The sequence below is a fragment of the Geobacillus proteiniphilus genome (assembly GCF_001908025.1).
GTDB classification, from domain to species: Bacteria; Bacillota; Bacilli; order Bacillales; family Anoxybacillaceae; genus Geobacillus; species Geobacillus proteiniphilus.
The window spans coordinates 1-54,896 of the sequence record NZ_MQMG01000017.1; the positions used below are offsets into that span (position 1 = coordinate 1).

At 52.1% G+C, this 54,896-nt stretch carries 70 protein-coding genes, 1 rRNA gene and 2 other annotated features (1 of these 73 running past the window's edge); of the genes, 2 read left to right on the forward strand and 69 right to left on the reverse strand.

Annotated elements, in window-relative coordinates; all coding sequences use genetic code 11:
* Positions 1–82: ribosomal RNA gene (locus BRO54_RS07475) — 16S ribosomal RNA — on the reverse strand; the annotation flags it as partial.
* A 672-nt stretch (positions 83–754) separates the two neighbouring features.
* Between BRO54_RS07475 and pdaB the strand changes: the two genes are divergently transcribed.
* Complete coding sequence (gene pdaB / locus BRO54_RS07480) at positions 755–1,510, forward strand: polysaccharide deacetylase family sporulation protein PdaB (RefSeq protein ID WP_074043582.1); 756 nt, start codon at positions 755–757, stop codon at positions 1,508–1,510.
* 137 nt (positions 1,511–1,647) lie between these two features.
* Here the strand turns inward: pdaB and BRO54_RS07485 are convergent, their stop codons facing one another.
* Positions 1,648–2,247 (reverse strand): KinB-signaling pathway activation protein, encoded by a 600-nt coding sequence (locus BRO54_RS07485; RefSeq protein ID WP_074043612.1) that lies wholly within the window; start codon positions 2,245–2,247, stop codon positions 1,648–1,650.
* A 149-nt stretch (positions 2,248–2,396) separates the two neighbouring features.
* Between BRO54_RS07485 and gerD the strand changes: the two genes are divergently transcribed.
* On the forward strand, positions 2,397–3,026 hold the full coding sequence (gene gerD, locus BRO54_RS07490; RefSeq protein WP_074043583.1) for a spore germination lipoprotein GerD: 630 nt from the start codon (positions 2,397–2,399) through the stop codon (positions 3,024–3,026).
* A gap of 85 nt (positions 3,027–3,111) precedes the next feature.
* On the opposite strand, the gene BRO54_RS07495 is transcribed toward gerD, so the two are convergent.
* From BRO54_RS07495 to clpC, 67 genes are all read right to left on the reverse strand, one after another.
* Complete coding sequence (locus BRO54_RS07495) at positions 3,112–4,128, reverse strand: Mrp/NBP35 family ATP-binding protein (protein ID WP_074043584.1); 1,017 nt, start codon at positions 4,126–4,128, stop codon at positions 3,112–3,114.
* A gap of 296 nt (positions 4,129–4,424) precedes the next feature.
* Positions 4,425–4,574, reverse strand: a complete 150-nt coding sequence (locus tag BRO54_RS07500) for a zinc ribbon domain-containing protein (protein WP_420809665.1) — start codon at positions 4,572–4,574, stop codon at positions 4,425–4,427.
* Positions 4,575–4,674: 100 nt separating this feature from the next.
* Positions 4,675–5,391, reverse strand: a complete 717-nt coding sequence (gene cwlD, locus BRO54_RS07505; protein WP_074043585.1) for an N-acetylmuramoyl-L-alanine amidase CwlD — start codon at positions 5,389–5,391, stop codon at positions 4,675–4,677.
* 66 nt (positions 5,392–5,457) lie between these two features.
* A complete protein-coding gene (locus BRO54_RS07510; RefSeq protein WP_074043586.1) occupies positions 5,458–5,898 on the reverse strand; it encodes a YbaK family protein in 441 nt (146 codons plus the stop codon).
* Between the two features lie 119 nt (positions 5,899–6,017).
* The gene (gene rpsI, locus BRO54_RS07515) at positions 6,018–6,410 is read right to left on the reverse strand and encodes a 30S ribosomal protein S9 (protein WP_011229652.1); all 393 of its coding nucleotides are present in this window, start codon (positions 6,408–6,410) and stop codon (positions 6,018–6,020) included.
* Between the two features lie 20 nt (positions 6,411–6,430).
* Entirely contained in the window at positions 6,431–6,868 is a 438-nt protein-coding gene (gene rplM / locus BRO54_RS07520; RefSeq protein WP_011229651.1) for a 50S ribosomal protein L13, read from the reverse strand.
* A gap of 179 nt (positions 6,869–7,047) precedes the next feature.
* Entirely contained in the window at positions 7,048–7,824 is a 777-nt protein-coding gene (truA, locus tag BRO54_RS07525) for a tRNA pseudouridine(38-40) synthase TruA (protein WP_074043587.1), read from the reverse strand.
* A 12-nt stretch (positions 7,825–7,836) separates the two neighbouring features.
* The gene (locus tag BRO54_RS07530; protein ID WP_074043588.1) at positions 7,837–8,634 is read right to left on the reverse strand and encodes an energy-coupling factor transporter transmembrane component T family protein; all 798 of its coding nucleotides are present in this window, start codon (positions 8,632–8,634) and stop codon (positions 7,837–7,839) included.
* The gene (locus BRO54_RS07535; protein WP_074043589.1) at positions 8,627–9,499 is read right to left on the reverse strand and encodes an energy-coupling factor ABC transporter ATP-binding protein; all 873 of its coding nucleotides are present in this window, start codon (positions 9,497–9,499) and stop codon (positions 8,627–8,629) included. Before BRO54_RS07535 ends, BRO54_RS07530 begins: the two co-directional genes overlap by 8 nt.
* Complete coding sequence (locus BRO54_RS07540; protein ID WP_074043590.1) at positions 9,475–10,314, reverse strand: energy-coupling factor ABC transporter ATP-binding protein; 840 nt, start codon at positions 10,312–10,314, stop codon at positions 9,475–9,477. Before BRO54_RS07540 ends, BRO54_RS07535 begins: the two co-directional genes overlap by 25 nt.
* A gap of 117 nt (positions 10,315–10,431) precedes the next feature.
* Positions 10,432–10,794 (reverse strand): 50S ribosomal protein L17, encoded by a 363-nt coding sequence (gene rplQ, locus BRO54_RS07545; protein WP_011229646.1) that lies wholly within the window; start codon positions 10,792–10,794, stop codon positions 10,432–10,434.
* Positions 10,795–10,894: 100 nt separating this feature from the next.
* A complete protein-coding gene (locus BRO54_RS07550) occupies positions 10,895–11,839 on the reverse strand; it encodes a DNA-directed RNA polymerase subunit alpha (protein WP_011229645.1) in 945 nt (314 codons plus the stop codon).
* A 150-nt stretch (positions 11,840–11,989) separates the two neighbouring features.
* Complete coding sequence (rpsK, locus tag BRO54_RS07555; protein WP_011229644.1) at positions 11,990–12,379, reverse strand: 30S ribosomal protein S11; 390 nt, start codon at positions 12,377–12,379, stop codon at positions 11,990–11,992.
* 25 nt (positions 12,380–12,404) lie between these two features.
* Positions 12,405–12,770, reverse strand: a complete 366-nt coding sequence (gene rpsM, locus BRO54_RS07560) for a 30S ribosomal protein S13 (protein ID WP_015373728.1) — start codon at positions 12,768–12,770, stop codon at positions 12,405–12,407.
* A 20-nt stretch (positions 12,771–12,790) separates the two neighbouring features.
* Positions 12,791–12,904 carry a 50S ribosomal protein L36 gene (gene rpmJ, locus BRO54_RS07565; protein ID WP_003247619.1) on the reverse strand — a complete coding sequence of 38 codons (114 nt, stop codon included), beginning with the start codon at positions 12,902–12,904 and terminating at the stop codon, positions 12,791–12,793.
* A 35-nt stretch (positions 12,905–12,939) separates the two neighbouring features.
* Complete coding sequence (infA, locus tag BRO54_RS07570) at positions 12,940–13,158, reverse strand: translation initiation factor IF-1 (RefSeq protein ID WP_031406191.1); 219 nt, start codon at positions 13,156–13,158, stop codon at positions 12,940–12,942.
* 95 nt (positions 13,159–13,253) lie between these two features.
* A complete protein-coding gene (map, locus tag BRO54_RS07575; RefSeq protein WP_074043591.1) occupies positions 13,254–14,021 on the reverse strand; it encodes a type I methionyl aminopeptidase in 768 nt (255 codons plus the stop codon).
* The gene (locus tag BRO54_RS07580) at positions 14,018–14,671 is read right to left on the reverse strand and encodes an adenylate kinase (protein WP_074043592.1); all 654 of its coding nucleotides are present in this window, start codon (positions 14,669–14,671) and stop codon (positions 14,018–14,020) included. The genes map and BRO54_RS07580 overlap by 4 nt, the downstream gene beginning before the upstream one ends.
* Positions 14,672–14,715: 44 nt before the next feature.
* Complete coding sequence (gene secY / locus BRO54_RS07585) at positions 14,716–16,008, reverse strand: preprotein translocase subunit SecY (RefSeq protein ID WP_074043593.1); 1,293 nt, start codon at positions 16,006–16,008, stop codon at positions 14,716–14,718.
* Entirely contained in the window at positions 16,008–16,448 is a 441-nt protein-coding gene (gene rplO / locus BRO54_RS07590; RefSeq protein WP_011229638.1) for a 50S ribosomal protein L15, read from the reverse strand. The genes secY and rplO overlap by 1 nt, the downstream gene beginning before the upstream one ends.
* 24 nt (positions 16,449–16,472) lie before the next feature.
* Complete coding sequence (rpmD, locus tag BRO54_RS07595) at positions 16,473–16,661, reverse strand: 50S ribosomal protein L30 (RefSeq protein WP_014194602.1); 189 nt, start codon at positions 16,659–16,661, stop codon at positions 16,473–16,475.
* Positions 16,662–16,674: 13 nt separating this feature from the next.
* On the reverse strand, positions 16,675–17,175 hold the full coding sequence (gene rpsE, locus BRO54_RS07600; protein WP_011229636.1) for a 30S ribosomal protein S5: 501 nt from the start codon (positions 17,173–17,175) through the stop codon (positions 16,675–16,677).
* A 19-nt stretch (positions 17,176–17,194) separates the two neighbouring features.
* A complete protein-coding gene (rplR, locus tag BRO54_RS07605; protein ID WP_011229635.1) occupies positions 17,195–17,557 on the reverse strand; it encodes a 50S ribosomal protein L18 in 363 nt (120 codons plus the stop codon).
* Between the two features lie 33 nt (positions 17,558–17,590).
* Positions 17,591–18,127, reverse strand: a complete 537-nt coding sequence (gene rplF / locus BRO54_RS07610; RefSeq protein ID WP_011229634.1) for a 50S ribosomal protein L6 — start codon at positions 18,125–18,127, stop codon at positions 17,591–17,593.
* A 32-nt stretch (positions 18,128–18,159) separates the two neighbouring features.
* Complete coding sequence (gene rpsH, locus BRO54_RS07615; RefSeq protein WP_012820490.1) at positions 18,160–18,558, reverse strand: 30S ribosomal protein S8; 399 nt, start codon at positions 18,556–18,558, stop codon at positions 18,160–18,162.
* A gap of 33 nt (positions 18,559–18,591) precedes the next feature.
* Positions 18,592–18,777, reverse strand: coding sequence for a type Z 30S ribosomal protein S14 (locus tag BRO54_RS07620; RefSeq protein ID WP_003247599.1), 186 nt, complete (start codon positions 18,775–18,777; stop codon positions 18,592–18,594).
* Between the two features lie 29 nt (positions 18,778–18,806).
* Positions 18,807–19,346, reverse strand: a complete 540-nt coding sequence (rplE, locus tag BRO54_RS07625) for a 50S ribosomal protein L5 (RefSeq protein ID WP_011229632.1) — start codon at positions 19,344–19,346, stop codon at positions 18,807–18,809.
* 27 nt (positions 19,347–19,373) lie between these two features.
* Positions 19,374–19,685 carry a 50S ribosomal protein L24 gene (rplX, locus tag BRO54_RS07630; protein WP_011229631.1) on the reverse strand — a complete coding sequence of 104 codons (312 nt, stop codon included), beginning with the start codon at positions 19,683–19,685 and terminating at the stop codon, positions 19,374–19,376.
* Positions 19,686–19,721: 36 nt separating this feature from the next.
* Positions 19,722–20,090, reverse strand: coding sequence for a 50S ribosomal protein L14 (gene rplN, locus BRO54_RS07635; protein WP_011229630.1), 369 nt, complete (start codon positions 20,088–20,090; stop codon positions 19,722–19,724).
* A gap of 49 nt (positions 20,091–20,139) precedes the next feature.
* Complete coding sequence (gene rpsQ / locus BRO54_RS07640) at positions 20,140–20,403, reverse strand: 30S ribosomal protein S17 (protein WP_011229629.1); 264 nt, start codon at positions 20,401–20,403, stop codon at positions 20,140–20,142.
* A gap of 26 nt (positions 20,404–20,429) precedes the next feature.
* A complete protein-coding gene (rpmC, locus tag BRO54_RS07645) occupies positions 20,430–20,630 on the reverse strand; it encodes a 50S ribosomal protein L29 (RefSeq protein ID WP_011229628.1) in 201 nt (66 codons plus the stop codon).
* A complete protein-coding gene (gene rplP, locus BRO54_RS07650; RefSeq protein WP_011229627.1) occupies positions 20,630–21,055 on the reverse strand; it encodes a 50S ribosomal protein L16 in 426 nt (141 codons plus the stop codon). The genes rpmC and rplP overlap by 1 nt, the downstream gene beginning before the upstream one ends.
* A 2-nt stretch (positions 21,056–21,057) precedes the next feature.
* Positions 21,058–21,714 carry a 30S ribosomal protein S3 gene (rpsC, locus tag BRO54_RS07655; RefSeq protein WP_011229626.1) on the reverse strand — a complete coding sequence of 219 codons (657 nt, stop codon included), beginning with the start codon at positions 21,712–21,714 and terminating at the stop codon, positions 21,058–21,060.
* Between the two features lie 3 nt (positions 21,715–21,717).
* Entirely contained in the window at positions 21,718–22,059 is a 342-nt protein-coding gene (gene rplV / locus BRO54_RS07660) for a 50S ribosomal protein L22 (protein ID WP_011229625.1), read from the reverse strand.
* A gap of 18 nt (positions 22,060–22,077) precedes the next feature.
* On the reverse strand, positions 22,078–22,356 hold the full coding sequence (rpsS, locus tag BRO54_RS07665) for a 30S ribosomal protein S19 (protein ID WP_011229624.1): 279 nt from the start codon (positions 22,354–22,356) through the stop codon (positions 22,078–22,080).
* Between the two features lie 33 nt (positions 22,357–22,389).
* Positions 22,390–23,220: a 50S ribosomal protein L2 gene (gene rplB, locus BRO54_RS07670; protein ID WP_011229623.1), complete on the reverse strand. Its 831-nt coding sequence runs from the start codon at positions 23,218–23,220 to the stop codon at positions 22,390–22,392.
* Positions 23,221–23,249: 29 nt separating this feature from the next.
* On the reverse strand, positions 23,250–23,537 hold the full coding sequence (rplW, locus tag BRO54_RS07675; protein WP_011229622.1) for a 50S ribosomal protein L23: 288 nt from the start codon (positions 23,535–23,537) through the stop codon (positions 23,250–23,252).
* Entirely contained in the window at positions 23,537–24,160 is a 624-nt protein-coding gene (gene rplD, locus BRO54_RS07680; protein ID WP_074043594.1) for a 50S ribosomal protein L4, read from the reverse strand. Before rplD ends, rplW begins: the two co-directional genes overlap by 1 nt.
* 29 nt (positions 24,161–24,189) lie before the next feature.
* Complete coding sequence (gene rplC / locus BRO54_RS07685; RefSeq protein WP_074043595.1) at positions 24,190–24,831, reverse strand: 50S ribosomal protein L3; 642 nt, start codon at positions 24,829–24,831, stop codon at positions 24,190–24,192.
* 20 nt (positions 24,832–24,851) lie between these two features.
* Positions 24,852–25,160: a 30S ribosomal protein S10 gene (gene rpsJ, locus BRO54_RS07690; protein ID WP_008881945.1), complete on the reverse strand. Its 309-nt coding sequence runs from the start codon at positions 25,158–25,160 to the stop codon at positions 24,852–24,854.
* 297 nt (positions 25,161–25,457) lie between these two features.
* Entirely contained in the window at positions 25,458–26,645 is a 1,188-nt protein-coding gene (tuf, locus tag BRO54_RS07700; RefSeq protein ID WP_011229619.1) for an elongation factor Tu, read from the reverse strand.
* A 128-nt stretch (positions 26,646–26,773) separates the two neighbouring features.
* Positions 26,774–28,852 carry an elongation factor G gene (gene fusA, locus BRO54_RS07705; RefSeq protein WP_074043597.1) on the reverse strand — a complete coding sequence of 693 codons (2,079 nt, stop codon included), beginning with the start codon at positions 28,850–28,852 and terminating at the stop codon, positions 26,774–26,776.
* Positions 28,853–29,032: 180 nt separating this feature from the next.
* Positions 29,033–29,503 (reverse strand): 30S ribosomal protein S7, encoded by a 471-nt coding sequence (rpsG, locus tag BRO54_RS07710; RefSeq protein WP_074043598.1) that lies wholly within the window; start codon positions 29,501–29,503, stop codon positions 29,033–29,035.
* Positions 29,504–29,542: 39 nt separating this feature from the next.
* Positions 29,543–29,965, reverse strand: coding sequence for a 30S ribosomal protein S12 (gene rpsL / locus BRO54_RS07715; RefSeq protein ID WP_011229616.1), 423 nt, complete (start codon positions 29,963–29,965; stop codon positions 29,543–29,545).
* A 96-nt stretch (positions 29,966–30,061) separates the two neighbouring features.
* Complete coding sequence (locus BRO54_RS07720) at positions 30,062–30,310, reverse strand: 50S ribosomal protein L7ae-like protein (RefSeq protein ID WP_011229615.1); 249 nt, start codon at positions 30,308–30,310, stop codon at positions 30,062–30,064.
* 134 nt (positions 30,311–30,444) lie between these two features.
* Entirely contained in the window at positions 30,445–34,044 is a 3,600-nt protein-coding gene (gene rpoC / locus BRO54_RS07725) for a DNA-directed RNA polymerase subunit beta' (protein ID WP_074043599.1), read from the reverse strand.
* Positions 34,045–34,136: 92 nt separating this feature from the next.
* The gene (gene rpoB / locus BRO54_RS07730; RefSeq protein WP_074043600.1) at positions 34,137–37,709 is read right to left on the reverse strand and encodes a DNA-directed RNA polymerase subunit beta; all 3,573 of its coding nucleotides are present in this window, start codon (positions 37,707–37,709) and stop codon (positions 34,137–34,139) included.
* Between the two features lie 408 nt (positions 37,710–38,117).
* Positions 38,118–38,720: a class I SAM-dependent methyltransferase gene (locus BRO54_RS07735; RefSeq protein ID WP_074043601.1), complete on the reverse strand. Its 603-nt coding sequence runs from the start codon at positions 38,718–38,720 to the stop codon at positions 38,118–38,120.
* A gap of 111 nt (positions 38,721–38,831) precedes the next feature.
* A complete protein-coding gene (gene rplL, locus BRO54_RS07740) occupies positions 38,832–39,200 on the reverse strand; it encodes a 50S ribosomal protein L7/L12 (protein WP_074043602.1) in 369 nt (122 codons plus the stop codon).
* 54 nt (positions 39,201–39,254) lie between these two features.
* On the reverse strand, positions 39,255–39,755 hold the full coding sequence (gene rplJ / locus BRO54_RS07745; RefSeq protein WP_033017249.1) for a 50S ribosomal protein L10: 501 nt from the start codon (positions 39,753–39,755) through the stop codon (positions 39,255–39,257).
* A gap of 47 nt (positions 39,756–39,802) precedes the next feature.
* Positions 39,803–39,966, reverse strand: a sequence feature (ribosomal protein L10 leader region).
* 47 nt (positions 39,967–40,013) lie between these two features.
* A complete protein-coding gene (gene rplA / locus BRO54_RS07750; RefSeq protein ID WP_074043603.1) occupies positions 40,014–40,715 on the reverse strand; it encodes a 50S ribosomal protein L1 in 702 nt (233 codons plus the stop codon).
* A 202-nt stretch (positions 40,716–40,917) separates the two neighbouring features.
* Positions 40,918–41,343, reverse strand: coding sequence for a 50S ribosomal protein L11 (gene rplK, locus BRO54_RS07755; protein WP_011229608.1), 426 nt, complete (start codon positions 41,341–41,343; stop codon positions 40,918–40,920).
* A gap of 235 nt (positions 41,344–41,578) precedes the next feature.
* On the reverse strand, positions 41,579–42,112 hold the full coding sequence (nusG, locus tag BRO54_RS07760; protein WP_012820482.1) for a transcription termination/antitermination protein NusG: 534 nt from the start codon (positions 42,110–42,112) through the stop codon (positions 41,579–41,581).
* 113 nt (positions 42,113–42,225) lie between these two features.
* Entirely contained in the window at positions 42,226–42,408 is a 183-nt protein-coding gene (gene secE, locus BRO54_RS07765; protein ID WP_074043604.1) for a preprotein translocase subunit SecE, read from the reverse strand.
* 40 nt (positions 42,409–42,448) lie between these two features.
* Complete coding sequence (gene rpmG, locus BRO54_RS07770) at positions 42,449–42,628, reverse strand: 50S ribosomal protein L33 (protein ID WP_074043605.1); 180 nt, start codon at positions 42,626–42,628, stop codon at positions 42,449–42,451.
* 61 nt (positions 42,629–42,689) lie between these two features.
* The gene (gene sigH, locus BRO54_RS07775) at positions 42,690–43,373 is read right to left on the reverse strand and encodes an RNA polymerase sporulation sigma factor SigH (protein WP_013143979.1); all 684 of its coding nucleotides are present in this window, start codon (positions 43,371–43,373) and stop codon (positions 42,690–42,692) included.
* 36 nt (positions 43,374–43,409) lie between these two features.
* Positions 43,410–43,922: an NYN domain-containing protein gene (locus tag BRO54_RS07780; RefSeq protein ID WP_012820478.1), complete on the reverse strand. Its 513-nt coding sequence runs from the start codon at positions 43,920–43,922 to the stop codon at positions 43,410–43,412.
* A 3-nt stretch (positions 43,923–43,925) separates the two neighbouring features.
* Positions 43,926–44,663: a 23S rRNA (guanosine(2251)-2'-O)-methyltransferase RlmB gene (gene rlmB, locus BRO54_RS07785; protein ID WP_074043606.1), complete on the reverse strand. Its 738-nt coding sequence runs from the start codon at positions 44,661–44,663 to the stop codon at positions 43,926–43,928.
* Positions 44,663–45,088 carry a Mini-ribonuclease 3 gene (locus BRO54_RS07790; RefSeq protein WP_014194591.1) on the reverse strand — a complete coding sequence of 142 codons (426 nt, stop codon included), beginning with the start codon at positions 45,086–45,088 and terminating at the stop codon, positions 44,663–44,665. Before BRO54_RS07790 ends, rlmB begins: the two co-directional genes overlap by 1 nt.
* Positions 45,089–45,094: 6 nt before the next feature.
* Positions 45,095–46,495: a cysteine--tRNA ligase gene (cysS, locus tag BRO54_RS07795; RefSeq protein WP_074043607.1), complete on the reverse strand. Its 1,401-nt coding sequence runs from the start codon at positions 46,493–46,495 to the stop codon at positions 45,095–45,097.
* Positions 46,473–47,210 carry a serine O-acetyltransferase gene (cysE, locus tag BRO54_RS07800; RefSeq protein ID WP_074043608.1) on the reverse strand — a complete coding sequence of 246 codons (738 nt, stop codon included), beginning with the start codon at positions 47,208–47,210 and terminating at the stop codon, positions 46,473–46,475. Before cysE ends, cysS begins: the two co-directional genes overlap by 23 nt.
* Positions 47,208–47,443: a binding site (T-box leader), on the reverse strand. (Overlaps the previous gene by 3 nt.)
* Positions 47,444–47,515: 72 nt before the next feature.
* A complete protein-coding gene (gene gltX, locus BRO54_RS07805; RefSeq protein ID WP_074043613.1) occupies positions 47,516–48,988 on the reverse strand; it encodes a glutamate--tRNA ligase in 1,473 nt (490 codons plus the stop codon).
* A 199-nt stretch (positions 48,989–49,187) separates the two neighbouring features.
* Positions 49,188–49,664 carry a 2-C-methyl-D-erythritol 2,4-cyclodiphosphate synthase gene (gene ispF, locus BRO54_RS07810; RefSeq protein ID WP_012820473.1) on the reverse strand — a complete coding sequence of 159 codons (477 nt, stop codon included), beginning with the start codon at positions 49,662–49,664 and terminating at the stop codon, positions 49,188–49,190.
* A 14-nt stretch (positions 49,665–49,678) separates the two neighbouring features.
* Positions 49,679–50,365, reverse strand: coding sequence for a 2-C-methyl-D-erythritol 4-phosphate cytidylyltransferase (gene ispD / locus BRO54_RS07815; protein WP_074043609.1), 687 nt, complete (start codon positions 50,363–50,365; stop codon positions 49,679–49,681).
* Positions 50,366–50,386: 21 nt separating this feature from the next.
* Entirely contained in the window at positions 50,387–51,481 is a 1,095-nt protein-coding gene (locus BRO54_RS07820) for a PIN/TRAM domain-containing protein (protein ID WP_074043610.1), read from the reverse strand.
* Between the two features lie 309 nt (positions 51,482–51,790).
* The gene (gene radA / locus BRO54_RS07825) at positions 51,791–53,164 is read right to left on the reverse strand and encodes a DNA repair protein RadA (RefSeq protein ID WP_074043611.1); all 1,374 of its coding nucleotides are present in this window, start codon (positions 53,162–53,164) and stop codon (positions 51,791–51,793) included.
* 77 nt (positions 53,165–53,241) lie between these two features.
* Positions 53,242–54,896: the 3' portion of an ATP-dependent protease ATP-binding subunit ClpC gene (clpC, locus tag BRO54_RS07830; RefSeq protein WP_011229593.1), read on the reverse strand. The gene runs 778 nt beyond the window's last position; 1,655 of the gene's 2,433 nt are visible here — the last part of the coding sequence; its start codon lies off the right edge, out of view; it ends in the stop codon at positions 53,242–53,244.

Here is a 54,896-nt window from a genome sequence, read left to right on the forward strand (position 1 = left end):
GCTCCGATTTGGTCCGCTCGACTTGCATGTATTAGGCACGCCGCCAGCGTTCGTCCTGAGCCAGGATCAAACTCTCCAAAAGAAAGTTGATTGGCTTTTGCATTGTCCAGCTTCGGCCGCTATCGGCTCGCGACGCTTCGTGTCCCGCTACGACGGCGACAGCCTCCTCGCGGGCCTCTCAGCGCGTTTCGCCGATAGGCAAGCGGCCTCCGCTTTTCGGATTGTCCAGCTTCGGCCAAAGCGGCCTCAGCTTTTCTTTCGCGCTTCGTTTCGTTCAGTTTTCAAGGAACGAGATTGCTGCCTAGACTTACTCCTTTGCAGCTTTGCGCCGAGGAACCCAATTCCCCCGAATTCACTAGAAGACACAGGCGCAAAGTTGCTGCATTGAAACAACTTCTCTGCTGGTTTGCAGTCTTGAACTGAAGAATAGTTGAAGCTTCCTCTTGCAAACAGCTCTTTTATACTAACATGCCTCTTTTTTCTTGTCAAGATCTTTTCCGTTGCTTTTCGTCACTCACCGCTATCGAACACTCTGTCCGATTAGCGACGATTTTTAATATACCACTTACCAATCAAAAATGCAATATCTTTTTTAAGGGAATTTCAGGAACCGACGCCAGACTGTTCCTGGAGGCTTCCTCCATCTCTTCGACGGTAAGAGGACTGGCAAATAAGTTTCATAACCGCCATGGCTGTCCGCATAAGATGTTATTAGGACAACGATTTTACAATGCAAAAAAGGGGGGCCGATGTCATGTTTTACGCGTTGAACGGACGGGCGCTGAAAAAAGCTCTCATTATTATCTGCTCCGCCTTTTTCACCGCCGTCGTCTTGTACGCTTATGAAATGAACCGTCCAGTTTTTTCGCTTCCTTCTGGGCCGAAGGCGGTATATAAAGTGGACAACGCCCGCAATGAGGTGGCGTTGACGTTCGATATCAGCTGGGGAGATGAGAATGCAGACAAAATTTTGGATGTCTTGAAGCAGCACGGGATTCAAAACGCGACCTTTTTTTTATCCGCCTCATGGGCCGAACGCCATCCAGCCGTGGTGAAGCGGATCAAAGAGGAGGGGCATGAGATTGGCAGTATGGGATATAACTTTGTCAACTATACGGAACTTGAGAACGCCAAAATCCGTCAAGATTTAATCATGGCGAAAAAAGTGTTTGACATGTTGGGAATTAAACAGGTTGAGCTGCTGCGCCCCCCTGGGGGGAACTTCAACAAAAATGTGTTAAAGGTTGCTCAGTCCCTCGGCTACACTGTCGTCCATTGGAGCATTGACTCGAAAGACTGGCTCAACCCTGGGACAGACCAAATTGTTGAGAACGTCACGAGGGACCTGGAACCGGGCGATATCGTGCTCCTTCACGCATCCGATTCGGCAAAACAGACAGCCAAAGCGCTGCCGAAAATTATCGCTTCCATGAAAGAAAACGGCTACAAAAACGTCAACCTCTCCGAGCTGTTGGCGAATGGCGAAGCCGAAAGCCGTGGGATCGAGTGACACGTTCCGACAACGGCCTGCGCCGGTGCGCTTGGATTGCGGCGGCAGACAAGACGCCAATTGGAATGATTGGCTTTTGGCGAACACGCCGTTTTTTTCGCGGCTGCCATAAGAAAACAGGCGGCGCCTTGCTTTCTTTATTGTTTCGCGCCGCCTGTCAATTTATGCAGTATAAGAAGCTGGTATGCATTGCATACTAATAAAGGAATCAACATCAAATACAGCCAATCGCGGTCGTTGATGCGCAACACGGGAAACCATTCAATGACCGTAACGACGACCATAAAGAACAAAGCCGGAACGAACGCCCCTTTGTTCGTCTGTGCGCTCTTGACGTAGGCAACAACGAGACCAACCACCAAAATGAACAATGCGGTCAATAGATACGGAATGATTGAATCGCCCTTGTCCGCAAACGTCATGTAGCGGAAATACACTAAATCGAACAGCACGAACATGATCAAAACAACCTGCACAGCGTTCCATAGCGAACGGAAGATGCCAAGCCCGAACCGGTGGACGGTTAAATAAGCAAAAAACCCCGCCTGACTGATAACGCTGAAAATAAAGCCAACGCCGATATGCCATAACAAAACAGCCATAAATTCGACCATTTCCAGGCGCAACAACAAGCGCCCGAACTCCTCCCAGTTGAAAACAATGCCGACGGCCGCCGTGGCAATACCGCCGATCAGCAGCGTCGATAAAAATAAACGCACCCATTTGCGGCTGTTCACAGCTTCATCCTCCATCATTTCAGCATAACCCGCTTACCATTTTACCAGCGCCCTTGTGAAAAAGCCAGCTCTGATCTCCTCCATGCATATTTTTTTCGCCAACATTCATATTAAGGGTGAGGGATTTTTGCAGAAAGGAGCTCACTTTCATGAACAAATACCTACCGCTCCTCTTGCTCAGTTTTCTCGTTCTTGGTTCCTGTGCCCCTCAAGAAATCAGCCCCCCTCCCCCGGATTATGACGAAACGAAAAAGATGGTTGTTGACATTTTAAAAACCGACGAGGGGAAAAAGGCGATTCAAGATATTATGTCGGAAGATCAGATGAAGCAGCAGCTGGTCATAGATCAAAAAGCTGTAAAAGAAACGCTGCAGCAAATGCTGACATCCGATCAAGGAAAAAAGTTCTGGGAAAGTGCGTTAAAAGACCCGAAATTCGCTGAAAGTTTTGCCAAAGGGCTGCAGGCAGAACATGAAAAAATGATGAAGGCACTCATGAAAGATCCCGATTACCAGGCGCTAATGATCGATATTTTAAAAGATCCGGAAATGGAAAAAGCCATGATCGATGTCTTAAAAAGCAAAGAGTTCCGCCAGCATTTGCAAAAGGTGATCACTGAAACGTTGAACAGCCCGCTGTATCAGGCGAAAATTCAAGACATGTTGATGAAAGCAGCTGAAACGGTTCAGCAAGGCGGAGAAAAACAAGGAGAAGAAGGCGGAGGAGAAGGGGGAGAGGGAGAAGAAAGCACCGGCAACCAGCAAGGCGGAGGAGGTTAATCAAGCGAAAAAGCGTCCGTGCGCTGAAAACCGCCAACGCTCTAATCGGCGGTTTCTCGCCATCGGACGCTTTTTGTGAAACCGATTAATATTTCGCAACGATTTTGCGGGCAATATCCATATAAATTTTCCCAATCGGATGATCTTCTGCGTAAACGGACGGGGCGAAGTCGTCGTCGTTCCAATCCGGCTGCTGAAGCGGCAGCTGTCCTAACAGCTCGGTTTGCAGCTCTTTGGCCAGCTTTTCTCCGCCACCCTTGCCGAAGACATACTCCCGCTCCCCTGTTTTCCGGCTTTCGTAGTACGACATATTTTCGATCACGCCGATAATTTCGTGTTCAGTGCGCAACGCCATAGCCCCAGCTCGGGCAGCGACAAACGCAGCGGTCGGATGCGGAGTCGTGACGATAATTTCTTTGCACGACGGCAAGAGCGTATGGACGTCCAAGGCGACGTCGCCCGTGCCAGGCGGCAAGTCGAGCAGCAAGTAATCCAAATCCCCCCATTCGACCTCTTTGAAAAAGTTGTTCAACATTTTCCCAAGCATCGGGCCGCGCCAAATGACTGGGGCGTTGTCCTCGACGAAAAAGGCCATCGAAATGACTTTTACGCCAAACCGTTCGACTGGGATGATTTTGTCGCCCCTCACCGTCGGGCGCTCAGTGATTCCCATCATGTCCGGAACGCTGAACCCGTAAATGTCCGCGTCAATCAACCCGACTTTTTTGCCGAGCCGGGCGAGCGCGACCGCTAAATTGACGGAAACGGTCGATTTGCCGACTCCACCTTTGCCGCTGGCGATGGCGATATACGTCGTTTTTTGCTTGTTTTCGCTATATTTCTCCACCACGTCGCGCGGCAGTTCGGCGAACCGCAGCCCGACCGTCGCAGCGCCCGCGTCTTTCAGCTGCTGGACGATCGCCGTTTGCACACGAAGCTGCTCGGGCGTGCCGGTTTTGGCGAGCGCGATTTTCACGCTGACATGGCTTTTCTCTTCCTTAATTTTGATTTCTTGAATGGCATTCGTCTCTTTAAACGTTTTGTTTAAAAAGGGATCTTTCATCTTTTCAAGAATGGAGCGCACTTCAGTTTCCGTCAACATCGTATTCACCAACCCTTTTACAAATCAATGGTCGTTTCTACATGTTATCATACCATAAATCGGCAGACGGCCGCCATGTTTGACTTGCTCCCTCACACCCCTGCAGTTGAAAAGGGGGAATTTCTAATTTCTTTTGGCGAAACAAGACCGGTCGGCTGTCTGTCTCCTCTGTTCCGACCTTGAACGCTCTCCCACCTACGCTAACGCTTAGAGGCGGGAGATTCTTGGGAACACCCGCCCTACGGCAGGCTGTCAACCAAGCCATCCCCGTGCGTCCCACGGTTGGGCTGCCTTACTTACAAAGACAGCAAACAAAGCCCTTCATTCAGGATATTCCGGGCGGCGTTATGGTCCCGGTCATGTTCGGCTCCGCAGTTCGGGCACACCCACTCGCGGATGTCGAGCGACTTCACCTCAACCTGCCGATGCCCGCAGCACGAGCACAATTGGCAAGAGGGAGATCGATGGCGAATACCGATTCATCCCCCCTTGCGCTCATGCGTGGAAGTGGGGGTCTTCTCGGCGCGAGATGATAAAAAATCCCCGCTACTCGCGGGGCGTATGTTCGTTGGAAAAATAGCGGAGCACTCCTTTATAAATCGAGGCGGCCAGCTTCGTTTGGTAGCCATCAGACGCAAGCAGCTCTCGCTCGTCGGGATTCGACAAAAACCCGACCTCGACGAGCGCGCCGGGGATTTTCGCATGCTTGAGCAAATAGACGGTATCAATCATTTTTGCCAGCCGATGGGTGTTCTCCAAATTGCGCCGCAATTCCGCTTGGATAAATCTCGCCAGCCGCTCGTTTTCGATGAACGAGCCGTAATAAAACGTCTGCGCCCCCCGCCAACGCGGCGACGGGATGGCGTTGAGATGGATGCTGATAAAAAGATCGGCATTCGATCGGTTGACGAAAGCCGTTCGTTCGAGCAAATCCTCCGTTTTTCGTCGGCTGTAGCCGCGTGTTGACGGGCTGGCCAAGTCCCGATCCGTCTCGCGTGTCATCAGGACGAGCGCCCCTTGCTGCTGCAGATAATCGCGCAGCTTTTTCGCCACGTTGAGCGCGATGTCCTTTTCCACCACCTCACCACCGACGGCGCCGCCGTCCGGCCCGCCATGGCCAGGGTCCAATACGATGATTCTCCCCGATAACGGGAGATTCCATGGTTTCGTTGATGTCAGATCGGAAAATAAAGACGGAAATAGCAAAGTGCTCATAAGGGCGACGGCAGCAAAAGCGACCAGCCACTTCCATTTTTCTCTCATTGTTTCTCCTCCCGCACGTTTCCCTTCTCTATCTTATATGGGACAAGGCGCGGGAATAGAACTCATTCAGCGAAGTTTTAGACGGCGCCGTTTTTTTCCCCGCTCAAACCCTTCCGTCCACCAGTTGGCGATATATTGTTCACACGCGTCATATAGCAACTGGCTGAGGAAATCGTCGTCGATATTGCCCCAAAAGCAAAGAAAATCAAACAGCGTATCGATCAAATATTCCTCTTCCTGAGCACATCGACAGCGTACGCTGTCCGCCGGCTCCCCATAATAGCCGAATCGGCTGTAGCGAGCGCCGAGCAAATACGCTTCAATGGCCAGATCAATGCAGCCTTCCTCAACAACGGATGGGAATATCCGATACGCCGTATAAAACGGAACAAAGTGCTCAAGCGCTTTGTTCCGTAGTTTCTCAAGCGACAGTTCGCGCAACATGTTCCGTTCATAGCGAAGCTGCTTTTCCTGCCTTTTTTCCGCCAATGAAGTGATGACTGCCATCGTCTTTCACGCTCCTTTACGATGTAGTGTTTAACGATCGCTCGCAATCATACGCGCGGGCGAAAGGCAGAAATAAGCAAAAAACCCAGCCACATTGGCTGGGTTGAAACATCACGCGATTAACGCTTCGAGAATTGTGGAGCGCGGCGAGCGCCTTTGAGCCCGTATTTTTTGCGCTCTTTAACGCGGGCATCGCGCGTCAGCAAACCGGCCCGTTTCAGCACCGTGCGGAATTCCGGATCGACTTCAAGCAACGCGCGGGCGATGCCATGGCGAATCGCACCAGCTTGGCCGGCAAATCCACCGCCTTGGACGTTCACCAAAACGTCGTAGCTGCCAAGCGTTTCCGTCAATACGAGCGGCTGTTTGACCATTTCAATGAGCGCTTCCGTCGGGATGTACTCGCGAATGTCACGCTTATTGACAATGATGCGACCATCGCCCGGGACAAGGCGGACACGGGCGACCGAGCTTTTGCGACGACCTGTGCCGTAATATTGTACTTGTGCCAAAATCATACCCTCCCTTATGATTATCCGCGAAGTTCATACACTTCTGGTTTTTGTGCTTGATGCGGATGTTCGCTTCCACGGTAAACGTGCAACTTTTTGAACATTTGCCGGCCAAGGCTGCCTTTTGGAAGCATGCCACGCACCGCACGTTCGATCATTTGTTCCGGGTAGTTCGTACGCATTTCCAGCGCTGTTCTTACTTTTAAGCCACCCGGATATAAGCTGTGGCGATAGTACAGTTTTTTCGTCAACTTTTTCCCAGTCAGTTCGACTTTGTCCGCATTGATGACGATGACGTGATCTCCGCAGTCAACGTGCGGAGTGAACGTCGGTTTATGTTTGCCGCGCAACAGCGCCGCTACTTCGCTGGCTAAGCGGCCTAACGTTTTGCCAGCTGCGTCGACAACGTACCATTTACGCTCTACTTCATTCGGTTTCGCCATGTAAGTCGTACGCAATGCAATTCCCTCCTAAAATAAAAAATGAACAAACAAATGGGTCGTTTATTTCAACACGATTATTGTCCGGGGCTAATCGTGGAAAATACATGCCATATGATATAATAGCTTGCCGGCGCGCCAATGTCAAGAAGATGTTACACAAGGACTCGTTGTCTTCGAAAGCCGGGGGAAAACCATCAGCCGTACGCCAATGAGTGGTCCAAACATTCATCCTCATAGTATACGCGCCATAAATACAGCCCTTCGGCCGGCGCGGTTGGACCAGCGAGGCGCCGATCTTTCGCCGCAAGCAACATCGAAATGTCGGCAGGAGAACGCTTCCCTTGACCGACTTCAAGCACCGTGCCAACGATAATGCGCACCATGTTGTATAAAAAGCCGCTGCCGACAAACCGAAACTCGAGCATCGGGCCGTCGGCCTTCACTTCAGCCCGATACATGGTGCGCACCCGGTCTTCGATCGACGTTTTTGCGGAACAAAAGCTTGTAAAATCGTGCGTTCCATGAAGCAAACGGAGCGCCTCGTTCATCGCGCTGATATGCAGCGAATATGGGTGCCATGCGCAATAATGGCGGCGAAACACGTCGCGTTCGGCAGCCGTCCATACTTTATAGCGGTATTCTTTCGCTTTCGCCGAAAAACGGGCGTGGAAGTCTGCATCGGCCTCCTGTACAAAGCGAACGACGATATCATCCGGCAGCTGGGCGTTCAACGCCTTTTTCCACTGCTCCGAGGAAAGGGAAAGCGGCGTATCAAAGTGGATCACTTGCCCATAGGCATGAACGCCGGCATCCGTCCTTCCGGAAGCCGCCACACGCACTTCCGTCCCTTTATGCATCCGCCGAAGCACTTCCTCAAACTCGCCTTGCACCGTCCGCTTTCCCGGCTGGATTTGGTAGCCGGAAAAGTGGGTGCCATCATAGGCAATGATGCATTTGATCCGTGTTGTCATGGCCTTCCTCCGCTATGATCGTAATAGACAAAGCAATGCAGCCAGCAACGCCACGGCCGCTAAAAACACGGTGTCCACCGGCTTCCAAGCGAGCTGGCGGAATTTCGTCCGCCCTTCCCCGCCGCGATAGCCGCGCGCCTCCATGGCTGTCGCCAGCTCATCGGCTCGTTTGAACGAGCTGATAAACAGAGGCACAAGCAGTGAGACAATGGCTTTCATCCGTTCGGAAAAACGGCCGCCAGAAAAATCAACGCCGCGGGCCGCCTGTGCTTTCATAATTTTTTCCGTCTCTTCCATCAATGTTGGAATGAATCGAAGCGAAATGGCCATCATCAAGGCGAGCTCATGGACAGGAACGCGCATCTTTTTGAGCGGCCCAAGCAAGCTTTCGACGCCATCGGTCACTTCAATCGGCGTCGTCGTCAACGTCAACATCGTCGTCATCAATACAAGGAGCAAAAACCTTAGGGAAATAAAGATCCCTTGCTTGATGCCGCCTTCATATACAGAGAGCGCACCGATTTGGTAGATGACATCTCCTTCTTTCGTCATGAAGAGATGCAACAGCAATGTAAACAAAACGACCCATAAAATCGGTTTCAAGCCGCGGGCAATGAACGAAAACGGGATGCGAGACAGCGCTGCAAAGGCAAGCGCAAACAGCGACAGCAGTGCATACGTCGCCGCATTGTTCGCCAAAAAGACGATCAGGACGTAGGCAAACACGATCAATAGTTTGGCGCGCGGGTCTAAGCGATGAATGACGGAATGACCAGGCACATATTGCCCGATAATCAAATGATTAGTCATGGACGCTCACCTTGGAGAACAATTGCTGGATGGCTTCCGCTGTCTGTTCCAACGTCAAGCATGGCGACGGAATGACAACGCCGAACCGCTTTTCGAGCTGCTGTTTCAATTTGACCGTTTCCGGCACGCTCAAACCGATGGCAGCCAGTTTGTCAGCGTCGCGAAACATCTCTTCCGGCGTTCCATGCCCCCACACCGTCCCTTCATGCATGACGACGATCTCATCAGCGTAGCGGGCGGCATCTTCCATGCTGTGGGTGACGAGAACGGTTGTCAACTGCTTCTCACGATGGAGGTGATAAAACATCTCCATCATCTCTTTGCGCCCGCGCGGATCAAGGCCCGCGGTCGGTTCATCGAGCACAAGCACTTCTGGTTCAAGCGCGAGCACGCCGGCGATGGCGACGCGCCGCATTTGCCCTCCGCTCAAATCAAACGGCGATTTCGCCAATACGTCTTCACTCAACCCGACGAGCTTAATGAGCTCCCGCGCCTTCCGTTTCGCCTCGTCTTCCGGCACGCCAAAATTGAGCGGGCCAAAACAAATATCTTTCTCCACCGTTTCTTCAAACAATTGATGCTCCGGGAACTGGAAGACGACCCCGACCTTTTTGCGCAGCGGTTTCAGCTGCTTTGGCCGCTTATTGCTCGTGATCGTCTCTTCGCCGATCTTCACCGCGCCGCTTGTCGGTTGCAGCAACCCGTTTAAATGCTGAAGGAGGGTCGATTTTCCTGAACCCGTATGCCCAACCACGGCGACGTACGCCCCGCTTCGGATTGCGACATTGACATCATAGAGCGCCCGGCGGGCAAGCGGTGAACGGGCGTTGTACACATGCTCTACTTTTTCGAATACAATGTCCATAGCTCCTCGACCAACTCCTCTGTCGTGAAATATCCAGCCCGAAGCGGAATGCCTTGTTCCCGCAAGCGGCTGCCCATTTTCACGGCAAACGGCAAATCAAGACCGATTCGCTCGAGCTTGCTTCCGAGCCGAAAGATTTGCTCCGGCGTCCCTTCTGCCATCACTTCGCCTTTGTTCATCACAATGAGGCGGTCCGCCTTCGCTGCCTCTTCCAAATCATGGGTGATCGACAAGACAGTAATGCGCTGCTGGCGGTTCAGGCGGCGCACCGTCTCAAGCACTTCTTCCCTTCCACGCGGGTCAAGCATCGATGTCGCTTCGTCCAAAATGATCATATCGGGGCGGAGCGCCAAAATGCCAGCGATGGCGACGCGCTGTTTTTGCCCCCCAGACAATCGGTGCGGCTCATAATGGAGAAACGGCTCCATATGGACTTGGCGAATGGCCTCGCGAATGCGCTCGACCATTTCCGAACGCGGAATGCCGTTGTTTTCAAGGGCAAAAGCGATGTCGTCTTCAACGGTCGCACCGACAAACTGGTTGTCCGGGTTCTGGAACACAAGGCCAACGCGGCGGCGCACCTCCCAAACGGTCGCGTCGTTCAAAAGGCGTCCAAACAAGCGAATGGCGCCCCGCTCCGGCCGAAGCAAGCCGATTAGCATCCGGGCGATGGTTGATTTGCCGGATCCGTTATGACCGACGATCGCCAGCCACTCCCCGCGCTCGGCCGTGAAGCTGACGTTTTGCACCGCATAGTCGGATTGATTTGGATAGCGAAAGGATACTCCCTCGATCGACAAGATTGGTTCGGCCATGATCGTTTCCCCTTGCTTCGCCGCGTTGCAAACGCAGCCTGCTAAATGATGGTAAACAAAAAAAGGGCATAGATCCAGTTCAAACGAAACTGTCTCGCCCTTGTTGAAATGAAACCGTTACACGAGTTCAATAATGACCATCGGCGCCCCGTCACCGCGGCGAGGACCAAGTTTCATAATGCGCGTATAGCCGCCTTGGCGATCTTGGTAGCGCGGCGCAATGTCACTGAACAGCTTTTGCAACGCATCCTGGCCGGTTTCGCTGTTGGCGACCTCCTTGCGGATGAATGCCGCTGCTTGGCGGCGGGCATGCAAATCGCCGCGTTTGCCGAGCGTAATCATTTTTTCCATGACCGAGCGCAGTTCTTTCGCCCGCGCTTCCGTCGTTTCAATGCGTTCGTTGATGATTAAGTCTGTTGCCAAGTCGCGAAGCAGTGCTTTTCGTTGCGAAGTCGTGCGTCCTAATTTTCTGTACGACATCAAATGTCCCTCCCTTTTAAAGTGATGTGTTCCTCATGGTGGTCATCATCAAAGCGATATGGTGAAAGTGTGTTTCCGGCTTGCCGGCGGAGGCCGGCGCTTAGTCGTCTTTGCGCAGGCTGAGGCCAAGCTCAGCCAGTTTCGCTTTCACTTCCTCAAGCGACTTGCGGCCGAGGTTGCGCACTTTCATCATATCTTCTTCCGTTTTTTGCGTCAGTTCTTGAACAGTGTTGATGCCGGCCCGCTTCAAGCAATTGTAGGAACGAACCGAAAGATCGAGTTCCTCGATCGTCATTTCGAGCACTTTTTCTTTTTGATCGTCCTCTTTCTCGACCATGATCTCCGCGTTTTGCGCCTCATCCGTCAAGCCGACAAAAATGTTCAAGTGCTCCGTTAAAATTTTCGCTCCAAGGGAAATGGCCTCTTTCGGCCCGATGCTTCCATCCGTCCACACATCAATGGTCAGCTTGTCATAGTCGGTCACTTGGCCGACCCTTGTATTCTCGACTTGATAAGAAACTCGGGAGACCGGCGTATAAATGGAATCGATCGGAATGACGCCGATGGGCTGGTCTTCGCGCTTATTCGCCTCAGCAGGAACATATCCGCGCCCCCGCTTAGCGGTCATGCGCATGCGCAGGCGGCCGCCTTCCGCCAGCGTCGCGATATGAAGGTCCGGGTTTAAAATTTCTACATCGCTGTCGTGAGTGATATCGGCAGCCGTGACAACTCCTTCACCCTGCACATCAATCTCCAACGTTTTCTCTTCGTCTGAATAAATTTTCAACGCTAGTTTTTTGATATTCAAAATGATGGCTGTCACATCTTCAACGACGCCGTCAATCGTTGAAAACTCATGCAAGACGCCGTCGATTTGCACCGATGTTACAGCTGCACCAGGGAGTGAAGACAATAGGATACGACGCAAGGAGTTCCCTAAGGTTGTACCATATCCACGCTCAAGCGGTTCGACGACGAATTTGCCGTATTTGGCATCTTCGCTCAGTTCGACCGTTTCAATTTTCGGCTTTTCAATTTCAATCATCGATTATTATACCCTCCTTCAAAACGTCGAGACCCCGATCAAACGGTACACGCCTAACTACATTCCCCCATGAATCTCTCTTTACGCTTGCCTGCCATGGTCTTTATCATATCCCATTATTGACAATGGCGCAAATTCTATACAGGGGCGTTACACGCGGCGACGTTTTGGCGGACGGCATCCATTGTGCGGGATTGGAGTGACGTCTTTGATCGCCGTAATTTCCAACCCGGCTGCTTGCAATGCACGGATCGCTGCCTCACGGCCAGCCCCCGGACCTTTGACGTTCACTTCGACCGTTTTCATGCCATGTTCCATCGACGCTTTCGCTGCTGCTTCAGCCGCCATTTGCGCCGCAAACGGCGTTGATTTGCGCGAACCTTTGAACCCCAGCGAACCAGCGCTCGCCCAAGCAATGGCGTTGCCATGAACATCCGTAATCGTTACGATCGTGTTGTTGAACGTTGAACGGATATGGGCGATGCCTGTATCAATATTTTTTCTTACCCGGCGTTTACGAGTGTTTGTTCTGCGTGCCATTCGTCAAATGACCTCCTTTGCGTGATTATTTTTTCTTGTTCGCTACCGTGCGGCGCGGACCTTTGCGCGTGCGGGCATTGTTTTTCGTGTTTTGGCCGCGAACCGGCAATCCGCGGCGATGGCGAAGACCACGATAGCAGCCGATCTCCATCAACCGTTTAATATTTAACGATACTTCACGGCGCAAATCGCCTTCCACTTTTAAGCGGCCGACGATTTCACGAATGCGGCTAAGCTCTTCTTCCGTTAAGTCGCGAACGCGTGTGTCTTCCGATACGCCGGCTTCTTTTAAGATTTTTTGTGCTGTCGGTTTGCCGATCCCATAAATGTATGTTAACGAAATGACTACCCGTTTATCACGCGGAATATCGACACCTGCAATGCGTGCCATATGATACACCTCCTTGAAAATTACCCTTGGCGTTGTTTATGCTTCGGATTTTCGCAAATCACCATAACTTTGCCGCGTCTGCGAATAACTTTGCACTTTTCGCAAATCGGTTTAACAGATGGTCTTACTTTCATGTTGTTTACCTCCCTATTGAACGGAGTGCATTCCTTTATTTATATCGATACGTGATCCGTCCACGCGTCAAATCATACGGCGACAGCTCCACCGTCACCCGGTCGCCAGGCAAAATGCGAATGAAATGCATGCGGATCTTGCCCGATACATGAGCCAACACCGTGTGCCCATTTTCTAATTCTACACGAAACATCGCATTTGGCAATGTTTCGACGACGGTGCCTTCCACTTCAATTACATCATCTTTCGCCATCGAGCGGCTCTCCCTCCTTCGAATGAGTAACATTGTGTTACGCAAAACCGAACGTGATGTCCATGATGATCGAGAAGACGTTCGCCCCTTCCCACTTATGAAGTGGGGGACTCATTTCCACAATGTGTTAAAATTTCGTAGCCATCTTCTGTAATGACAATCGTATGTTCGAAATGGGCGCACCGTTTTCCATCGGCCGTGACGACGGTCCAATCGTCGGCCAACGTTTTCACGTAACGGCTGCCGGCATTGACCATCGGTTCGATGCACAGCGCCATCCCTGGCCGCAAAATTGGGCCTTTGTTCGGTGGCCCATAATGTGGGATTTGTGGGTCTTCATGTAAGTGTTGACCAATTCCATGCCCGACATACTCGCGAACAACGGAAAAGTGATGCGCTTCGACGTACGTTTGAATCGCATGGGAGATGTTCGTTAAACGAGCGCCCGGCTTTGCCTCGGCGAGCCCGACATACAGCGATTGCTCTGTCACGTCAAGCAATCGTTTCGTCTCGGCGTCGATGTCCCCAACTGGATACGTCCAGGCCGAGTCAGCATGATAGCCTTCATACTGCGCGCCGACATCGATCGTAATAATATCGCCTTCCCGCAATACGCGGCCGCTGGGAATCCCGTGCACGAGCTCTTCATTCACCGAGGCGCAAATGCTTCCCGGAAACCCTTGATACCCTTTAAACGACGGAATGGCGCCATGGGAACGAATCACTTCCTCCGCGATGGCGTCCAGTTCCTTTGTTGTGATCCCGGGACGAATGTGCTTTTGCAATTCTTTCAATGTAAGGGAAACGATTTTTCCCGCCTCGCGCATCAAAGCAATTTCCTGCGCGGTTTTGCAACGAATCATCGAGCAAGTCCCCCGAGCAATTCACGAATATCAGCAAACACCTTTTCCATTTCCTGTTCGCCGTTAATGTGGCGCAAATAGCCTTTTTGCTCGTAAAAATCGAGGAGCGGCTTCATTTGTTTCATATTGACCTCAAGCCGGTTAGCCACCGTTGCTTCATTATCATCGGGGCGCTGGTACAGCTCTCCCCCGCATTTATCACATACACCCGGTTTCGCCGGCGGATGAAAGACAAGATGGTACGTTGCTCCGCAATTGCGGCAAATGCGTCTGCCGGTCAGGCGCTCCATTAAGACCTCTTGGCGAACGTCGATATGGATGACATAATCAAGCTTGCGCCCAATTTCCACTAGCATTGTTTCGAGCGCTTCTGCTTGGGCGACCGTGCGCGGGAATCCATCGAGCAAAAAACCATTTTGGCAATCCTCTTTGCTCAGCCGTTCGCGGACGATGCCGATCGTCACCTCATCCGGGACAAGATCGCCGCGGTCCATATACTGCTTTGCCTGCAACCCTAGCGGCGTCCCTTCTTTGATCGCCGCTCGAAACATATCTCCCGTTGAAATATGCGGAATTCCGTAAGCCTCGACAATTTTCTCGGCCTGCGTGCCTTTGCCGGCACCCGGCAGCCCCATCAGCACTAAATTCATCCTAACTCCCCCCTATCGGCAAGGGACGTCCGTTCTTGCCTTCTTTATTTGATGAATCCACGGTAATGGCGTTTCACCAGCTGGCTCTCAAGCTGTTTCATCGTCTCAAGCGCCACGCCGACGACAATAAGCAAGCTCGTACCGCCGATTCGTGCGGAAGGTGGCAAGTTGGCAAAGTTCACAAAGAACACCGGCAGCACGGCGACAACCGCCAAAAAGATTGATCCGACCAGCGTCAGCCGGTATAAAATTCTCGTCACATACTCTTGCGTATTTTTTCCAGGACGAATACCAGGGATATAGCCGCCTTGTTTTTTCAAATTATCCGCCATTTGCTCCGGATTGACTTGAACAAACGCATAAAAGTACGTAAACGCGATGATGAGCACGACGTAAATGATCATCCCAACCGGATGCGTATAATCAAACGTTCGGCGAATCCACAATGTTACATCATTCGTGCCAAAAAACGATGCAATCGTCGGTGGTGCAATCAAAAACGATACAGCGAAAATGACCGGAATGACTCCCGCTGGGTTCACTTTGAGCGGCAAATGGGTCGAGTGGCCGCCGACCGGGCTCCGGCCCTCAAGCCGCTTCGCGTATTGAATCGGAATTTTCCGGAACGCCTGCTGGATGTAAATGACGCCAACGATGACGGCAACGACCGCCAACGCCACAAGCAGGAGCCGGACGATGCGCAAAAACACATCTTCCCCGACATTTTCAAACTGTTGGGCGTAAATTTGATTCAAGACCGTCGGAATGCCTGAGACAATCCCGGCGAAAATAATGATCGAAATGCCATTGCCCACGCCTTTCGCGGTGATCTGTTCGCCAAGCCACATTAAAAATGCGGTGCCGGCGGTCAAGACAACCGCGATCAGCAAATACGTGCCGATGCCCGGATTTTTGATCAGCATCCCCCCGGCTAAATTGTTAAAGCCGTACGACATGCCGATGGCTTGGATAAACCCGAGCACGACCGTGAAATAGCGGGTAAACTGAGCTAATTTACGCCGGCCAACTTCGCCTTGCTTCGACCACTCCGTAAATTTTGGAACGACGTCCATTTGCAGCAGCTGAACGATAATCGATGCCGTAATGTAGGGCATCACGCCCATCGCAAAGATTGAAAAGTTTTGCAACGCCCCGCCGCCAAAAATGTTCAGGACGCCGAATGCATTCAATTCATCTTGCACTTTCAACACATCCGTGTTCACGCCCGGAACGGGGATGAATGTTCCAATGCGGAACACAATCAGCATAAGAAGAGTGAAAATGATTTTGTTTCGAATATCACTGACGCGCATAAAGTTGGAGATTGTCCGAAACATTAAATCACCTCAGTTTTACCGCCAGCCGCTTCAATGGCCTCTTTCGCCGATGCCGAGAACTTATGCGCTTTGACCGTCAGTTTTTTCTCGATTTGGCCTTTGCCCAAAATTTTCACGCCCGATTTCAGCTTGCTGATGACGCCCGTTTCAAGGAGCAATTCAGGCGTTACTTCCGTTCCGTCTTCAAAGCGGTTCAGTTTTTCCAAATTCACGACCGCATATTCTTTCCGATTGATGTTCGTAAACCCGCGTTTCGGCAAGCGGCGGAACAGCGGGGTTTGTCCTCCTTCAAATCCAAGGCGAACTCCTCCGCCAGAGCGAGCATTTTGACCCTTTTGACCGCGGCCGGACGTTTTGCCGTTGCCCGAACCGATCCCGCGGCCGACGCGCACAGCTTTCTTCCGGGATCCCGGCGCTGGTTGCAATTCATGAAGTTTCATGGCAAAGCACCTCCTTATGATTCATTATTCTTCAATTTCTTTGACTTTGACAAGGTGGGCCACTTTATTGATCATCCCGCGGATCGCAGGATTGTCATTATGGACGACCGTTTGGTGCATTTTCCGCAGGCCGAGCGTTCTGACGGTAACGCGTTGGTCTTCCGGACGGCCAATCACGCTGCGCGTGAGGGTAATCGCCAGTTTTTTTGCCATGATCGTTCCCTCCTTATCCTAACAGTTCCTCGACTGTTTTGCCGCGCAATCTCGCTACGTCTTCGGCGCGTTTTAATTGTTTCAGCCCATCAAACGTTGCGCGCACCATGTTGATTGGCGTGTTCGAGCCGATCGATTTCGACAAGATGTCGCTGATGCCCGCCAGCTCTAATACAGCACGCGCCGGACCCCCAGCGATGACCCCGGTACCTTCGGAAGCGGGTTTCAAAATGATTTCCCCGGCACCGAAATGGCCGATGACTTCATGCGGAATCGTTGTGCCGACGATCGGCACTTCAATCAAGTTTTTCTTCGCATCTTCAATCGCTTTGCGGATCGCTTCTGGAACCTCTTGTGCTTTTCCGGTGCCAAATCCGACATGGCCGTTTTTATCGCCGACGACGACGAGAGCTGAAAAGCGCAGGCGACGTCCGCCTTTCACGACTTTTGCTACACGGTTGACCGCGACTACACGCTCTTCCAATTCAAGTTTGTTTGGATCGATACGACGCATCGTTGTCCCTCCTTTGTAATTAGAATTCCAAGCCGGCTTCGCGGGCGGCGTCTGCCAATGCTTTTACCCGTCCGTGATACAAATATCCGCCACGGTCGAACACGACTTTTTTAATGCCTTTTTCCAACGCACGTTTGGCGACAAGTTCGCCGACTTTTTTCGCTGCCTCAATGTTGTTCGTCGAATCTAAGCCAAACTCTTTATCCAACGTCGAGGCGCTGACGATCGTTGACGATTTTGTATCATCGATAATTTGCGCGTAAATATGTTTATTTGAACGGAACACGCTCAACCGCGGACGTTCAGCCGTGCCGAAGATTTTTTTGCGGATGCGCGCGTGTCTTTTCTTCCGAACCGCGTTTCGGTCAACTTTCGTGATCATCGAATGTCACTCCTTTCGCTTCGCTATGCCGCGTTATTTACCAGTTTTGCCTTCTTTCAGGCGCACAAGTTCGCCTTCGTAGCGGATGCCTTTGCCTTTATACGGCTCTGGCGGACGAACCGCGCGAATGTTGGCGGCCAGTTCGCCGACGCGCTGTTTGTCTGCCCCTTTGACGATGATTTTCGTTTGGGATGGCACTTCAATTTCAAGCCCTTCTTCCGGCTCAATTTCTACCGGATGAGAATAACCAACGCTCAATACGAGCTTTTTCCCTTGTTTCGACGCCCGGTACCCGACACCAACGAGTTCGAGCGCTTTTTCATAACCTTTCGAAACGCCTTCGACCATGTTGGCGAGCAAGCTGCGCGTCGTGCCATGGAGCGCGCGATGATGCTTTTCATCGCTTGGACGCGTAACGGTGATCACATTGCCCTCAACAGTGATCGTCATATCTGGATGGAACGTGCGGGTCAGTTCCCCTTTCGGCCCTTTGACCGTAACCGTGTTGCCGTTGACCGTAACGGTGACACCGGCAGGAATTTCAATTGGTTTTTTGCCGACACGTGACATGTCAAAAACACCTCCATTCTTGAGCAGATAGATTACCAAACGTAGGCGATTACTTCGCCGCCCGTGCCTTTTTGCCGTGCTTCTTTGTCTGTTAAGATGCCTTGCGATGTCGAAAGAATCGCGATCCCTAAGCCGTTCAGGACGCGCGGCACTTCATGGGCTTTGACGTAAACGCGCAGCCCCGGTTTGCTGATGCGTTTCAGCCCGGTAATGACACGTTCGTTGTTCGGACCGTATTTCAAGAAGATGCGGAGAATGCCTTGTTTGTTGTCTTCGATATATTCATAATCACGAATAAACCCTTCGCGCTTTAAAATTTCGGCGATTTCCCGCTTGATTTTCGAAGCCGGGACTTCGAGCTTTTCGTGACGCACCATGTTCGCATTGCGGATGCGAGTCAGCATATCAGCAATTGGATCTGTCATCACCATTATGTTTTACCTCCTTCCCAATCAATGGGTTGATTACCAGCTGGCTTTTTTGATGCCTGGAAGTTGACCTTTGTATGCGAGCTCACGGAAACAAATACGGCACAATTTAAATTTGCGGTAGACCGAGTGCGGGCGGCCGCAGCGCTCGCAACGGGTGTACGCTCTCACTTTAAACTTCGGCGTCCGTTTTTGTTTCGCGATCATCGATTTTTTAGCCACGATTTCGCCTCCCTTGCGTTATGGGATCATTATTTTTGGAATGGCATGCCGAGCAACGCCAGCAGTTCACGAGCTTCTTCATCCGTGTTGGCCGTTGTGACGATCACGATGTCCATGCCGCGCACTTTGTTCACTTTATCATAGTCAATCTCAGGGAAAATGAGCTGCTCTTTAATGCCGAGCGTATAGTTGCCGCGGCCGTCAAACGACTTTTTCGATACGCCGCGGAAGTCGCGCACGCGCGGAAGCGAGACCGAAATCAACTTATCGAGAAACTCATACATCCGTTCGCCGCGCAGCGTCACTTTCGCACCAATCGGCATCCCTTGACGAAGACGGAAGCCGGCGATCGATTTTTTCGCACGCGTTACCACCGGACGCTGGCCGGCGATCAACGTCAGCTCCTCAACGGCGCTGTCTAATGCTTTCGGGTTTTGCACCGCATCGCCGACACCCATGTTGATGACGATTTTTTCGATTTTTGGCACTTGCATGATCGATTTATAGTTGAACTTGCTCATGAGAGCGGGTACGACTTCGTTTAAATACTTCTCTTTCAGGCGGTTCATAAAAGTACCTCCCTTCCTGCGTCACGGTTATTTATCCAAAATCTCACCGGATTTTTTCGCATAGCGCACTTTTTTGCCATCGACAATTTTGTAGCCGATGCGCGTCGGTTCACCCGTTTTCGGGTCGAGCGGCATGACTTTCGAAACGTGGATCGGCGCTTCTTTTTCAATGATGCCACCTTGCGGATTCGCTTGCGACGGTTTCGCATGCTTTTTCACAATGTTGACGCCTTCGACGATGACGCGGTTTTTCTTCGGAAACGCCGCCAGAATGACGCCTTGTTTGCCTTTGTCCTTGCCGGAGATTACTTGCACTTTATCGCCTTTTTTTACATGCATCGCATTCGCACCTCCTTGAAACGCTGTTCCGTTCCATTAAATAACTTCCGGAGCTAAAGAAATGATTTTCATGAAGTCTTTATCGCGCAATTCGCGGGCAACCGGTCCAAAAATACGCGTGCCGCGCGGACTTTTGTCATCGCGGATGATGACGCAGGCGTTTTCGTCAAAACGGATGTACGAGCCGTCCGGACGGCGCACCCCGCGTTTCGTGCGGACAACAACCGCTTTAACGACTTGACCTTTTTTAACAACGCCACCTGGTGTCGCATCTTTGACCGTCGCCACAACGACGTCACCGATGTTCGCATAGCGGCGGCCCGAACCTCCGAGCACTTTAATGACAAGCACTTCACGTGCACCAGAGTTATCAGCTACTTTTAAGCGAGATTCTTGTTGAATCATCGACGAAACCTCCTTTCGGAATTATCTCTCCGACCTAAGCGAAGAACGATTACAGAACAACCGCTTTTTCGATGACTTCCACTAAGCGGAAGCGTTTTGTGGCCGACAGCGGGCGAGTTTCCATAATTTTTACGATATCGCCGACTTTAGCGATGTTATGTTCATCATGCGCTTTATATTTTTTCGAATATTTCACGCGTTTGCCGTACAGCGGATGTTTTTTGTACGTTTCGACCAACACGGTGATCGTTTTGTCCATTTTGTCCGATACAACCCGCCCAACGTACACTTTGCGTTGATTGCGTTGGCTCATTCCACAAACCTCCTCTCAAACACACATTATTTATTGGCAGCGAGCTCACGTTCGCGAATGATCGTTTTCATGCGGGCGATGTCTTTGCGCACTTGGCGGATGCGCGCCGTGTTTTCCAATTGACCTGTGGCCAGTTGGAAGCGAAGGTTGAACAATTCTTCCTTCAATGCTTTAATTTTTTGTTCGATTTCGGCAGTGGTCAACTCACGGATTTCTTTCGCTTTCATTACGCTTCACCACCAGTTTCTTCACGTTTTACAAATTTGCATTTGATCGGAAGTTTGTGAGAAGCGAGACGCAATGCTTCACGTGCCACTTCCTCAGAAACACCACCCACTTCAAACATCACTTTGCCCGGTTTGACAACGGCGACCCAGCCTTCCGGCGCCCCTTTACCGGAACCCATCCGCACTTCAAGCGGTTTTGCCGTATACGGTTTGGAAGGGAAAATGCGGATCCATACTTTCCCGCCCCGTCTCATGTAACGGGTCATCGCCCGACGGGCTGCTTCGATTTGCCGGTTCGTAATCCAAGCTGATTCTAATGCTTGCAACCCAAATTCACCGAAATGAACTTCCGTGCCGCCTTTCGCCCGGCCTTTCATCCGTCCGCGATGTTCACGGCGATATTTGACGCGTTTTGGCATTAACATGATTATTTTCCTCCTTCCTCAGCTTTTTTCTTGGTCGGAAGGACTTCTCCACGATAAATCCATACTTTCACGCCGATTTTTCCGTACGTCGTATCCGCTTCTGCTGTTCCATAGTCAATGTCAGCGCGCAACGTATGGAGTGGAACCGTCCCTTCGCTGTAATGCTCCGAACGAGCGATGTCAGCCCCGCCTAAACGGCCGGATACCATCGTTTTGATTCCTTTCGCCCCAGCGCGCATCGCACGTTGGATCGCTTGTTTTTGCGCCCGACGGAACGATACGCGGTTTTCAAGCTGACGAGCGATATTTTCAGCAACAAGACGTGCATCCAAGTCCGGTTTTTTGATTTCTACAATGTTGATATGGACGCGTTTACCGGTCAATTGTGCGAGCGCTTTACGGAGCGCTTCCACTTCCGAACCGCCTTTCCCGATGACCATGCCCGGTTTGGCGGTATGGATCGTTACGTTGACGCGGTTGGCTGCCCGTTCAATCTCCACGCGGGAGACGGCCGCGTCTTGCAGGCGTTTGCTAATGTATTCACGGATTTTCAAGTCTTCGTGCAACAGATCTGCATAGTCTTTTTCCGCATACCATCTTGATTCCCAGTCACGAATGATGCCGATGCGCAGACCGATCGGGTTGACCTTTTGACCCACGGATTATCCCTCCTTCTTTTCTGAAACGACGATCGTAATATGGCTTGTGCGTTTGTTAATGGCGCTTGCCCGTCCCATGGCGCGCGGACGGAAACGTTTCAGCGTCGGGCCTTCGTCGACATACGCTTGAGTGATGACCAAGTTGTTGACGTCCATGTCATAGTTGTGTTCAGCGTTGGCAACTGCCGATTTCAACACTTTCTCAATGATTGGGGAAGCCGCTTTTGGCGTATGGCGCAAAATGGCGAACGCTTCGCCCACTTCTTTCCCGCGAATCAAATCAATGACTAAGCGCGCTTTACGAGGAGCGATGCGAACGGTTCTCGCAACAGCTTTAGCTTGCATATCTAAAACCTCCTCTCATTACCGTTTCGTTTTCTTGTCATCGCCAGCATGGCCGCGGAACGTGCGCGTCGGCGCAAATTCACCGAGTTTGTGCCCGACCATGTCTTCCGTAATGTAGACCGGAACGTGTTTGCGGCCGTCGTACACCGCGATCGTATGCCCAACAAACTGCGGGAAGATCGTCGAACGGCGAGACCACGTTTTGATCACTTGTTTTTGCCCAGTTGCATTCAGTTTTTCGATTTTTTTCATCAAATGCTCATCGCAAAACGGACCTTTTTTCAAGCTGCGACCCATAAGTGAACCTCCCTTCTGAATTGCGCTCGTTCATTATTTCTTGCGGCGACGGATGATGAATTTATCCGATTTGTTTTTCTTTTTGCGGGTTTTGTACCCAAGCGTCGGTTTGCCCCATGGCGTCATTGGCGACTTGCGTCCGATTGGCGCTTTCCCTTCACCACCGCCGTGCGGGTGGTCAACCGGGTTCATAACCGAACCGCGAACTGTCGGACGAATCCCCAACCAGCGAGCTCGTCCTGCTTTCCCGATGTTGACAAGTTCGTGTTGCTCGTTGCCGACTTCACCAACCGTTGCGCGGCATTTGCCTAAAATCATGCGCACTTCGCCGGAAGCCAAACGAACGATGACGTATTTTCCTTCTTTCCCGAGCACTTGCGCCGACGTACCAGCTGCACGCACCAATTGCCCGCCGCGGCCTGGTTTCAGCTCGATATTGTGAACGAGCGTACCGACCGGGATGTTCTCAAGCGGAAGCGCATTGCCGATTTTAATGTCCGCATCTGGACCGGACATGATTTCCATGCCGACTTTCAAGTTTTTCGGCGCAATGATGTAGCGTTTTTCACCGTCTGCATAGTTGATGAGCGCGATGTTGGCGGAACGGTTCGGATCGTATTCAATCGTAGCAACGCGTCCCGGAATTCCGTCTTTGTCGCGTTTAAAGTCGATAATCCGATATTGGCGTTTATGGCCGCCGCCTTGATGGCGCACCGTAATTTTCCCTTGATTGTTGCGGCCCGCCTTTTTCTTTAACGGAGCAAGCAACGATTTTTCCGGCTGATCCGTCGTAATTTCCGAGAAATCAAGCACCGTCATGCCGCGACGGCCGTTCGATGTCGGTTTGTACTTTTTGATCGCCATCGGAATGTCCCTCCTTCGTTGGTATAATGTTACACTTCAAACAGTTCGATCTCTTTGCTGTCCGGCGTCAGCGTTACGATCGCTTTGCGGCGGCGGTTCGTATAGCCGCTGTAACGGCCGACGCGTTTGAATTTCCCTTTATAGTTCATAATGTTCACTTTAGCTACTTTAACGCCAAAAATTTTCTCGACGGCGTCTTTCACTTCCGTCTTGTTCGCTTTGACGTCGACCTCAAACGTATATTTTTTTTGCCCGATCAAGTTCATTGTATTTTCCGTGATGATGGGGCGCTTAATAATGTCGCGAGGGTCTTTCATTATGCAAGCACCTCCTCTACTTTCTCCACGGCCGCCTTCGTAATGACGAGTTTGTCATGGTTGAGCACATCGAGCACATTGATGCCGTTGGCAGCAACCACTTTTACGCCCGGGATGTTGCGCGCCGACAGATATACATTCTCATTCAGCTCGTCGGTCACAATAAGTGCTTTCCGATCCACTGCGAGATTGTTTAAAATTTTGACCATTTCTTTCGTCTTTGGTGCTTCGAGCGACAGTTGATCCAAGACTACAATCTCATTTTCCAGCACTTTTGACGATAGCGCTGATTTGATCGCCAAACGGCGAACTTTTTTCGGCAGTTTGTAGCTGTAGCTGCGCGGAACTGGACCAAAGACCGTACCGCCGCCGCGCCATTGCGGAGCGCGAATCGAACCTTGACGGGCGCGTCCTGTCCCTTTTTGGCGCCATGGCTTACGACCGCCGCCGCTCACTTCAGCGCGGTTTTTCGTTTTATGCGTTCCTTGACGCATCGAGGCGCGTTGCATAATCACTGCTTCGAACAACACATGCTTATTCGGTTCAATCCCAAAAACGGCGTCGTTCAACTCGATTTCGCCGACCATCTGACCGTTTTGGTTGTATAATGCTACTTTTGGCATTACGTAGTTCCTCCTTTCTTGGCCGAATGTTATTTCGCCTTCTTCGCCGCTTTCACGGCGCTTTTGACGATGACTAAGCCTTTTCTCGGACCCGGCACATTGCCTTTAATGAGCAGCAAGTTGCGCTCCGGATCCACTTTGACGATTTTCAAGTTTTGGATCGTGACGCGCTCACCACCCATGCGGCCCGGCAAGTTTTTCGTTTTGAAAACGCGGTTAGGCGCGATGGACCCCATCGAACCCGGACGGCGATGGTAACGGGAACCGTGAGCCATTGGCCCGCGCGATTGACCGTGGCGTTTGATCGCGCCTTGGAAGCCTTTCCCCTTGGAAATGCCCGTGACATCGACGATGTCGCCTTCGCTGAAAATGTCAACTTTCACTTCTTGGCCCACTTCGTATTCATGAATGTTGGCGCCGCGGATTTCACGAATGAAGCGCTTAGGTGCCGTATTTGCTTTGGCAGCATGGCCAATTTGCGGTTTATTGGCGCGTTTTTCGCTAATATCCTCAAAACCTAATTGGATCGCTTCGTAACCGTCATTTTCGATCGTTTTCTTTTGCAGGACGACGTTCGGCGTCGCATGGATGACGGTTACCGGAATCAAATCGCCGTTTTCCGCAAATACTTGCGTCATACCGATCTTTCTTCCTAAGATTCCTTTCGTCATTTGTCACACCTCCTAGTCGATTAAAGTTTAATTTCAATGTCAACGCCCGACGGCAAATCGAGACGCATTAACGAATCCACCGTTTGCGGAGTCGGGTTGATGATGTCGATCAAACGTTTATGCGTCCGCATTTCGAATTGTTCACGGGAGTCTTTGTACTTATGAACGGCGCGCAAGATCGTATACACCGTTCTCTCCGTCGGCAACGGGATCGGGCCCGACACTTTTGCTCCGGAACGTTTTGCGGTTTCCACAATTTTCTCCGCCGATTGATCTAAAATCCGATGATCGTAAGCTTTTAAACGAATGCGAATTTTTTCTTTTGCCATTTGGTTTCCCTCCTTCTTCGCCTATTTTGAAAATAGACTTCTCCACGGAAATTTCCTGCACACCGCCGTGGCAAAGCGGCCGGGTGTGTCAGCAACCTTCCGCTTCATCGCAGTCAAAGACCAACATTTGATATTATACTGGTATGTAAGCGAGATTGCAAGTGATTTCTTCGCTTTTCCCACACTTCTTCTATTATACATAGCTGCCATCCCGTTTTCAACACGGCCGCCAATCAGACAGTCAAGATGGCATCAAAAAAAAGGATGTCCATTGCTGGACACCCTTTTTTGCCGCGATTACTCGATGATTTCCGATACAGAGCCGGCGCCAACCGTACGGCCGCCTTCGCGGATCGAGAATTTCGTACCTTCTTCGATCGCAATCGGGGCGATCAGTTCAACCGTCATTTCAACGTTGTCGCCAGGCATAACCATTTCGACGCCTTCCGGAAGCGTGATAATGCCCGTTACGTCCGTCGTACGGAAGTAGAATTGCGGACGGTAGTTCGAGAAGAACGGAGTATGGCGTCCGCCTTCTTCTTTCGTCAGGACGTATACTTGCGCTTTGAATTTCGTGTGCGGCGTGATCGAACCAGGTTTCGCCAACACTTGGCCGCGCTCGACTTCATCGCGCGATACGCCGCGGAGAAGCGCACCGATGTTGTCGCCGGCTTCCGCTTGGTCGAGAAGTTTGCGGAACATTTCTACACCCGTAACGGTCGTCGTTTTCGGCTCATCCGACAAACCGATGATTTCAACCGGGTCGCCAACTTTCAACGTACCGCGTTCAACACGGCCTGTTGCAACCGTACCGCGGCCCGTGATCGAGAAGACGTCCTCGATTGGCATCATGAACGGTTTGTCCACTTCACGTTGCGGCGTCGGGATGTATTCGTCAACCGCATTCATCAGTTCAATGATTTTTTCTTCCCATTGCGGGTCGCCTTCAAGCGCTTTTAATGCCGAACCTTTGATGACCGGCACTTCATCGCCCGGGAAGTCGTATTCAGAGAGAAGATCGCGAACTTCCATTTCAACAAGTTCAAGCAATTCTTCGTCGTCCACCATGTCGCATTTGTTCAAGAATACAACGATGTACGGAACACCGACTTGGCGGGAGAGAAGAATGTGTTCGCGCGTTTGCGGCATCGGACCGTCAGCCGCCGATACAACAAGGATTGCGCCGTCCATTTGCGCCGCGCCCGTGATCATGTTTTTGACGTAGTCAGCGTGGCCCGGGCAGTCAACGTGCGCATAGTGGCGAGCATCTGTTTCATACTCGACGTGCGCCGTCGAAATCGTAATCCCGCGTTCACGCTCTTCCGGAGCAGCGTCGATTTGGTCGTACGCTTTTGCTTCGGCTTTCCCTTGTTTCGCCAAAACCGTCGTGATCGCAGCTGTCAACGTCGTTTTCCCGTGGTCAACGTGGCCGATCGTGCCAATGTTGACGTGCGGTTTCGTGCGCTCAAATTTCGCTTTAGCCATGAGAGATATCCTCCTTAAAAGTAAGATATGAATTTATATGGTTAGGTAAGTATAGGATGCTTGGGAACAAAATGTTCCCAAGTCGTACTTACATAAGTATTTATAGCGAAACTAGCAAGAGAAATCAATTATTCGCCTTTATTTTTTTTGATAATTTCATCGGCGATGTTTTTCGGAACTTCTTCATAGTGGTCAAACACCATCGAGAACGTTCCGCGTCCTTGCGTGTTCGAACGGAGCGATGTCGCATAACCGAACATTTCAGCCAGCGGCACCATCGCCCGGACGACTTGGGCGTTGCCGCGCGCTTCCATCCCCTCGATGCGGCCGCGACGGGACGTGATGTCGCCCATGATATCACCGAGGTACTCTTCAGGGATGACGACTTCGACTTTCATGATCGGTTCCAAAAGAACCGGATCGCACTTCGTCGCGGCGTTTTTCAATGCCAAGGAAGCAGCGATTTTGAACGCCATTTCGCTCGAGTCGACATCGTGGTACGATCCGTCAAACAGTTTCGCTTTAATGTCGACAACCGGATAGCCGGCTAAGACGCCGTTTTGCATCGCTTCTTCCAATCCAGCTTGGACGGCCGGCACATACTCTTTCGGAACAACCCCACCGACGATGGCGTTCTCGAATTCGAAGCCTTTGCCGCGCTCGTTCGGCGAGAATTCGATCCAAACGTGGCCGTATTGACCGCGGCCGCCGGATTGACGGATGAATTTGCCTTCGACTTGCGCTGATTTGCGGAACGTTTCGCGGTAGGCAACTTGCGGCGCCCCGACGTTCGCTTCGACTTTGAATTCACGGCGCATCCGGTCGACGATGATGTCAAGATGCAACTCGCCCATCCCGGAGATGATCGTTTGTCCCGTTTCCGGGTCGGTGTGAGCGCGGAAAGTCGGGTCTTCTTCTTGCAATTTTTGCAGCGCTTGGCTCATTTTGTCTTGGTCGGCTTTCGACTTCGGCTCGATCGCCACCGAAATGACCGGTTCTGGGAATTGCATCGACTCTAAAATGACAGGATGCTTCTCATCACATAGAGTATCACCGGTCGTCGTATCTTTTAAACCTACCGCTGCGGCAATATCACCGGCATAGACTTTCGAAATTTCTTGACGGTGGTTCGCGTGCATTTGCAACAAGCGGCCGATCCGTTCGCGCTTCCCTTTCGTCGTGTTCATCACATATGAACCGGAATCAAGCGTTCCAGAGTAGACGCGAATGAACGTCAATTTCCCGACATACGGGTCAGTCATGATTTTAAATGCCAAAGCGGCAAACGGAGCGTCGTCGCTTGCTTCGCGTGTCACTTCTTCTTCGGTATCCGGAACGACGCCGCGAATCGCCGGGATGTCAACCGGAGACGGCAAGTAGTCGACAACGCCGTCAAGAAGCAGCTGAACACCTTTGTTTTTGAATGCCGAGCCGCAGAAGACCGGGAAGAATTCAACGCTGATCGTCGCTTTGCGGATCGCGGCCTTCAGCTCTTCCGTCGTGATTTCTTCCCCTTCTAAATATTTCATCATTAATTCTTCGTCCAGCTCAGCGACCGCCTCAATCAGCTTGTTATGGTACTCTTCTGCCATATCGCGGTATTCTTCCGGAATGTCAATGCGCTCAATGTTTTTGCCAAGCTCATCATGGTAATGGTACGCGCACATTTCAACCAAGTCGATAATGCCGGAGAATTGATCCTCAGAGCCGATCGGCAGCTGCACCGGATGGGCGTTCGCTTGCAGGCGGTCATGGAGCGTTTTCACCGAATACAAGAAATCGGCGCCGATTTTATCCATTTTGTTGACGAACACGATCCGCGGGACGCCATATGTCGTCGCTTGGCGCCAAACGGTTTCCGTTTGCGGTTCAACGCCCGATTGCGCGTCTAAGACCGTGATGGCCCCGTCCAATACGCGCAACGAACGCTCAACCTCGACCGTAAAGTCGACGTGCCCCGGCGTGTCGATGATGTTGATGCGATGGCCTTTCCATTGCGCCGTTGTCGCCGCCGACGTGATCGTAATTCCGCGCTCTTGTTCTTGTTCCATCCAGTCCATCGTTGCCGCGCCTTCATGCACTTCCCCGATTTTATGAACGCGGCCGGTATAGAACAAGATCCGTTCAGTCGTCGTCGTTTTCCCGGCGTCAATGTGCGCCATAATCCCTATGTTGCGAGTCTTTTCCAAGGAGAACTCTCTTGCCATAGTGGTTATTTTCTCCTTCCTTCAAATATGAAATATAAGTAGATGGCGCCGCCATCGATGGCGCAATCCCCTTGTCTTTGAAGTTGTCCGACGTGCGGCCGGAAAGGCCGCAATATATAGGAAGATAGGTGAATAGGCAACCGCAGTGCCTTCTCACCTATTTCCTTTAGGCGACGCTCCTTACCAGCGGTAGTGGGCAAACGCGCGGTTCGCTTCAGCCATTTTATGCGTATCTTCGCGTTTTTTCACCGCTGCACCCGTGTTGTTGGCAGCGTCCATAATTTCATTTGCCAAGCGCTCTTCCATCGTTTTTTCGTTGCGAAGACGCGCATATTGCACGAGCCAGCGCAAACCGAGAGAAACGCGGCGGTCCGGACGAACCTCAACCGGAACTTGGTAGTTCGCCCCACCAACGCGGCGAGCGCGCACTTCCAACACCGACATAACGTTTTTCAACGCTTGCTCAAACACTTCCATTGGATCTTTACCCGTGCGCTCACGGATAATATCAAACGCGGTGTAAAGAATTTTTTGCGCTTTCGATTTTTTGCCGTCGATCATAATTTTATTGATCAAACGGGTAACAAGCTTCGAATTGTAAATTGGATCCGGCAGTACGTCACGTTTAGCAACAGGGCCTCTACGTGGCATAGTGTTTCCTCCCTTCAGGAAAACATTCTCTTCATTTCATTATTTTTTCGCTGCTTTTGGTTTTTTCGCGCCGTATTTCGAACGACCTTGCATCCGATTCGCTACGCCTGCGGCATCCAACGCCCCACGGATGATATGGTAGCGCACCCCCGGCAAGTCTTTGACACGTCCGCCGCGGATGAGCACAACGCTGTGTTCTTGCAAGTTATGGCCGATCCCCGGAATGTACGCCGTAACTTCAATCCCATTTGTCAGGCGGACACGGGCGTATTTCCGCAACGCCGAGTTCGGTTTTTTCGGCGTCATCGTGCCGACACGCGTGCAAACGCCGCGTTTTTGCGGAGACGACACATTCGTTTGCTCTTTTTTGAAGCTGTTATACCCTTTGTTCAACGCAGGGGATTTCGATTTAACAACTTTTTTCTCGCGTCCTTTGCGGACCAATTGGTTGATTGTAGGCATGAAAAGATCCTCCTTTCGCATGTATCGTTTAAGCCCACATATCCAGGTGGTTCATTGTTTATGCAAATAAAGGTTTTAGGGGAGAAAGGCAAAACGTTACCGAAGGATCGCCACCGCGGCCGCGCCGACTTGGATTTTGCACGCCTTGCCAAGCTTTTTCATCGAATCGACTTTTGTGACCGGCACGTTTGCCTCATTGGCGGCGGCGGTCACTTTCTCGATGATCGGCAAGTCGGCATCCTCCGCCACGATCACTTCCGCTGCTTTCCCTTCCTTTAAAGCCCTTATCGTTTGTTTGGTTCCAATGACAATTTTTCCAGCCTGTAATACTTTTTCATAAGACATGTAACATATCCTCCAAAGTACCAGGTTGTTGGAACACCTTTATTAGACTACCATTTTCTTTGCCGATTGTCAACTGGATTTTTTATTTGGCAATGGCCGGCCAAGGAGCGCCTTAGCCGGCCACTTGGTTCGCGTTATTTGGACGACACCGTGTCGCCAGCCGTTTCCTTTTTGACGGCCGGCTTCACTTTGCGATAGCGGGCCATACCCGTTCCAGCCGGGACGAGTTTGCCGATAATGACGTTTTCTTTTAAGCCAAGCAGTTCATCACGTTTTCCTTTGATCGCTGCATCGGTCAAGACGCGCGTCGTTTCTTGGAACGAAGCAGCAGACAAGAATGAATCTGTCTCAAGCGACGCTTTCGTGATGCCGAGCAACACCTGGCGGGCCGTCGCCGGCCGTTTCCCTTCGCGAAGAGCTTTGGCGTTGACATCCGTAAACTGGTGGACATCCAAAAGCGTACCCGGCAGCACATCGGTGTCGCCGGCATCGATGACGCGCACTTTGCGTAGCATTTGCCGCACCATGACCTCGATATGCTTATCGCTGATTTCCACCCCTTGCATCCGGTACACTTTTTGCACTTCACGAAGCAAGTACTCTTGAACGGATGTAATATCGCGCACGCGCAGCAACTGTTTCGGGTCGACCGAGCCTTCTGTCAGCTCTTGGCCGCGTTCGACGCGCTGACCTTCTTCGACTTTCAGCCGCGCGTTGTACGGCGCTACATACGTACGCGTTTCGACCTCGCTTTGCACGACGATTTCATATTGGTTGTCGCGCGTTTCATTAATCGAAATAACCGTGCCGTCGATTTCAGAAATGACCGCTTGCCCTTTCGGGTTGCGCGCTTCAAACAGCTCTTGCACCCGCGGCAAACCTTGAGTGATATCGTCGCCGGCGACGCCGCCTGTATGGAACGTCCGCATTGTCAGCTGCGTGCCCGGCTCGCCGATCGACTGAGCGGCGATAATGCCGACGGCTTCGCCAACTTCGACGTCCATGCCGGTCGCCATGTTGCGGCCGTAACATTTTTTGCAGACGCCATGGCGCGTGTTGCAGGCGAATACGGAGCGAATCCATACTTCCGTAATGCCGGCTTTAATGATCTCATTGGCGATATCTTCGGTGATCATCTCGTCTTTGCGGACGATCACTTCACCTGTTTCCGGATGGCGCACCGTTTTCTGCGCATAGCGGCCGACAAGCCGTTCTTCGAGCTTGACGACGACTTCCGTGCCATCCGTCAGCGCCCGAGCCAAAATGCCGCGGTCGGTGCCGCAATCTTCTTCGCGGACGATGACGTCTTGCGCCACGTCGACAAGGCGTCGCGTGAGATAGCCTGAGTCGGCCGTTTTGAGCGCCGTATCCGCCAATCCTTTCCGCGCGCCGTGCGTCGAGATAAAGTATTCCAATACCGTCAAGCCTTCGCGGAACGACGACTTGATCGGCAGCTCGATGATCCGGCCGGCCGGGTTGGCCATCAAACCGCGCATCCCCGCAAGCTGCGTAAAGTTCGACGCGTTCCCGCGCGCCCCAGAATCGCTCATCATAAAGATCGGGTTGCGTTTATCAAGCGACTTCATCAACCGGTCTTGAATTTTGTCTTTCGCCGCGCTCCAGATCGAGATGACGCGCTCGTACCGCTCTTCATCCGTAATCAACCCGCGGCGGAACTGCTTCAAAACCGTATCGACTTTCGCTTGCGCTTCATCCAAAATTTCTTGTTTTTCCGGCAGGACGACGATATCGGCCACGCCGATCGTGATGCCGGCTTTTGTCGAATATTGGAAACCAAGGTCTTTCATGCGGTCGAGCATCTTCGATGTTTCGGTGATTTTGAACCGTTTGAACACTTCAGCGATAATTTGCCCGAGCACTTTTTTCTTAAACGGCGGCACGAGTTCGCGCTTGCGAATTTCTTCGCGCACGTTAACCCCTTTGTCAAGGAAGTACTTGTCTGGCGTCCGTCCTTCGATGTTTTCTGTCGTCGGTTCGTTAATGTACGGGAACGAGTTCGGCAAAATTTCGTTGAAAATCAGTTTGCCGACCGTCGTTAAGAGCAGTTTGTTGTTTTGCTCTTCGGTGAACGTTTCGTTTTTCAGCGAGCCGGCATGAATGGCGATGCGCGAATGGAGATGGACGTAGCCGTTATGGTAGGCAAGCAACGCCTCGTCTGTGTCTTTGAACACCATGCCTTCGCCGATGGCTCCCTCGCGCTCCATCGTCAAGTAGTAGTTGCCCAACACCATGTCTTGTGATGGTGTCACGACCGGCTTCCCGTCTTTCGGGTTCAAAATGTTTTGCGCCGCCAGCATCAACAAACGTGCTTCGGCTTGCGCCTCAGCTGACAGCGGCACGTGCACCGCCATTTGGTCGCCGTCAAAGTCAGCGTTGTACGCCGTGCAAACAAGCGGATGAAGACGGATCGCCCGCCCTTCCACAAGCGTTGGTTCAAACGCCTGAATGCCGAGACGGTGCAGCGTCGGGGCGCGGTTTAACAGCACCGGATGTTCTTTGATGACATCTTCAAGCACATCCCACACTTCCGGATGAACGCGCTCGATTTTCCGTTTCGCGCTTTTAATGTTATGCGCCAACCCCCGCTCCACAAGCTCCTTCATGACGAACGGCTTGAACAGCTCAAGCGCCATTTCTTTCGGCAACCCGCATTGATACATTTTTAAGTTTGGGCCGACGACGATGACGGAGCGGCCGGAATAATCAACGCGTTTGCCGAGCAAGTTTTGCCGGAAGCGCCCTTGCTTCCCTTTCAGCATATGAGAAAGCGATTTTAACGGACGGTTCCCCGGACCGGTCACCGGACGGCCGCGGCGGCCGTTATCGATCAAAGCATCAACCGCCTCTTGCAACATCCGCTTCTCATTTTGGACGATAATGTTCGGCGCACCGAGATCAAGCAGCCGTTTCAGCCGGTTGTTACGGTTGATGACGCGGCGGTACAAATCGTTCAAATCCGATGTTGCAAACCGCCCGCCATCAAGCTGAACCATTGGACGCAGCTCCGGCGGAATGACCGGCAGTACATCAAGGACCATCCAAGCCGGGTCGTTCCCTGAACTGCGGAACGCTTCAAGCACTTCAAGCCGCTTAATGATGCGGGCGCGCCGTTGCCCTTGCGCCGTTTTCAGCTCTTCTTTCAGCGCGGCCACTTCTTTATCCAAATCGATGTCTTGGAGCAGCTTTTTGATCGCCTCCGCCCCCATCGACGCTTGGAACGATTGACCGTACTTCTCGCGATAGGCGCGGTATTCCTTTTCCGACAACAGCTGCTTTTTCTCAAGCGGCGTATCGCCCGGGTCGGTGACGACATAGGATGCAAAATAAATGACCTCTTCGAGCGCCCGCGGCGACATGTCAAGAACCAATCCCATCCGGCTCGGGATGCCTTTGAAATACCAGATGTGCGAAACCGGGGCAGCCAGCTCGATATGGCCCATCCGTTCGCGGCGGACTTTCGAGCGCGTCACTTCGACGCCGCAGCGGTCGCAGACGACGCCTTTGTAGCGAACGCGTTTATATTTGCCGCAATGGCACTCCCAGTCTTTCGTCGGGCCGAAAATGCGCTCGCAAAACAAGCCGTCTTTTTCCGGCTTTAACGTCCGATAGTTGATTGTCTCCGGCTTTTTGACTTCGCCATACGACCAAGAACGAATTTTCTCCGGGGAAGCGAGCCCAATTTTCATGTACTCAAACTTATTGACATCTAGCAAGGGGTATACCTCCCTTTTTGATCCGTCGGTTTTCCGTTCGCTCAAGCGGCCAATGGCGGGGAATAGCTCCCCGCCTGGCCGTTATGGCCGGTTTATTCTTTCGTCACCGCATCTTTCTCTTCGCCGGCTTCTTCCCGTTCGGCCGGTTTGACGTCCACCATGATGGCATCCGGTGCATGGTCATCATCATCATCAAAGTTTTCCATGTTCACTTCTTGTTCATCGCTCGTCAAAATCGTGACGTCCATGCCCAAGCTTTGCAACTCTTTGATCAACACTTTAAACGACTCCGGCACACCCGGCTCCGGAATGTTTTCCCCTTTGACAATCGCCTCGTACGTTTTGACACGGCCGACGACATCGTCGGACTTGACGGTCAAAATTTCTTGCAGCGTGTATGCCGCCCCATACGCCTCAAGCGCCCATACTTCCATCTCGCCAAAGCGCTGGCCGCCGAACTGCGCCTTGCCACCGAGCGGCTGCTGAGTGACGAGTGAGTACGGACCGGTGGAACGGGCATGAAGCTTGTCGTCGACCATGTGGGCGAGCTTGATCATGTACATGATCCCAACTGACACGCGGTTGTCAAACGGTTCGCCCGTCCGTCCGTCATACAGCACCGTTTTTGCATCGCGCGCTAGACCTGCCTCTTCGAGGATGTTCCAAACGTCTTCCTCCGTCGCCCCGTCAAAGACCGGGGAGGCGATGTGCAAGCCGAGTTTTTTCGCCGCCATGCCAAGGTGCAGCTCAAATACTTGCCCGATGTTCATCCGCGACGGAACGCCGAGTGGGTTTAACATGATGTCAATCGGCGTGCCATCCGGCAAGAATGGCATATCTTCCTCCGGCAAAATGCGGGAAATAACCCCTTTGTTCCCGTGGCGGCCTGCCATTTTGTCGCCCTCGGAAATTTTCCGCTTTTGCACAATATAGACGCGAACCAGTTGATTGACGCCCGGCGGAAGCTCGTCGCCGTCTTCGCGGTTGAATACTTTCACGTCAAGGACGATGCCGCCGCCGCCGTGCGGGACGCGCAACGACGTATCACGCACCTCGCGCGCTTTTTCGCCGAAGATCGCGTGCAAAAGCCGCTCTTCCGCTGTCAGCTCGGTCATTCCTTTTGGCGTCACTTTGCCGACGAGCAAGTCGCCGTCTTTCACTTCTGCGCCGATGCGGACGATGCCGCGTTCATCCAAGTTTTTCAGCGCATCCTCACCGACGTTTGGAATGTCGCGCGTAATTTCTTCCGGACCGAGCTTCGTATCGCGCGATTCGGCTTCATACTCTTCAATATGGATCGACGTATACACGTCTTCTTTGACGAGCCGTTCGCTCATGATGATCGCATCTTCGTAGTTGTAACCGTCCCATGTCATAAAGGCGACAAGCACGTTGCGGCCAAGCGCCAATTCGCCCTTATCCATCGACGGGCCATCGGCCAAAATTTCGCCCTTCTCAACGATATCGCCTTTTTTCACGATCGGCCGCTGGTTGTAGCACGTGCCTTGGTTCGAACGAACGAATTTCAGCAGCCGATATTTATCTAGATCACCCTTGACTTCTTTGCCGTCCACTTCAACCAGCCGACGCACCCAAATTTCCTTTGCTTCGACGCGCTCGACGATGCCGCGGTGCTTGCAAATGACCGCTGCGCCCGAGTCTTTCGCCGAAACATACTCCATCCCCGTGCCGACGATCGGCGCTTCCGGTTCCAACAGCGGCACGGCTTGCCGCTGCATGTTCGCCCCCATCAGCGCGCGGTTCGAGTCGTCGTTTTCCAAAAATGGGATGCACGCCGTCGCTGCCGAGACGACTTGCTTCGGCGAAACGTCCATGTAGTCGACGCGATCGCGCTTGACGACGATGTTCTCGCCGCGGAAACGGGCGACAACGTTTTCTTCAAGGAACGTGCCGTCCTCCGCAAGCGGTACGTTCGCCTGCGCTACAACGTAATTGTCCTCTTCATCAGCTGTCAAATAATCGATTTGGTCCGTCACCCGCCCCGTTTCCGGATCGACGCGCCGGTATGGGGTTTCAATAAAGCCGAACTTGTTCACTTTCGCGTAGGTGGATAGCGAGTTGATGAGCCCGATGTTCGGACCTTCCGGCGTTTCGATCGGACACATCCGCCCGTAGTGCGAATAGTGAACGTCGCGCACCTCAAACCCGGCGCGCTCGCGTGTCAATCCGCCAGGGCCAAGCGCGGACAGACGCCGCTTGTGCGTCAGTTCGGCCAATGGGTTCGTTTGGTCCATGAACTGTGACAGCTGCGAGCTGCCGAAAAACTCTTTGATCGCCGCGATCACTGGACGGATGTTGATGAGTTGCTGCGGCGTAATCGTGTTCGTATCTTGGATCGACATGCGCTCGCGCACGACGCGCTCCATGCGCGACAGGCCGATGCGGAATTGGTTTTGCAGCAGCTCACCGACCGAACGGAGGCGGCGGTTGCCTAAATGGTCGATGTCATCCGTATCGCCGACGCCGTGGAGCAAGTTGAAGAAATAGCTGATCGATGCAATGATGTCAGCCGGTGTAATATGTTTGACATCCTCGGCGATAAAGCCGTTGCCGATGACGTTGATCACTTTTTGGCCTTCCGGGTCATTCGGGGCATAAATTTTGATCGTTTGCACCGAAATGTCCCCGTCCACCACCCCTTCGGCCGGGCGGTACGTCTTTAGGCCTACACCTTTTTCCAAGTACGGAAGCAGACGATTGAGCATACGGCGGTCGATCATCGCTCCAGCTTCGGCGATGACTTCTCCTGTTTCCGGATCGGCAATCGTTTCGGCGATCCGTTGATTGAACAAACGGTTTTTAATATGAAGTTTTTTGTTGATTTTATAGCGCCCTACGCTCGCCAAGTCATAGCGTTTCGGGTCAAAAAAGCGCGACGCCAGCAAATTTTTCGCATTCTCAAGCGTCGGCGGCTCTCCCGGACGAAGACGCTCGTAAATTTCAATCAACGCTTTTTCCGTGCTGTCGGTATTATCTTTTTCAAGCGTATTGCGCAAGTATTCGTTGTCGCCGAGCAGATCGATGATTTCTTGATCGGAGCTGAACCCAAGCGCACGGAGAAGCACCGTAACCGGCAGTTTACGGGTGCGGTCGATGCGAACGTAAACGACGTCTTTCGCATCGGTTTCATATTCAAGCCATGCGCCGCGGTTCGGAATCACTGTCGCCGAGTAGCCGCGTTTGCCGTTTTTATCGACTTTGTCGCTGTAATAAACGCTTGGCGAACGGACGAGCTGGGAAACGATGACGCGTTCCGCCCCGTTGATAATAAACGTTCCGGTTTCCGTCATGAGCGGAAAATCGCCCATAAACACGTCTTGTTCCTTCACTTCGCCCGTTTCTTTATTGATCAGGCGAACTTTGACGCGAAGCGGCGCCGCATATGTAACGTCGCGTTCTTTCGCCTCTTCGACCGTATATTTCGGTTCTCCTAAACTATAGTCGATAAATTCAAGCGAGAGATTGCCGGAAAAGTCTTCAATCGGGGAAATTTCCCTAAACATTTCCCGCAGTCCTTCATCGAGAAACCATTGGTAGGAGGACGTTTGAATTTCGATCAAGTTCGGCAATTCCAGCACTTCGCTGATGCGTGCATAGCTTCTGCGTTGGCGGTGTCGCCCGTATTGAACTAGTCGGCCTGTCAAGAGTGATTCACCCCTCAAATGTAGACATTAGTGAAAACCGGAACCGGAACAGCTCCATCATCCGCCCCGCTCAGCAATCAATGCCGTCAAGGCGGACTGGCCGCTCCGTCATTCCGGGGCAAAGCGCTAGGCATGCATGCGGCCGGCCCCCGCCATCCGGACGGAAACGGCTTCGTTGCGTGCACCGCCGTTTCATTTAGGGGATTTAACACGCTCCCGGCGCGAGGAAACCAGGCGTTGAACGGAGAAAAAAAGAAAATGGTTTCTATTCCAATAGAAAACCATATGGTTCGTTGCTTATTGATTTTATCATTGTTTCCATTGCGTCCAAAATTATACGTCATCCCCTCTGCACGGGAAATGTGCATATTTAGCATTTTATAATGTTACCACAATAAAAAAACGGTGTCAACATTTTTTCGCCTTTATGATATAATATCCTTTTTTCTTCGCGACGACTTCTACAGCGGGAAAGCATTCGTTCAGTTTTTGCAAGGCAGATGGGGCGCCTTGCTTTTTTTGAATGACGACCCATAGCTCGCCGTGATCGAGCAGATGATCGCGGCTTTGTTCAAAAATCGCGTGAACAACCCGTTTGCCAGCCCGGATCGGCGGATTGGTGACGACCGCTGCAAATCGCTGTTCTCCGACTTCCGAAAAAAGATCGCTTTTGTAAATCACCGCATTGTCAATCCCGTTTGCCTGTTTGTTTTCCTGCGCCAGCTCGAGCGCTCGCTCGTTGACATCAATCATATGGATGCGCCGGTCTGGAAACGATTTGGCCAAGGCAAGCCCGATCGGCCCATATCCGCAGCCGACATCCAACAAATCCCCAGCCACTCCCGGCTCCTCGAACGTTTCAATTAACAGGCGTGTGCCAAAGTCGACTTCGCGCTTCGAAAACACTCCGCTGTCGGTCGTAAAGCGGAATTCATGCCCCCGCAGCACGTACGTCCACGTTTGCGGGTTTCGCTCCGACGTCGGATTGACTGAGTAATAATGCTCGCTCATCATCATCCCCTCCTTCTTGTCGGCAGGCTGCACCGCCTTCTGTTATATAGTGTTAACAAAAAAGAGGCTGCCCCTTGCTCGGGCCAACCTCTTTTTTCAATGGCGCAGCCATTACTTGATTTCGACTTTCGCGCCAGCTTCTTCGAGTTTTGCTTTGATTTCTTCGGCTTCTTCTTTCGCAATGCCTTCTTTGATCGGCTTCGGCGTGTTGTCGACCAAGTCTTTTGCTTCTTTCAAGCCGAGACCAGTGATTTCGCGAACGACTTTGATAACTTTGATTTTTTGCGCGCCGGCGTCGGCAAGAATGACGTCGAATTCCGTTTTTTCTGCCGCCGCTTCACCGCCAGCTGCTGCGCCACCCGCAACAACAACCGGAGCCGCAGCCGTTACGCCGAATTCTTCTTCGATCGCTTTCACCAATTCGTTTAATTCCAATACCGTCATATTTTTCACTGCTTCAATGATTTGTTCTTTCGTCATCACAACTTCCTCCTTTGTTTTCTGAATGATCGTTAAGCACATATCGATGCGCCATTATGCGCCTTGTTCCTCTTGCTTGTCAGCCACCGCTTTAACCGCAAGAGCAAAGTTGCGGATCGGGGCTTGAAGAACGCTAAGCAACATCGAAAGCAACCCTTCGCGGGACGGGAGTTTCGCCAACGCATCGATTTCTTCTTTGCTGGCGATGTTCCCTTCGATGACGCCGCCTTTGATTTCCAATGCTTCATGCGTTTTCGCAAACTCGCTTAAAATTTTTGCCGGCGCCACGACATCTTCATTGCTGAAGGCGATGGCATTTGGACCGGTGAACACTTCATCCAGTCCTTCCAAGCCGACTTCCGCGAGCGCCCGGCGGGTTAAGGTGTTTTTGTACACTTTAAACTCGACGCCTGCCTCGCGCAGCTGTTTGCGCAACTCGGTCATTTCTGCCACGTTTAGGCCGCGGTAATCAACGATGACGGTCGCCTTGCTGGCCCGGAATTTGTCTGCGATTTCCGCGACCACTTGTTTTTTCAGTTCAATCGCGCTCGACACGTCCTGCACCTCCTGTAAGGAAAATGAGAGAATACCACTTATACCGTTCGCTCAATAAAAAACCTCCATGCCGCGTAGACATGGAGGTGTCGTTCAACGCACCGCCGCTCGTTCCCGGCGCGGGGCGCGCTGTTCTATCGTCCACATACCTCGGTAGGAAATTAAGCCTCAAACAGGCACCTACTGTCTACGGTACAAATGATATTCATTTGTTCAGCCAAATGGCATTTTAACAGACGGACAAACAAAAGTCAACGGTTATTGTGCAACAGCAACCGTGGACGGGTCAACCTTGATGCCAGGGCCCATTGTCGACGTAATCGTGACGTTTTTCACGTACGTCCCTTTTGCCGCCGCCGGTTTGGCTTTCAAAATTGCTTCATAAACGGCCGTGAAGTTTTCAGCCAATTTCTCGTTGTCAAACGACACTTTGCCGATCGGAACGTGGATGTTGCCCGCTTTGTCGACGCGGTATTCCACTTTACCAGCCTTGATTTCTTGCACCGCTTTTGCTACGTCAAACGTGACTGTTCCGGTTTTCGGGTTTGGCATCAACCCTTTCGGCCCTAAAATGCGGCCGAGTTTCCCGACTTCCCCCATCATGTCCGGCGTAGCGACAACAACATCAAAGTCAAACCAGCCTTGCTGGATTTTGTTGATATATTCTGTATCGCCGACATAGTCAGCGCCAGCCGCTTCTGCTTCCTTCGCTTTTTCCCCTTTCGCGAACACCAACACGCGCGCCACTTTCCCTGTGCCGTGCGGCAGGACGACGGCGCCGCGAATTTGTTGGTCCGCTTTTTTCGGGTCAACGCCCAAACGGAACGCCACTTCCACTGTGGCATCGAATTTCGCGATGTTCGTTTTTTTCACGAGCTCGATCGCTTCAGCAATCGGGTATGCTTTGGAGCGGTCGACGAGCTTCAGTGCTTCTAAATATTTCTTCCCTCTTTTTGGCATGTGAAATTCCTCCTCGATTGTGGTTTTAGCGGAAAAAACCTCCCACGATCCTCCTGTGCTTATTCCTGGCAACAGGCCTTAAGCGAGGGATTGCATTAGATTCCCATTTTGACCATTATCCAGCCGTACGCTTGCCGGACGGCCCTTTCTCCATTGAGAAAGGTTGCGGAATACGCAACCTTTCCACACGCACCATTCATCCTTAATCTTCGATCACAATACCCATGCTGCGGGCCGTGCCTTCGATCATGCGCATGGCCGCCTCAATGCTCGCCGCATTCAAATCCGGCATTTTCAGCTCGGCGATCTCGCGCACTTTGTCGCGTTTAATTGTCGCCACTTTGTTGCGGTTCGGTTCGCCGGAGCCCGATTCAATGCCCGCCGCTTTTTTCAGCAATACAGCGGCTGGCGGCGTTTTCGTGATGAATGTAAATGAACGGTCTTCAAAAACCGTAATTTCAACCGGAATGATCAACCCTGCTTGGTCAGCCGTACGGGCATTAAACTCTTTGCAAAACGCCATAATATTGACACCGGCTTGACCCAACGCAGGACCTACTGGCGGCGCCGGATTCGCTTTCCCGGCAGGAATTTGCAGTTTGACGACCTTGATTACTTTTTTCGCCACGAGACACACCTCCTTAAGTCCGTGATGTGGTATTAGGGATTGCCCCTCCCACTCATCCGGCTCCGGTCTACTGAGCCGTTTTCCTATCTCCCGTTCCAGTTGAGAGGATCAGCGTAAAAACAAAATGGCTCCCTTATACAAGTGTATAAGTTCATCGCGATATGCCTCCGTTTAAGAGACATACTGACCTTAAAATAGTATCACTTTTCCCTAGCAATTGCAAGTTCTTTATCCATTAGATTTTTTCTATTTGCGAAAACTCAAGTTCCACCCGTGTTTCGCGCCCAAACATATCGACAAGCAGCTTCACTTTATGTTTATCCGGGTCAATCGCTTCAATTTTCCCTGTAAAGTTCGCAAACGGACCTTCTTTGATCCGCACCGTTTCATTTACCTCATAGTCGACGTCAACCTCGGCAAGCGGCATGCCCATCCGCTTCAAGATCATTTTCACTTCTTCCTCCATAAGCGGCGTCGGTTTCGAACCAGCCCCGCTTGAGCCGACAAATCCAGTGACGCCCGGCGTGTTGCGCACGACATACCATGAGTCATCCGTCATGACCATCTCAACGAGCACATAGCCAGGGAACACTTTCTTTTTCGTCGTTTTCCGTTTCCCGTTTTTGACGTCCGTTTCCGTCTCTTCCGGAACGACGACGCGAAAAATTTTATCTTGCATTCCCATCGATTCGACGCGTTTTTCCAAATTGGCTTTCACTTTGTTTTCATATCCCGAATATGTATGGACGACATACCAGTTTTTTTCCATCAGCGAGCCTCCCCAGGGCGGTTTTCGTCTTGTTTTTTTGCGCAAAACAAAAACCCGTTGCCGGGTTCCATACGCGCGCGATTATCTTTCATTATAACATATCCTTCGCCCGCTTATTCAAACACGAGGCGAATCAACTCAGAAATGCCGAGGTCCACAACGGCAAAAAAGACGGTGAAAAACGCCACCGTGGCCAACACGACCGCCGTGTAGTTCACTAACTCCTTCCGGTTTGGCCAACTCACTTTTTTCAGCTCGCGTACGACTTCTTTTAAAAAGCTGGTTACTCGCTGCATCACTCGTACCTCCATCATCGTTCAAAACTATCTCCACCGCCTATTCCGTCTCGCGATGGATCGTATGTTTGTTGCATGTTGAGCAAAACTTGTTGGCCATACGGCGCTCACCAAGGCGACGTATTTGTTTTGCTGCCGTATAGTTTCGGCTCCCGCACTGCGCGCAAGCCAGCGTCACTTTTTGCGCATCAGCATTCCACCGTTCCTGCGAGATGTCCATAAAAATTTATCATATTGGCTGTTTCGCTGTCAATGACATCTTTTGATGCGGCGGTGCGATGCTACAAACTGATCTCGCGGTATTCCAAATATTTCTCGAGCTTCCGCTTGACGCGCTGTAAAGCATTGTCGATCGACTTGACATGGCGGTTCAGCTCTTCGGAAATTTCCTGGTATGAGCGCCCATCCAAATACAAAGCGAGCACTTTCCGCTCGAGGTCGCTGAGCAGCTCCGCCATCTTTAGTTCAATATCGTCGACTTCCTCGCGGTTGACAATCAATTGTTCCGGGTCCGTCACCTGCGTGCCGGACAACACATCCATCAGCGTCCGATCCGACTCGTCATCATAAATCGGCTTATCCAAGGAAACGTAAGAATTGAGCGGAATATGCTTTTGGCGGGTCGCCGTTTTAATCGCGGTAATCATTTGCCTTGTGATGCAAAGTTCTGCAAATGCTTTAAATGAGGAAAGCTTGTCCCCCTTAAAATCGCGGACGGCCTTATACAGACCGATCATTCCTTCCTGCACGATATCTTCCCGATCAGCTCCGACTAAAAAATAGGAGCGAGCTTTGGCGCGCACAAAGTTTTGATATTTATGGATTAAAAAATCAAGTGCTTCCCCATCCCCTTCGTGAACGAGCGCAACAAGCTGCTCATCGTCCAGCTGATGATAATCTTTCCCTTTCATTGCTTTCAAGCATTCCCCCACGCTGATCCCCCCGACCGCATCAATCGCTAACATGTATTATACAGGACAAATTTTTACAGCGTCAACCGCTCATTTTTCTCCTCTTCGCCATTTTTCAAAAATTTCAGCAATTCTATCATTTAGCGGAACTTTGGAGATCGGAGTGCGCTGCCGCATCGCTTTTACTTTTTGGGAAATGTCCCGCTCAACCGTCTCGACTTCATCTAATAGCTCGCGCGCCGACTTGCGCAGAGCGCCTTGGCCGAACACCGTCCATTGTTCGGTGTAGTCGGAGGTAGCGACATACACTTTTGTGCGCGCATTCATCAATGTTTTCGCCAACCGTTCAATTCGCTCATCGGCCGTCTCATGTTCCTTTGTAAAAATGACGTCGACGTCGTAATGTTTATACTTTTTCTCGTTTCCTTGCACGAGGTGGGCATCGAATACGATTACGACATGGTCCCCGGTGAATCCTTTGTAGTCAGCCATTTTTTCAATCAATAAATCCCTTGCCGCTGCCAGATCGCCCTCTTCTTTCAGCCGGCGCAGCTCCGGCCACGCTCCGATGATGTTATAGCCGTCGACAATCAAAATGTTCATCGGCTATTCTCCCAACGGATACCGCTTCCGGTACACCTCGTACATGAGCAGGCTGGCGGCGACAGAGGCATTGAGCGAGGTGACATGGCCGCGCATCGGCAACCGGAACAAGAAATCGCACTTTTCAAGCACTAGGCGGCTGATCCCTTTTCCTTCGCTCCCGATTACGAGCGCCAGCGGCATCGTGCCATCGAGCGAGCGGTAGTCGTCTTGAGCCGATGCATCCGTTCCGGCTACCCACACTCCGCGCTCTTTCAGCTCGTCAATCGTCCGCGCCAAGTTTGTCACACGCGCGACCGGAACGTGCTCAATCGCCCCGGTCGACGCCTTCGCCACCGTTTGGGTCAGCCCAACCGAACGCCGCTTCGGAATGATGAGGCCGTGCGCCCCGACCGCATCAGCGGTGCGCATAATGGCCCCTAAATTATGCGGATCCTCAAGCTCGTCCAAGATGAGAAAAAACGGCGCCTCGCCCCGCTCGGCGGCGCGAGCGAACAAGTCATCGATTTCATAGTAGCGGTAGGCCGCCGCCTGAGCGACAACCCCTTGATGAGCACCTTCAGCCATCTGGTCAAGCTTGCGCTTCGGGACATATTGGACGAGCACGCCCCGCCGCTTCGCCCATTCAAGCACAGGTTCGACGGTATGGCGCTGCGCCCCTTCAGCGATCCAAATTTTATTGATGTCACGCCCGGCTTTGAGCGCTTCAATGACCGGATTTTTGCCGATAATGTAGTCCATCATTCCAACGCCCTTTCTTCTCTTTCAATAATGGCAAACGAACGGCCGATCAGCTCATCAACCCGCTTTTCATTATTAACCAAAAAATGATAACCGATGAGCGCCTCAAAGGCCGTGCTATGCCGGTATGTTTGCACGTCCGTATTTTTCGGGATCGTGCCTGATTTGGCATTGCGGCCGCGGCGGACGATGTCCTTTTCCTCCTCGGTCAGGACGCCCTCGTCAAGCAACGCCAAAATCACTTGCGCTTGCGCCCGCGCCGACACATAGCGAACCGCCCGCCGATGCAGCTCATGCGGCCGCACGCTGCCGCCAGCAAGCAAATGGCGGCGCACATACACCTCGTAAACCGCATCGCCAATATAGGCAAGCGCCAGTCCATTCAACTGCTTCACATCGTTGACCGTTTCAAACTCCGCCATCATCGCGTGCTATCCCCGTTTCCATCTCGTTCCTTGCGGCGTGTCTTCCAAAATGATGTTTTTCGCCCTCAGCTCGTCGCGAATGCGGTCGGCCAGCGCAAAATCGCGGTTTTTCCGCGCTTCATTGCGCTTTTGGATCAACGCCTCGATTTCCTCATCAAGCAACTCGTCTTGCTTTAAGGTGAGCCCTAGTATGTCCGCCAGCTGTTCGAACTCGCGCAAAAACGCGTGAATGACCTTCTCGGATGTCGTTTTTTCCTGCAAGTACAAGTTGGCCTGCTTCGCCAGTTCAAACAATACGGCAATGCCGTTGGCTGTGTTGAAATCGTCGTCCATTTCACGGATAAACGAGGCGCGGATGTCCGCAATGCGCGACAGCCATTCCTCGTCATTGTCCGTTAAGTTCGTGCTTGCCTGCAAGCGATGCTGCAAATTGCCGTACGCCGTCTTCAGGCGCTCGAGTCCTCGCCGCGCGCTCTCAAGCAGTTCCTCACTGTAGTTGATCGGATGGCGGTAATGCACCGACAGCATGAAAAACCGCAGCACTTGCGGGTCGATCTGCCGGATGATATCGTGAACGAGCACGAAATTGCCAAGCGACTTCGACATTTTTTCGTTGTTAATATTTAAATACCCATTGTGCAGCCAATATTTCGCGAACGGTTTGCCGGTCAGCGCCTCCGACTGGGCGATTTCGTTTTCATGGTGCGGGAATGTTAAGTCTTGGCCGCCAGCGTGGATATCGATCGTATCGCCCAAATATTTGCGCGCCATCGCCGAGCATTCGATATGCCAACCAGGCCGCCCTTTCCCCCATGGGCTGTCCCAACAAATTTCTCCTTCCTTCGCTGCTTTCCAAAGGGCGAAATCAAGTGGATCGTCTTTTTTCTCCCCAATTTCGATGCGCGCCCCAGCTTGCAGCTCATCGATCGATTGATGAGACAGCTTGCCGTATTCGCGGAACTTGCGCGTCCGGTAATACACGTCGCCGTCGACTTCGTAGGCATATCCTTTGTCAATGAGCGCCTGAATGAATTCGATAATCGTATCAATGTTTTCGGTCACCCGCGGATGGATGTCCGCTTTTTTGCAGCCAAGCGCCTGAATGTCTTCAAAATACGCCTCAATAAACCGCTCGGCGATCGCCGGCACGCTCTCGCCGAGCTCGCGGGCCGCTTTGATCAGCTTGTCATCGACGTCGGTAAAGTTCGATACATACGTCACATCATAGCCGCGGAACTCCAAATAGCGGCGGATCGTGTCAAAAACGATGGCGGCCCGAGCATTGCCGATGTGAATATAATTATAGACGGTCGGGCCGCACACATACATTTTCACTTTATTCGGCTCCAGCGGCTCAAACGGTTCTTTTTTTCGCGTCAGCGTATTATAAAGCCGGATGCTGCTCATACTCGTTCTTCCTTTCTTGTTGTTTCAATGCCTCAAGCTCGCTTTTCAGCCGGGCGATTTCCTCTTCAAGCTCCCGAAACCGGTCGGCGATCGGGTCAGGCAGGTCGGTATGATTTAAATCTTTCTTCACTTTCACCCCGTCGCGCACAACGACGCGGCCCGGAATGCCAACGACGGTCGAATTGGGCGGTACGTCTTTTAACACGACCGACCCAGCGCCGATTTTCGAGTTTTCCCCGATCGTAATCGAACCGAGCACTTTCGCGCCGGCAGCGATCAAACAGTTGTCTTTGATCGTCGGGTGCCGCTTCCCTTTTTCTTTCCCTGTCCCGCCTAATGTGACCCCTTGATAGACGGTGACATTGTCGCCGATTTCGCACGTTTCGCCGATCACCACGCCCATGCCGTGGTCGATGAAAAAGCGGCGGCCGATTTTCGCGCCCGGATGGATTTCAATGCCAGTGAAAAAGCGGCTGATTTGCGAAATCAAGCGGGCAAGAAAGTAAAATTTCCGCTTGTAAAGCGCATGGGCGATCCGATGCGCCCAGATGGCATGCAGGCCGGAATACGTTAAAATGACTTCCAAATAGCTTCTCGCCGCCGGGTCTTGCTCAAAAATGACCTCAATATCCTCTTTTAACGTTTTAAACATGATGTCCTCCCTCCATCCCTCTAAGTTGTCTTGAATAAAAAAGCGTCCCTGTGCCGAAGACACAGAGACGCTTTTGGCGCGGTTCCACTCTGTTTAGCGAAACGGGGCGCCGTTTCGCTCACTCGATTCCGATAACGGAGATGCTCCGCTCCCCTCTACTGCAGAACGTCTCTGTTCCGGTTCGAAAGGAGGCTCCGAGGCGCACTTCGGACAGCACCGAACATAAGCCGCTTCCAGCCAAGGCGGCTCTCTCTGGGATGCCGATGCTTCCTACTTCTCCTCGTCAACGCTTTTTCCTTATGCGCTTGTTCCATCGAAATTTTATATTATTATACCACATCCATCATGCAAACGTGCATAGAGGCCGATTAAAATTTTTCTTGCAACGCCCGCTCCAGCCGCTCGATCACTTTTTCTTTGCCGAGCAGCTGAATGGCAAACGGCAGCTCCGGTCCGTGCGTTTGTCCAGTCACCGCCGCGCGAATCGGCATAAACAACTTTTTCCCTTTTTGCCCGGTCGCCTTTTGCACCGCTTTAATGGCCGCTTTAATCTCGTCTGCCGTAAACGGCTCAAGCTCACGCACGCTCTCAAGGAAGGTGGAAAGCACAGCCGGCACTTGCTCTTCAGCGAGCACTTGACGCGCCTCGTCCTCGTAGTCGATTTCTTCTTTAAAGAACAGCTCAGACAGCGGGACGATCTCCGCCCCGTAGCTCATTTGCTCTTGATACAAAGCAATTAAATCGCGCGCCCATTGCCGCTGTTCGTCAGTCATATCCGCCGGCAGGCGCCCGGCTTTCACTAAATGCGGCAAGGCCAGCTCAACAAGCCGGTCAAGATCAAGCTTTTTGATATATTGGTTGTTCATCCATGTCAGCTTTTTCGTATCAAACATGGACGGCGATTTTGACAGCCGGGAGACATCGAACATGCGGATCAGTTCGTCTTTCGTAAAAATTTCTTCCTCTCCTTCCGGCGACCAGCCAAGCAAAGCGAAAAAGTTGAACATCGCTTCCGGCAAATAGCCAAGTTCTTTGTATTGCGAGACGAACTGAATGATCGATTCATCGCGCTTAGACAGCTTTTTCCGCTGCTCGTTGACGATCAACGTCAAGTGCGCGAACTGCGGCGGCTCCCAGCCGAAATACTCGTATACCATGAGCTGCTTCGGCGTATTGGACAAATGTTCCTCACCGCGAAACACATGGCTGATTTCCATTAAATGGTCATCGATGACAACAGCGAAATTGTATGTCGGAATGCCATTGGCCTTTACAATCACCCAATCGCCGCCGACATCTTTCGATTCAAACACCACTTTGCCGCGCACTAAATCGTAAAACTCGTACGTTTTCCCTTCCGGCACCTTCAGGCGGATCGTATACGGCTTCCCTTGCGCCTCGAGCTCCGCGACCTGCTCCGGCGTCAAATGGCGGCATTTGCCGCTATACTGCGGAGCGGCGATGCCGGCCGCCCGCTGCGCCTCCCGCTCGCGCTCGAGCTCTTCCGGCGTGCAAAAACATTGGTACGCATGCCCTTGCTCAAGCAATTCATTCACATATTTTCGGTAAATATCGAGCCGCTCCGTTTGCCGGTACGGCCCGTAGCCGCCATCTTTATCAATCGATTCATCATAATCAATGCCGAGCCATTTTAAGTTTTCGAGCTGCGACTTTTCGCCGCCTTCGATGTTCCGTTCAATATCCGTATCCTCGATGCGGACGATCATTTTTCCACCGTGATGGCGGGCGAACAAATAGTTAAACAGCGCTGTCCGCGCACCGCCGATATGCAAATGGCCGGTTGGGCTCGGCGCATAGCGCACGCGCACCTCTTTTGCCATCATCCAAACCCTCCACTTCCATCAAAGCTTGTGCTATTATTGTACCGTTTATAGCGGCAAAGTTCAAAACAGACGGCTCTCGCCTAGGCAGCGCCACGCCGCCGACGCCCCCTTTACACCTCCTAGCCAGGACGGCGAACAAAGCGCTTATGTATTAAGGAACGAGGTCTCCCAAATGATGTTGCCAAAGGCCGCTCCATTAGCTTTTTTGCAGCAAGACGACCGCCTGGGCGGCAATGCCTTCCCCCCGCCCAGTGAATCCGAGCTTCTCCGTCGTCGTTGCCTTCACATTGACTTGCGAGCGCTCGGCTTCCAGCAACCGAGCGATCACCGCCCTCATTTCTTCAATATACGGCGCCATCTTCGGCTTTTGTGCGATGATCGTGCAGTCGGCGTTCACGAGCCTATACCCTTCCTGCCGAGCGAGCGCCCATACGTGCGCCAACAGCTCAGCCGAGTCGGCATCTTTAAAGCGCGGATCTGTGTCCGGAAAATGTCGGCCGATATCGCCGGCGCCGATCGCCCCAAGGCATGCGTCCGCCACCGCATGAAGCAGCACGTCGGCATCTGAGTGGCCGAGCAGCCCCTTTTCATACGGAATGGTGACGCCGCCAATGATCAGCGGACGCCCTTCAACAAGCTGATGGACGTCAAACCCTTGTCCAATGCGAAACATCTCTCCACCCCCATCTATTCGGCCATGCGGCTTGCCAAAATCGCCTCAGCAAACAAAAGGTCCTCCGGCGTCGTCAGCTTAATATTGCGATAATCCCCTTCAATGATCTTCACCGGCTTGCCGATTCGCTCCACAAGGCTGGCGTCATCCGTGCCGAGATAGCCAGCCTGTTTCGCCGCTTTGTGCGCTTCCATGATCAAAGACAGACGAAAAGCTTGTGGCGTCTGCACCGCCCACAAGCTGGAACGATCAATCGTCTGTTCGACAAACAAACCGTTCGCTTTTTTGATCGTATCTTTCACCCGCACTGCCGGGATCGCCGCCCCGTACTGAACGGCGGCGTTCACTAGCTCGTGCAAATGATGGACGCGGACAAACGGGCGGGCGCCGTCATGGATGAGAACAATCTCCTCCCCCTCGAGCGCCTGCAATCCGTTATAGACGCTATGCTGCCGCTCCTCGCCGCCGTCGGCAAGCGCGGCGACTTTTCGAATGCGAAAGCGGGCGAGCAGCTGCTCAAATCGGCTTCGCTCGGCCGGGTTGACGACAAGCACAATGCGAACGCACCGCTCATCGCGCTCAAACACTTCCAGCGTCCGAACGATGAGAGGCTCGCCGCCAAGCTCAAGGAATTGCTTGTTCATGCCGGCGTTCATCCGCTTTCCTTGCCCGGCCGCCAAGACAATCGCTTCGTAATTCATTGGCCGTTTCCCCTATTCGTTTTACAACGCTTTTTGCAGCAGTTTCAATTTGGCAAAAATCATTCTCCCTGCAGATGTTTGTAACACGCTGGTGACTAACACGTCAACCCGTTTGCCGATATATTCTTTGCCATCTTCGACGACGATCATCGTCCCGTCGTCCAAATAGGCGACGCCTTGGTTATGCTCCTTCCCATCTTTAATGACGTGTACGTTCAGCTCCTCGCCTGGCAGCACGACCGGTTTGACGGCATTCGCCAAATCGTTGATATTCAAAACACGCACGTTTTGCAGCTCACATACTTTGTTTAAATTGAAATCGTTCGTCACGACAACGCCTTGAAGCTGCTTCGCCAGCTTGACGAGTTTGCTGTCGACTTCCTGGACGTCGCTGAAATCCGCTTCATGGATTTCCACTTTCATCGCCATTTCTTTTTGGATGCGGTTCAAAATATCCAAGCCGCGGCGGCCGCGGTTCCGCTTCAGCACGTCGGACGAATCGGCGATATGCTGCAATTCTTCGAGCACAAACCGAGGGATGACAAGCGGCCCTTCCAAAAACCCGGTTTGGCAAATGTCTGCAATCCGCCCGTCGATGATGACGCTCGTATCCAAAATTTTCACGGCACCGCCCTTTGACGGTTCGTTTTCCGCTTCTCCACCTTTTTTCTTCGCCATGCGGTTGGACAAGGAAAATAAGTTCATCAACTCATTCCGTTTCTTTAAACCGACACGAAACCCTAAGTAGCCAAGCAACACCGTCAAAAAAATCGGCAACACCGTATTCAACACTTGAATGTGAAACGACTGCAACGGCATGACAACGAAAAACGCGATAATAAGACCGAAAATCAGCCCGAGACTGCCAAACAGCACGTCGGCGGCCGGCGCCTTCACCAGCGTTTCCTCCACCCAGCGAATCATGTCGACGACATAATCGACAAGCCAAAACGTCAACAAAAAGAAAACGACTGCCCCCAGCACCGCCAGCGTATAAGAATTATTGAGAAGCGGCATGCCGCTCACATTCATCAGCTTAAGCAAGTCAGGCAAAAACATGGCGCCTAACGTTCCGCCCACGGCGAGGAAAAATAATTGCACAATGCGTTTGACCATCAGCCCATCTTCACCTCCCTATTTAACATTATAAACAGTTTCCAATGTTTGAAACCAATTGGAAGGCAATTTTTAACCGTTTTTGAACATTCGACATCTGCTTGTAACAATAGACGGAAAACGCCGGCCAAACGCCGGAGTTGTTTCGGATCTCCCTACTATTTTTTACGTACATCAGAGCGAAAAGGTTCAATTCTTTTAGGCTGTTTATGCCTCTGCTTGAGCACTTAAGAATGAAGAGGCGATGAATTTTTGATCGCTCATATCCCCTTGGGCGCGAAGAAGCGGGCCGCGCAGGCGAAAGAGCGGTTAACACATTGTATGCTCAAGCGCCTCGGCCACATGCGAAACGCCGATCACATGAACGCCTTTTGGCGGCTGCCAGCCCGTTAAATTGTTTTTTGGCACAATGACACGGGAAAAGCCTAGCTTCACCGCCTCTTGCACGCGCTGTTCGATGCGGGAGACGCGGCGCACTTCTCCAGTCAAGCCGACTTCACCGATAATGACGTCCGTTGGATTCGTCGGCCGGTCGCGAAAGCTCGAGGCGATGCTGACAGCGACCGCCAAGTCAATTGCCGGCTCGTCAAGCTTCACTCCGCCCGCCACTTTCAAGTAGGCGTCCTGGTTTTGCAACAGCAGTCCAACCCGCTTTTCGAGCACGGCCATCAAAAGCGACACACGGTTATGGTCAAGGCCGGTCGCCATCCGTCTCGGGTTGCCGAAGCTTGTCGGTGAAACAAGCGCCTGGATTTCGACGAGCACCGGCCGCGTCCCTTCCATCGCCGCCACGACCGTCGAGCCAGCCGCTCCGCGCGACCGCTCTTCCAAAAACACTTCCGATGGGTTTTCCACTTCCTTCAATCCGATGTCACGCATCTCAAAAATGCCGATTTCGTTCGTTGAGCCAAAACGGTTTTTCACCGCTCGCAAAATGCGATACGTATGATGCCGCTCCCCTTCAAAATAGAGAACGGTGTCCACCATATGTTCGAGCAGACGCGGCCCGGCGATCGCCCCTTCTTTCGTCACATGGCCGACGATAAAAATAGCAATGCCTTTTGTTTTCGCCAGCTTCATCAGCTCGGCCGTGCATTCGCGCACTTGGGCGACGCTGCCTGGCGCGGAGGAGATGTCCGTACGGTACATCGTCTGAATCGAATCGATGATCACACAAGCGGGCTGAATGGTTTCAACCGCTGTTACAATATATTCCAAATCCGCTTCCGCCAACACATACAGATGATCGCACTCCGCACGGAGACGCCCAGCTCGCAGCTTTACTTGTTTTACCGATTCCTCTCCAGAGACATACAGCACTTTATGCCCAGCAGCAGCGAGCTGCGCCGATGTTTGCAAAAGCAACGTTGATTTGCCAATACCAGGGTCGCCGCCGATCAAAACGAGCGAACCTTTGACGATTCCACCACCCAACACGCGATCGAGCTCCGCGCTGTTCGTTTTCATGCGCGGCTCTTGCACCGCCTCCACGGCTGTAATCGGGACCGGTTTGGCCGAACCCGCGCGCTCCGAATGAAGAAATGCGCCGCGCACAGTCGGTTTCTCCTGCTCAATTTCCTCAACAAACGAATTCCAAGTTTGGCATCCCGGACAGCGTCCAAGCCATTTGGCCGACTCATATCCACACTGTTGGCAAACGAACTTCGTTTTCTTCTTCGCCATCGATCTTAACCCTTTCTGTAACGTTTTCCAACGAAAAAAAGGCATGGGCAGGAAGCTGCCGCATACCTTTTCTTCCCTCACACGACCGCCTGTTTCGACAATACGACAAACTCCCCGTCTTTGACATCCACGACGACTTTTTGCCCTTTGGCGATCGTGCCTTTTAACAATTCTTCGGACAAACGGTCTTCAACATGCTTTTGCAAGGCGCGGCGCAGCGGGCGGGCACCGTATTCTGGATCGAACCCTTCGGCGGCGATTTTCTCAATGGCGGCCTCCGTCAGCTCAAGATCGATGTCTTGCTCTTTCAGCCGCTTCACGAGCGTATCGGCCATCAATCGGACGATTTGTTTCAGATGGTCTTTTTCGAGCGAATGGAAGACGATGATTTCGTCGATCCGGTTTAAAAACTCTGGACGGAATGCTTTTTTCAGCTCATCCATCACTTTGCTTTTCATATCTTTGTATTGTTGGTTCCCGTCTTGAATGTTGAAGCCAACGTACTTATTCCGTTTCAGCGCATCGGCGCCGACGTTGGACGTCATGATGATGATCGTGTTGCGGAAGTCGACCGTCCGCCCTTTCGAGTCAGTCAGCCGCCCATCTTCCAACACTTGCAGCAAAATATTGAACACGTCCGGATGCGCTTTTTCCATCTCATCTAACAGGACAACCGAATACGGCTTGCGGCGCACTTTTTCCGTCAGCTGGCCGCCTTCTTCATAACCGACATACCCCGGCGGCGACCCGATGAGCCGCGATGTCGAGTGTTTTTCCATATACTCGGACATATCGATGCGAATGAGGGCGTCTTCATCGCCAAACATCGCTTCTGCCAAGGCTCGGGCCAACTCCGTTTTCCCAACGCCGGTCGGACCAAGGAAAATGAACGAACCGATCGGGCGTTTCGGGTCTTTCAGGCCAGCACGGGCGCGGCGCACCGCTTTGGCGACCGCTTTGACCGCCTCGTCTTGGCCGACGACACGCGAATGCAAAATTTCTTCCAGCTTGAGCAGCCGCTCCGTTTCCGTCTCAGCGAGCTTCGATACTGGAATGCCGGTCCAACTCGAGACGACCGCGGCGATGTCTTCGACCGTCACTTCCAAATTTTCTTGGCCTTGTTTTTCTTTCCACGCTCGTTTCGTTTCCTCCAGTTCTTCGCGCAGCCGCTGTTCCATATCGCGCAGCGACGCCGCTTTTTCAAATTCTTGGCTTTGCACGGCCGCGTCTTTTTCTTTCCGCACTTCCTCGAGCTTTTGTTCAAGTTCTTTCAATTTCGGCGGTGCGGTGAACGAACGAAGGCGCACTTTCGAGCAAGCCTCGTCGATCAAATCGATCGCCTTATCCGGCAAGAAACGGTCGGTAATGTAGCGGTCGGACAACTTGACGGCTTGCACGATCGCCTCGTCGGAAATCGAAACGCGGTGGTGCGCTTCATACCGATCGCGCAACCCTTTTAAAATTTGGATCGATTCTTCCACTGTCGGTTCATCAACGTAAATCGGCTGAAAGCGGCGTTCAAGCGCGGCGTCTTTTTCAATATATTTCCGGTATTCATCGAGCGTTGTCGCGCCGATGCATTGAAGCTCCCCGCGCGCCAACGCCGGTTTCAAAATGTTCGACGCGTCGATCGCTCCTTCCGCCCCACCGGCGCCAATTAATGTATGCAGCTCATCGATGAACAAGATGATGTTGCCCGCTTGACGAATTTCATCCATCACTTTTTTCAGTC

Bases quoted from the DNA above. Each gene is read 5' to 3' on its own strand.
- pdaB (WP_074043582.1), top strand. From the start codon at position 755: ATGTTTTACGCGTTGAACGGACGGGCGCTGAAAAAAGCTCTCATTATT.
- gerD (WP_074043583.1), top strand. From the start codon at position 2,397: ATGAACAAATACCTACCGCTCCTCTTGCTCAGTTTTCTCGTTCTTGGT.
- BRO54_RS07495 (WP_074043584.1), bottom strand. From the start codon at position 4,128: ATGTTGACGGAAACTGAAGTGCGCTCCATTCTTGAAAAGATGAAAGAT.
- cwlD (WP_074043585.1), bottom strand. From the start codon at position 5,391: ATGAGAGAAAAATGGAAGTGGCTGGTCGCTTTTGCTGCCGTCGCCCTT.
- BRO54_RS07510 (WP_074043586.1), bottom strand. From the start codon at position 5,898: ATGGCAGTCATCACTTCATTGGCGGAAAAAAGGCAGGAAAAGCAGCTT.
- truA (WP_074043587.1), bottom strand. From the start codon at position 7,824: ATGACAACACGGATCAAATGCATCATTGCCTATGATGGCACCCACTTT.
- BRO54_RS07530 (WP_074043588.1), bottom strand. From the start codon at position 8,634: ATGACTAATCATTTGATTATCGGGCAATATGTGCCTGGTCATTCCGTC.
- BRO54_RS07535 (WP_074043589.1), bottom strand. From the start codon at position 9,499: ATGGACATTGTATTCGAAAAAGTAGAGCATGTGTACAACGCCCGTTCA.
- BRO54_RS07540 (WP_074043590.1), bottom strand. From the start codon at position 10,314: ATGGCCGAACCAATCTTGTCGATCGAGGGAGTATCCTTTCGCTATCCA.
- rplQ (WP_011229646.1), bottom strand. From the start codon at position 10,794: ATGTCGTACAGAAAATTAGGACGCACGACTTCGCAACGAAAAGCACTG.
- BRO54_RS07550 (WP_011229645.1), bottom strand. From the start codon at position 11,839: ATGATTGAAATTGAAAAGCCGAAAATTGAAACGGTCGAACTGAGCGAA.
- rpsK (WP_011229644.1), bottom strand. From the start codon at position 12,379: ATGGCACGCAGAACAAACACTCGTAAACGCCGGGTAAGAAAAAATATT.
- rpsM (WP_015373728.1), bottom strand. From the start codon at position 12,770: ATGGCACGCATTGCAGGTGTCGATATTCCGCGTGATAAACGGGTAGTC.
- rpmJ (WP_003247619.1), bottom strand. From the start codon at position 12,904: ATGAAAGTAAGACCATCTGTTAAACCGATTTGCGAAAAGTGCAAAGTT.
- infA (WP_031406191.1), bottom strand. From the start codon at position 13,158: ATGGCGAAAGATGATGTAATTGAAGTGGAAGGCACCGTCGTCGAAACA.
- map (WP_074043591.1), bottom strand. From the start codon at position 14,021: ATGATTCGTTGCAAAACCGCGCAGGAAATTGCTTTGATGCGCGAGGCG.
- BRO54_RS07580 (WP_074043592.1), bottom strand. From the start codon at position 14,671: ATGAATTTAGTGCTGATGGGGCTGCCGGGTGCCGGCAAAGGCACGCAG.
- secY (WP_074043593.1), bottom strand. From the start codon at position 16,008: ATGTTTCGGACAATCTCCAACTTTATGCGCGTCAGTGATATTCGAAAC.
- rplO (WP_011229638.1), bottom strand. From the start codon at position 16,448: ATGAAACTTCATGAATTGCAACCAGCGCCGGGATCCCGGAAGAAAGCT.
- rpmD (WP_014194602.1), bottom strand. From the start codon at position 16,661: ATGGCAAAAAAACTGGCGATTACCCTCACGCGCAGCGTGATTGGCCGT.
- rpsE (WP_011229636.1), bottom strand. From the start codon at position 17,175: ATGCGTCGTATCGATCCAAACAAACTTGAATTGGAAGAGCGTGTAGTC.
- rplR (WP_011229635.1), bottom strand. From the start codon at position 17,557: ATGATCACGAAAGTTGACCGAAACGCGGTTCGGAAGAAAAGACACGCG.
- rplF (WP_011229634.1), bottom strand. From the start codon at position 18,127: ATGTCACGTGTCGGCAAAAAACCAATTGAAATTCCTGCCGGTGTCACC.
- rpsH (WP_012820490.1), bottom strand. From the start codon at position 18,558: ATGGTGATGACAGATCCAATTGCTGATATGCTGACTCGCATCCGCAAT.
- rplE (WP_011229632.1), bottom strand. From the start codon at position 19,346: ATGAACCGCCTGAAAGAGAAGTATTTAAACGAAGTCGTACCCGCTCTC.
- rplX (WP_011229631.1), bottom strand. From the start codon at position 19,685: ATGCATGTAAAAAAAGGCGATAAAGTGCAAGTAATCTCCGGCAAGGAC.
- rplN (WP_011229630.1), bottom strand. From the start codon at position 20,090: ATGATTCAACAAGAATCTCGCTTAAAAGTAGCTGATAACTCTGGTGCA.
- rpsQ (WP_011229629.1), bottom strand. From the start codon at position 20,403: ATGAGCCAACGCAATCAACGCAAAGTGTACGTTGGGCGGGTTGTATCG.
- rpmC (WP_011229628.1), bottom strand. From the start codon at position 20,630: ATGAAAGCGAAAGAAATCCGTGAGTTGACCACTGCCGAAATCGAACAA.
- rplP (WP_011229627.1), bottom strand. From the start codon at position 21,055: ATGTTAATGCCAAAACGCGTCAAATATCGCCGTGAACATCGCGGACGG.
- rplV (WP_011229625.1), bottom strand. From the start codon at position 22,059: ATGCAAGCTAAAGCTGTTGCGAGAACCGTTCGCATCGCTCCTCGTAAA.
- rpsS (WP_011229624.1), bottom strand. From the start codon at position 22,356: ATGGGTCGCAGCTTGAAAAAAGGTCCGTTTTGCGATGAGCATTTGATG.
- rplB (WP_011229623.1), bottom strand. From the start codon at position 23,220: ATGGCGATCAAAAAGTACAAACCGACATCGAACGGCCGTCGCGGCATG.
- rplW (WP_011229622.1), bottom strand. From the start codon at position 23,537: ATGAAAGACCCTCGCGACATTATTAAGCGCCCCATCATCACGGAAAAT.
- rplD (WP_074043594.1), bottom strand. From the start codon at position 24,160: ATGCCAAAAGTAGCATTATACAACCAAAACGGTCAGATGGTCGGCGAA.
- rplC (WP_074043595.1), bottom strand. From the start codon at position 24,831: ATGACGAAAGGAATCTTAGGAAGAAAGATCGGTATGACGCAAGTATTT.
- rpsJ (WP_008881945.1), bottom strand. From the start codon at position 25,160: ATGGCAAAAGAAAAAATTCGCATTCGTTTAAAAGCTTACGATCATCGG.
- tuf (WP_011229619.1), bottom strand. From the start codon at position 26,645: ATGGCTAAAGCGAAATTTGAGCGCACGAAACCGCACGTCAACATTGGC.
- fusA (WP_074043597.1), bottom strand. From the start codon at position 28,852: ATGGCAAGAGAGTTCTCCTTGGAAAAGACTCGCAACATAGGGATTATG.
- rpsG (WP_074043598.1), bottom strand. From the start codon at position 29,503: ATGCCACGTAGAGGCCCTGTTGCTAAACGTGACGTACTGCCGGATCCA.
- rpsL (WP_011229616.1), bottom strand. From the start codon at position 29,965: ATGCCTACAATCAACCAATTGGTCCGCAAAGGACGCGAGAAAAAAGTT.
- BRO54_RS07720 (WP_011229615.1), bottom strand. From the start codon at position 30,310: ATGTCTTATGAAAAAGTATTACAGGCTGGAAAAATTGTCATTGGAACC.
- BRO54_RS07735 (WP_074043601.1), bottom strand. From the start codon at position 38,720: ATGAGCGAGCATTATTACTCAGTCAATCCGACGTCGGAGCGAAACCCG.
- rplL (WP_074043602.1), bottom strand. From the start codon at position 39,200: ATGACGAAAGAACAAATCATTGAAGCAGTGAAAAATATGACGGTATTG.
- rplA (WP_074043603.1), bottom strand. From the start codon at position 40,715: ATGCCAAAAAGAGGGAAGAAATATTTAGAAGCACTGAAGCTCGTCGAC.
- nusG (WP_012820482.1), bottom strand. From the start codon at position 42,112: ATGGAAAAAAACTGGTATGTCGTCCATACATATTCGGGATATGAAAAC.
- secE (WP_074043604.1), bottom strand. From the start codon at position 42,408: ATGCAGCGAGTAACCAGCTTTTTAAAAGAAGTCGTACGCGAGCTGAAA.
- rpmG (WP_074043605.1), bottom strand. From the start codon at position 42,628: ATGGACATCTCGCAGGAACGGTGGAATGCTGATGCGCAAAAAGTGACG.
- sigH (WP_013143979.1), bottom strand. From the start codon at position 43,373: ATGTTAGCGATTGATGCGGTCGGGGGGATCAGCGTGGGGGAATGCTTG.
- BRO54_RS07780 (WP_012820478.1), bottom strand. From the start codon at position 43,922: ATGAACATTTTGATTGTCGACGGCTATAACATCATCGGAGCGTGGCCG.
- rlmB (WP_074043606.1), bottom strand. From the start codon at position 44,663: ATGGACTACATTATCGGCAAAAATCCGGTCATTGAAGCGCTCAAAGCC.
- BRO54_RS07790 (WP_014194591.1), bottom strand. From the start codon at position 45,088: ATGATGGCGGAGTTTGAAACGGTCAACGATGTGAAGCAGTTGAATGGA.
- cysS (WP_074043607.1), bottom strand. From the start codon at position 46,495: ATGAGCAGCATCCGGCTTTATAATACGCTGACGCGAAAAAAAGAACCG.
- gltX (WP_074043613.1), bottom strand. From the start codon at position 48,988: ATGGCAAAAGAGGTGCGCGTGCGCTATGCGCCGAGCCCAACCGGCCAT.
- ispF (WP_012820473.1), bottom strand. From the start codon at position 49,664: ATGTTTCGCATTGGACAAGGGTTTGACGTCCATCAGCTTGTTGAAGGG.
- ispD (WP_074043609.1), bottom strand. From the start codon at position 50,365: ATGAATTACGAAGCGATTGTCTTGGCGGCCGGGCAAGGAAAGCGGATG.
- BRO54_RS07820 (WP_074043610.1), bottom strand. From the start codon at position 51,481: ATGGTCAAACGCATTGTGCAATTATTTTTCCTCGCCGTGGGCGGAACG.
- radA (WP_074043611.1), bottom strand. From the start codon at position 53,164: ATGGCGAAGAAGAAAACGAAGTTCGTTTGCCAACAGTGTGGATATGAG.